Raw genomic sequence first — 57,139 nt, 5'->3', positions numbered from 1 at the left:
CAGTGAATCCTAAGTCGGAGAGACAGTCACCGGCTGTACGTCTGACAGTTACTGTTTTATCTTCTAAGGCTTTATATAAATAAGGTAGTGTTAGACGGTTTTCCACCATACCTAAATACGCAGTCGCTAAACGACGAATAGACATTTTGGGATCGTCTAATGCATGGCCTAACAATGGTAAATCATCAACTGTAGGGTCAGGCATACGGTCTAGTGCAGCGTAACGTGCTTTCCAGTCATCTTGTTGTAGCTTATCTTCAGTTAGTGGCTCTAATACTTTCGCTTGGCTTGCATCAGCTTGTTGATCTGATGTTGCGAGTTTAACTAATGTATTCAACCGTTTTTCATCATAAGTTGCTTCAACTTCATCGACGATATCTTGTCCAACCTCATTGGGGTCACCATAACGCGGGTCCTGTTCAACCCATTTACGCTCCATTAACATATTCGTCGCTTCTTTTGATGCTTCCATGGCTGCATCAGTGAACCGTTGTGATAGACCGAATCTTTTTTCTTCTTCGTTTTCTTCAAGCTTTACTTGCATCGGTATTTCTCTAAACATTTGAATAAACACTTTCACTTCACCAAAGGTATTTTCTTCTGGCTGAGCCTGAGTTTCGGATGTCTCTAATTCGTTATCAGCTGCTCCTAGTGCTTCTTTAACTGATGGTAGAATAGCTTCCCAATCAACTTTAGGATCGCGCTCTAGAGCTATAAAATCAATAACACGATAAAGTTCTTTTACACCTTCAACCTCAAACAATTGGCGAACATATTTTGGAGCAGATGATAAATCATCGTCTCTTTTGAAAGTCTCTGTTTGCATATCGGGTAATGTTTCATCAACATTAATCTTCATAGAATAAGGGCTAGGAGTTGGTTCAATTGAAATGATTTTCATACAGTTCCCCCTCACAAAATTAGTTATCCCTATTTTATCATAATCAACATTTTACTGACGAAACTCCCACAAATGTCATCATACAAACGAAATAATTAAACATATAATATAAATAGAACGGGTAAAGTATTTAAAAAGTAGGTGGAGGAGTAGACGATGAACCAACCCTATCCATTTAATTCAATCACAAATATAGTCATAGTGGTGTTGTTGACAAGTTATCTTTTCTTTATGTTTTTCTTCTCAACACATTGGTTTTGGGTCATTATATTTGTTGGCGGTTTTGCTTATGCGATTTATGAGTTAAGAATATGGATTAAAGAACCCAAAGAAGAAAGGGATTTATATTTGATATATGGTTTACTTATATTTAGTTTAGCTCTATTTGGATATGCTTTTTTCAACTTGCTTTTATCTAGTATTTTAGGGTAGTTGAGTTAAAATAAACCAATAATCCAAAAAAATTATGCCAGTTGCACAATAGTATTGTGTGGCTGATTTTTTTTGTGGTATGATTACCTAGTTGTTTATCATACTAAAGGAAAAAGGTGTTTTAAATGAAGGGCTTAATATATTCAATTATGTTTTACGTACTAGGCATGTTAACACTTTCATTTGGTGTTACAATGCTGATTTTGTCTGATTTAGGAGTTGGTGCATGGGATGCACTATTTGTAGGGCTATCAGACTTAATTGGCTTTACAGTAGGTACGTGGATCTTTACAGTTGGTATTTTGTTAATTATTTTAAATAAGTTTTTATTAAGAAGTAAGTTCGATTACTCAGCAATTCTTACCATTTTCTTAATTGGTGTATTTATTGACTTTTGGCTATTAGTTATTTTTGATGGTGTGATCATTACTGAAATGGCAGCGCGTGTTGGTCTATTAGGATTAGGTGTTCTTGGAATGGGTGCAGGTATTGGTATGTACTTACAACTTAACTTTGCACGTAATCCAATCGATAACTTAATGATGGCTGTACATTATCGCACAGGGCTAAGTTTGGCTGTATCTAAATCTGGATTAGAAATTATTGTACTTGTTATTGCGTTTGTAATAGGTGGACCAATTGGTATTGGTACTATTATCGTAGCATTTGGTATTGGTCCATTAGTGCAGCTTTTCTTTAAACAGTTTGCAAAGGTAAAGTCAACACTAGCTAGAGAACCAAAACCAAATTCTTAAGGTTGTATTAAAAGGCCCCCGTTTACCTATGAGTGTTAAGCGGGGGTGTATTACGTTAAAAGCGATCAATTAAAGTGGAAAATATATAGCCAACGCCAAGACCAATGGCTGAGTAGATCGCCATTATTTGACCAACAGGGAAAAATACTTCACGATTTAAGTCTACTAGTGCAAAAAAGAGCATAATGACACTCATTGCTAGAAGTGGTCCGAATACGAAAATATAAATCTCAATACGAGTAAAACTACGAACCTGGACAACTCGTAATATGAGAGCTAACAGTGCTGTAACAAGAAGCAGTATGAAATAGTGTTGAAAGCCCAAACAATCAGCCCCTAAACATCTAGCGTAAGTGACACTATTAAATCATACGCTACTAAAGGCTAATTTATTATTAATTTACCACTTTGCTTCATGGTCTTCAGCCCAACCTAGAAGGTTTGTAATTTCTATTTCGTCTCCTTCGTGTAGCTGAATCGTTCCTGAATAATAGCCGATTAATTGGTTTACGCTTGATTTAACGATCCCTGTATTCGTTTGTGTTTTTCGTTCAAACAATGGTTCAAACAACAGCTTCACCCGTCTTGAGTTGGGTGTTTGAATAATCCATGGTTTCATATAATTATGATGGTCATAAATCCAGTCGAGTTGTTCATCAACTTTATGAAGACGTCCATTTATAACTAATGCATTCTCGGTTTGTCCTGTCCCATCAGTCCATTGCCCTCCAAGATTGACTCCAACTCGTGTATCCCCAATAAAACCAGAAGCAGCTCCCCAGTTCCATTTTGAATGATACGGCCATTTCCCTCTTCCGAAATCAAGTGTAGCAAAAGCGTAAGTTGGTTGAAAAGAATAAGTGCCAGCGGACCATTTAACTTCGCCTCGAACTGGTAAGGCAACTTGTTTTGATGTGTATTGAAATCGCTTTTCACTCCAAGGAATAACAACGTTTAATGAGTCAAAATCACATGCACGGTCAACGACTAAATGAGCTTGTAATGGTTTCTCTTCATGAAAATCCTCCCATTGAACATCAATTCGCGCTAAGTCGTCTGTTTCGACAAATTCAACGGTAATGCCGTCTTTCTCAAAATACGCTGAGTCCCAAACGTTATCCGACATAATTGTACCTTTACCAAATGGCATGACAACGGTTTGCTCCTTGAAATTTAAAGTCTCTAAATCGAGAACATAAGCAAAAATCACAGCTGCATAATCTAAATGAGAGATTGTAACCGAGAATAAAGCTTCGTCACTTGTGAAGCACCAGTAATTCCATTTCTTTTTACGAAGAAATCCTCCCGATAAATTACAGAAAGTAAGTGGGGTTCGAGACCACCCGATTGCTTCATTGTTTAATGTTCCATTACGGTCGCATAATTGAACAGGATTTAATATTTCTTCACTGACCATGAACATTCCTCCATAAAACTATTTATGTAGTTATACGATTTTTGAGTTGCGAATTCCTCTAAGCACCAAAATTTTATGTTACGATGATGGAAATTAGTAGTTGTGGGAGGAAGGGTAGTGTCTTTATGGAAGTTAATTGTTGTGTTGTTATCTATTATGATTCTTATGGCGATTCCAGTGGAGTCACCGATTCATGCACCAATTGTTTATTACCTAATTTCTATCCCTTTATCGATTGTCGTAATAGCTTATGTTGTATTTGAAAATCGTTTTGAAAAGAGGCGATCTGAACGTTGGGAGCGAATACGTAAGTGGAAAAGGTGGCAAGGAATTAGTTATTACATTGTTATAAATTTTGTATGGGCTATTTTGTATATGGCGTTTTTAACATATGTAGTTTATGGTCTGAATCCTATCTATTGGTTAGCTGACATCTCAATTAATATAAAAATGTTTCTAACATTTATTATCTTATTTATATCAAGTCTAGTGGGGATCACGACCTACTATGCACGAGGTAAACAGTATGGTTTTAAAAAATTAAGTGAGATTATGAAGTAGGATGGGCTATATTGTCACAACAAAATCAGGAAAACCAAGAAACAAGTGGGCAGCTATAGCGTCTCTCATTCTAGGAATCTTAGCGGCAATTGGCTTACTAACTTTCTCGATCATGACGATTTTATTAAGTATCATTGGGACATTGATGGGGATTGTAGCTATTGGTTTAATTCGTAAAAATGGTAAATCAGTTTAGGTTTAGCGAGGGCAGGTCTAATATGTAGTTTAGTATCCTTAATTGTTACTGTTAGTTTTTTGACTTTCGTATTGATTACATAACATTATACTACTTTCCTCTCATTGCGGTGAAACCTTGATATTGGTGTAATAGAGGTGGAAAATGAAAGAGAGGAAGATGACATGAGGGGAATTTTTGGAGTAGCTTTTATATTGGCTGTACTAATCTTAGTAGCATGTGATGAACCAGTCGAGCCAACCGAAACGTCTAAAGAAGACACAGTCGTTGAGACAGAAGATGTTGAGCAGGATCGGGATGAAGAGAAAGCTGAGGAAAAGAAGCCTAGTATAGAGGAAGAGACGGAACAAACCACTAACATAGAGCAAGAAGTGCAAGGTGAGCTTGAAGTGTTTTATTTTGATGTTGGCCAAGCGGATTCAACCTTATTACGTTATGATTTTGAAGGCGAGACATATAAAATTTTAATTGATGCAGGAGATTGGCAAAGTAGTGATGTCACTCATTATTTAAAAGAATTAAATGTTGAAGCGATTGATTTAGTCATTGGGACTCATATTCATGCTGACCATATTGGACAAATGGATGAAGTAATAGAGAATTTCAATGTAGATGAAGTGTGGATGACAGGTAATGAAGGTTCGTCGGAAACATATGAACAAGCCATTACTGCCATTGAAACAAGTGACGTCAATTATCATGAACCGCGTGCTGGTGAAGAGTATGAAGTTGGTTCGCTAGAGGTGGAAGTTGTACACCCGGGTGTTCTAACAGGCAATTATAACGATGATTCTATTTCAACCCATATGACGTACGGTGATGTGTCGTTCTTATTTACAGGGGATGCAGAGGAACATGGAGAATCGGCCATGCTCGAAGGTGGATATGATTTATCTGCTGATGTTTTAAAGCTTGGACATCATGGGTCTAACTCCTCAACAAGCCACAACTTTTTAGAAGCTGTGGACCCACAAGTGGCAATCTATTCTGCTGGAGCAAACAATAGTTATGAACCATCCACACGAAGAAGTCGTAGAACGCGTTTTGAACCAAAGTATAGATTTGTATGGAACTGATGTCCATGGAACAATGACGGTTACGACAGATGGTGAATCTGTTGACGTTAATACGCAACATTCAGGTGAAGTTGAAGCTCAAGATCGAGAAGGAGAACAACAAGAAGATCTGTCGTCTAACTCTTCTTCTGGGTGTATTAACCTTAATACAGCTTCAAATGAAGAACTCCAGTCGATTGTTCATATTGGTCCTGACAGAGCAGCTGAAATTATTGATTTGCGCCCATTTGATGCGGTTTCGGAGTTGACTCAAGTTTATGGAATTGGCGATGGTCGCTTAGGTGATATTAAGTCTGAAGATGAAGCGTGTGTGGGAGGTTCATAATGGGACAAGTTCAAGGTGTTTTAGATGAAATTGTTGATGGTCAAACTGGCGTCATTTTGGTTGAAACGACTAAACAGACATTTCATTTACCGTTATCACAATTGCCAGAAGGAAGCCAAGAGGGTATGTGGTATGATATAAGAGTCGAAAGAGACCAAATTGTAGAACTAACATTTAATGAAGAGAAAACTAAACAACAAACAGGTGCTATTAGTAACCGACTAGACAGACTAAGAAAAAGCAGTATAGGTAGTAAGTTTAAAAAGAAATAGGGGTTGGAGCAATGTACGGGTTTTATAATAAGTTATCGACTGAAGTTTATGACCTTGATAAACCGATTGGCCATTCGTTTGGTGATATTGAGTATTACTCAGACCGATTAAAAGGTGTGGAAGGAAGAATACTAGAACCAGCAGTAGGAACAGGGAGAGTCATGATTCCTTTAATAGAATCTGGTTATCAAGTAGACGGGATGGACCTTTCAGCTGATATGCTTGAATTATGTAAAGACCATTGTGAAGCACGTGGGATTCCAACAAGGCTATTCCAAGGAAGTATGCACACGATGTCTATTGATGAGCAGTACGAAGCTATTATTTTACCGGCAGGATCTTTCTTATTAATTGAAAATCGTGAACAAGCGACGCAAGCTTTAAATAATTTCTATAAACATCTTAAACCAGGTGGGAAGTTAATCATTGATACCTTTTTAACGACTGATTTTGAACAAGGGCGTATTCAGACGAGTGAGTGGATGACGTTAGATGGGGATGTGATTACGTTGGATAGAAAGTTGGTTGAGGTTGATTTTGTAAAACAGTTTACGGTATCTCACCATAAATATGAAAAGTGGCATCGACAGCAGTTTGTTGAAGCGGAATTAGAACGATTTCCACTCAAATGGTATGGAGTTGAAGAGTTTAAATTCATGTTAAAAGAAGTGGGATTTGAAGATATTGTTATTAGTGCTGATTATCAGTACGGTGTTGAACCGACGAATTGTGAGCAAACAATGACGTATGAAGCATATAAGAGATAACTTTTTTCTTAGCTTGTCGTAATGATTATAATGTAATCAATCTGGTTTATGTTGGGGGCGATGTCTATGAAGGTGAAGGGGAAAACGATGGTTTGGATCTTAATTGGCATTGTAGTCGTAATGGCCTTTGTCATTTACTTCTTGTTTACTTTTATCCAAAATAGAGGCTTAATTGATTAGTCAAATGGCTTTGGTTAATATGATGTGATTAAGAAAACCGCTAGATTTAATCTAGTGGTTTATTTTATAATGAGCTTCTTAATAGTGTAGTTAAATCCTTCGCAAATCGAAGTTTTTCTGTTAATATTAAGTGTTAGTATAGTGTAATAAGAAAGAAGGAATAGGATGTCGATTGAAGACCAACAACAAAAGGAGAATATAAAACGTCTTCCACTTATGATTGTCCTTATATCAGGGGCTTTTGTTGCTATTTTGAATCAAACTTTGCTAGGCACAGCCTTGCCACATATAATGACAGACTTACAAATTGATGAATCTACCGCGCAGTGGCTTCAATCAATTTTTATGCTCGTTAATGGTGTTATGATACCAGTTACCGCCTTTTTAATAGGACGGTTTACGACAAGGGCTTTATTTTTAACAGCGATCGGCTCATTTACTGTCGGTACACTTGTCTGTGCAATTGCACCTAATTTTGAAATGCTTTTAGCCGGAAGAGTATTTCAAGCAGCAGGTGCAGGTATTATATTACCTTTAATGCAAACGATTATCTTTCTGATCTTCCCAATTGAAAAACGTGGTTCGATTATGGGTGTTTTCGGTTTAGTTATTTCATTTGCTCCAGCTATTGGACCAACTTTATCAGGATGGTTAGTTGAACAATTTGTATGGAGAAGTTTGTTTTGGGTTGTTTTACCGATTGCAATTATTGATATTATTGTTGCTTACTTTATTCTTAAAAATGTAACGAAGCGTGATTTCCCGAAGATTGATGTGTTATCCATTATATTATCAACACTTGGGTTTGGTGGTTTACTATATGGATTTAGTGTTGCAGGAAACGTTGGTTGGACACATCCAGAAGTATACTTGTCAATGGCATTAGGTGTTGTAACTCTATTGATCTTTATTAGCCGCCAGTTGAAACTTGAACAACCGATCTTAGAGTTTCGTATTTTTAAGTATAAAATCTTTACGATCTCTACAGCTATTGGGATGACAGCATTTTTCTCGATGATTGGTGGAGCTATTGTCCTTCCACTAATGATGCAAAATACGTTAGGGTTTACAGCAATTGAAGCCGGTCTTATGTTGCTTCCAGGTGCAATACTTATGGGAATTATGAACCCAATTACAGGTCGAATGTTCGATAAGTTTGGACCGAAGTGGTTACTTTATGTTGGATTAACACTAACAACTGTTACAACATTTATGTTCTCGGTGTTGACACCTGATACGTCATTTACTTATTTAGCAACTGTGAATGCTTTTAGAATGCTCGGGATCGCCATGGTATTAATGCCTGTTACGACAGCTGGTTTAAATGTCTTACCAGAAAAGTTAATATCACACGGTTCGGCGATGAATAATACGTTAAGACAAATGTCAGGTGCGATCAGTACAGCTTTAATGGTGACAGTAATGGTGACCTTAGCTGTTCCAGGTGAAGGTGTCCAAGGGGAGTTGCAAGGGGTTAACGCCTCGTTCTTTCTAGCTGGAATCTTCTCATTGTTAGGTTTAGTCTTAGCTTATTTTATGACGAGAATTAGTAAAAAAGAAAATCAAGAGTTAGTAAAATAAAAGTTGGGCGCATCTTTGCGCCCAACTTTTATTTAATGAAATGTTCTTTTATATATGATTCAACCTCGATGTTTGTTCTCTTATTTAAGATGTCTTCAATTGAACGACCAATCTCTTCATAATTTAAGTTTCTAATCTGATGGCGAGCTTCCAGAATAGTTGAGGCGCTCATGCTAAATTCATCTAATCCTAACCCTAATAAAATAGGAATTGCAACTTCGTCACCGGCCATTTCACCACACATACCAGTCCATTTGTTCTCTGCATGGGCAGCATCAATAACTTGCTTAATAAGGCGTAAAACCGCAGGGTGATATGGCTGGTATAAATGGCTTACGTTTTCGTTCATACGGTCAGCTGCTAAAGTATACTGGATTAAGTCATTTGTTCCAATACTAAAGAAATCGACTTCTTTAGCAAATTGATCAGCAAGAACGGCTGTTGATGGAATTTCGACCATGATTCCAACTTCAATATCGTCATTTACAGCCATTTCCTCAGCTAATAAGTTTGCCTTTTCTTCTAACAAAATCTTTTTGGCTTCACGAAATTCTTCAAGTGTTGCAACCATTGGGAACATAACTTTTAAGTTACCATAAACACTTGCCCGTAATAGAGCTCGAAGTTGTACACGGAATATATCATCGCGCTCTAAACATAAACGGATAGCACGGAATCCTAAAAATGGATTTAGTTCTTCTGGTAGATTTAAATAAGGCAAATCTTTATCCCCGCCCACATCTAATGTACGAATAACGACAGGCTTACCATCCAAAGTTGACAATACTTCTTTATAAGCTTCGAACTGTTCTTCCTCAGTTGGTAATCGATCACGGTCCATGTATAAGAATTCTGTTCGGAAAAGACCGACTCCTTCTGCATCATTTTCTAAAACTGTATTCAAATCTTTAGGTGATCCTATATTAGCAGCCAATTCAATTTGGTGACCGTCAGATGAAACAGATGGCTGGTTAATTAACTGTTTTAATTGTTCTTCTCGCTCTTGCTCTTTTTCCATCTTTCCTTTAAAGTATTTAATTTCTTCCTCGCTAGGTTCAACAATTACTGTTCCGTTTTGGCCATCTATGATAACAGTTGTCCCCGCTTTAATCGTTTCGGTTGCATTAGTTGTACCAACAACAGAAGGTATTCCCATAGAACGAGACATAATGGCAGAGTGGGAAGTTCGACCTCCAATATCTGTAATGATCCCTTTAGCGTAATTGCGGTTTAATTGGGCTGTATCAGAAGGGAGAAGATCATGGGCAATCAGAATGACTTCATCTGTGATATCGCTTGTTGTCACTAATGGTTCACCTAACAGATAGGAGATAACACGCTTTGAAACATCACGAATGTCAGCAGCGCGTTCTTTCATATACTCGTTATCCATACTTTCGAAGATCGTGATAAATTGATTAGCTGAGTCTTGTAAGGCTTTTTCAGCATTCATTTGCTCAAATTTAATTTTATCTTTAACAGTATTTAGTAGTTCAGGGTCTTGCAAAACGAGTAAGTGAGCACTAAATATTTTTGCATGTTCTTCGCCAATTTCTTTTTCTACATGACTTTTAATTTTTTCTAGGTCATTAACAGCTTGGTTAATTGATTTCTCGAAACGAACTAATTCGTCATCAATATTATTTACTTTATACTCTTTTACACTTAGATTAGGACTTTGTAGTACGAATGCTTTTCCGATTTGTATTCCCTTGGAAGCGCCAATACCTCTTAATTCAGTCATATTCATTCATCTCCTTATAATAAAAAAATCATAAACGTTCAATAATAATTATATAATTTCATTTAATAACTCTTTGACACCGCTTACACTATCTATTATAATCATAATCAATCACATTCAGTCAATAATAATCAAAAACAATCAAATGAAAATGAATAGGTGGTGCTTTGCCATGCTATATAGTGAAGAACGAAAAAATAAAATTCATGCATATATTGAGAAGCATAAGCGTGCATCAGTACAACATTTATGCGATGCATTTAATGTTTCAGAATCAACTATTCGAAGAGATTTAAGTGAATTAGAACAAGACCATTTGTTGAGACGCACGCACGGTGGTGCTATTGCAATTGAAAGCGTTAACTTTGAACCAACTGTCACTGAAAAAGCAGACCGCTTTCAAATGGAAAAACAATTAATTGCTACTCGTGCAGCAAGCTACATTCAAGAAGGCGATACAATATTAATTGACGCTGGGACAACAACATTACCTTTAATTCATGAAATTAAACATTTTTCTTCATTAACAGTTGTCACTAACTCTGTTGTTCATTCAGAACTATTAAAGGATTCTCCGCAGATCGAAGTGGTTGTTCCTGGTGGAAGGTTAAGGCATGAGACACAAGCATTAGTTGGACCGATTACAGATCAAACGTTAAGTCTTTTACATGTTGATAAAGCGTTCATCGGCACGAATGGTATAGATTTAAGTGACGGTTTAACGACACCAAACTTAATAGAAGCATCTACTAAACGTACGATGATTAGTCAATCATCAGAGGTGATTGTGTTGGCTGATCATAGTAAGTTTGAAAAAGTAACTTTTGCGAAATTTGGTGACATTGACGATATACATCGATTTATAACTGATGAACAAGTCGACCAAGCTTTCGTATCTGAGTTTCATCAACGAGGTGTCAAACTAGATATTGTATTACTTCAGGAGGATTGAGCATGACACAACCGCTAACGATGACACTTAACCCAGCAATTGATAAGACAATAACTTTGCCAAAGTTCGAATTAGGTGGCTTAAACCGTTTGACACACAAGCCAGTTATCGACCCTGGAGGTAAGGGTGTTAACGTAGCAAAAGTTCTTAACCAACTAAATACACCGGTAACGGCAACTGGTTATATAGCAGGTCAATCTGGGCAAAAGTTTGTCGAAGAATTAACAAGTTTAGGAATTAATACAGTTTTCCAGAATATTCAGGGAGATATTAGAACTAATTTAAAAATTGTTGATCAATCGACAGAACAAACGACTGAGATAAATGAACCAGGCTTTTCAGTTGAAGATAAAGATCTTCTAAAATTTAATCAAACATTTGATGAATTATTGAATGACACATCTTACCTAGTATTGGGAGGGAGTACCCCAAAAGGAATTGGCGATGATCAGTATAAACGCTATATTGAATTAGCCAAACAAAAAGGTGTTAAAACGATATTAGATGCAAGTGGAAGCGCGCTTAGGGAAGGTTTGAAAGCGAATCCATATGCAATCAAACCTAATATTCACGAACTAGAGGAACTTTATGACACAAGTTTTGAAACAAAAGACGATATCCTCAAAGCTTGCCATCAGCTAGTAGAGGGTGGTGTCCAATTAGTTATTGTTTCTCTAGGTGCGGATGGAGCTCTGTTTGTAGGTAGGGAAGAAAGCTATGAAGTGAATCCATTTAAGATAGAACCGAAAAGCACTGTTGGCGCAGGGGATTCGATGGTAGGTGCAATTGTATATGCACTTAATCATAATTTTTCATTAAAGCAATTATCAAAGTGGTCAACGACTGCAGGTACAATTACAGCATCAAAAGCAGGTACAAATGTCTGTACATTAGCTGAAATAGAAGAGTTAGTTGATCAGGTTCATGTTCAAGCTATTAAATAATTTGGGGAGGTTAGAAACATGAAGAAGTTATTAGCTGTAACGGCTTGTCCAACTGGTATTGCTCACACATTTATGGCTGCTGAGGCTCTTGATCAAGCAGCGAAAGCGAAAGATGTGAGTCTGAAAGTTGAAACAAGAGGAAGTGTCGGTGCTGAAAACGAATTAACAGAAGAAGAAATACGTGAAGCACATGCTATTATTTTAGCAGTTGATACGAATGTTGATGAAGATCGATTTCAAGGGAAAAACGTCATTCGTGTAGGGGTTAGTGAAGCGATTAAAGACCCGAGTGGCTTAATAGATCGCGCTTTAGAAATGGAAGAGAAGTCAGCAGATGAATATGTTGAACAAGTTCAAAACAAGAAAAAAGAAAAAGGTGCTGAGCGACAAGGATTTTATAAACATTTAATGAATGGTGTATCCTTTATGATTCCGCTTGTGGTAGCAGGGGGTCTATTAATTGCATTATCTTTCGTGTTTGGAATTGATGCCGCTGAAAATGAAGGGTCTCTTGCATATTATTTAATGGAAACTGGAGGAGCCGCTTTTAGTTTAATGGTTCCTATTCTAGCTGGTTACATTGCTTATTCCATAGCAGATAAACCAGGTTTGGCTCCAGGTTTAGTTGGTGGTATGCTCGCAGAACAAGTAGAAGCAGGATTTTTAGGTGGTATTATTGCAGGTTTCTTAGCAGGTTATGTGGCATTATTAATTAAGAAATATTTCAAAGTTCCAAGAAACCTAGAAGGCATTATGCCAGTACTCGTTATTCCTTTCTTTGCAACGTTAATTACTGGGTTGTTAATGTTTTATATAATTAATGATCCTGTTGCAGGCATTATGGGTGGCTTAGAAAATTGGCTTCAATCCATGACGGGTGCCAATGCCTTTATTTTAGGCCTAGTACTAGGTGGTATGATGGCGATTGATATGGGTGGTCCTGTAAATAAGACAGCTTATGCATTTGCTGTAGGTTTATTAGCAAGTGAAATTTATGGACCAATGGCAGCTGTTATGGCAGCAGGTATGACGCCACCACTTGGTTTATGGTTAGCAACAGTTATTGGTAAGAAGAGATTTACAAATGAGGAGCAACAAGCAGGTAAGGCAGCGAGTGTTCTTGGAATCTCCTTCATTACTGAAGGTGCGATTCCGTTTGCAGCTGCAGACCCATTACGTGTAATCCCATCATTAGTTGCTGGTTCAGCAGTTGCTGGTTCACTAGCTATGATATTTGAAGCAGCCTTACGCGTACCTCATGGCGGTGTGTTTGTGCTATTCATTCCAAACGCAGTAACAAATGTTTTACTTTATGCACTAGCGATTGCAATTGGTACAGTTGTTACAGCATTATTCGTTGTACTATTAAAGAGGAATTCACCTCAAGCAAAAGCAGCACAAGCTAACGAGTAAATAGCGGACAACCAATGTCACTTAACGGCACTGGTTGTTATGAACTTCTCATATTATGGGAAACGTATGGACAACATGAATTTATAAAGGAGTAATAGACATGCAACTATCAGAAATTCTAAAAAACGAACATGTATTATTAGATGTAAATGTAAATTCAAGAGAGGCTTGTATTGACGAACTATCAAAATTAATGGAGAATACGGGAGTAGTATCAGACTCAGCCGTTTATAAAGATGCAGTATTGAAGCGTGAGGAAGAAGGTTCAACGGGTATTGGTTTTGGTGTAGCAATTCCTCATGGTAAATCTTCAGGTGTTGAAGAAGCTGGACTCGCGTTTGCTCGTTTGTCCGATGAAATTGATTGGCAGTCACTTGATGGCAAGCCTGTTAAATCGGTATTCTTAATTGCAATTCCAGAAGAAAAAGCAGGTAATGAGCATCTGCAAATTTTATCTCAACTTTCGCGTAAATTAATGCACGAAGATTTTAGAAATAAACTATTACAAGCAACGTCAAGCGACGAGTTAATTGCTGCATTAGATGAGTAGGAGGCACTTTTATGAAACAAGTTGAAGTTCAAATTCAAAATGAAACTGGACTACATGCTCGTCCAGCACAACAGTTCGTTCAAGAAGCAAGTAAGTACAGCTCAGATATTAAAATCGTAACAGGTGATAAGGAAACAGAAGCGAAAAGTATTTTAGGTATCATGACACTTGGTGTTGAAAAAGGGACGACAATTGGAATTAAAGCAGAAGGTGATGATGAAGAAGAAGCAGTTAATGCTTTAGTGCAGCTAGTAGATAGCAATTTTGAAGGCTAATAGTGAAAGGGGGTGCATAAAATTGCACCCCCTTTCTACTACTTTTAGGGTAGTTTGTAAATAGACATTTTTATACTAAAGTCCAGCTTGTCGTTGCAGTCTTTTAGAGATTTCTTCAAAGTCTTCGCGAGAGATGCCAGGTGCGAACGTCTCTGGGGCTGGTGGATAATCTGGTACAGGTGCTCCTTCTGGGGCGCCTTGAATAACTTCAAGAGGCATGCCGGTTTCAGGGTCGTCACCTTTCCAGATTTGTCTAATTTCACCGTAATCTTTTTGGCTAAACGTATACAGCTTAGTTCCTTCACCAGCATCTTCCCATTTACGAGCATAATCAAATTGTCGATTGCTTAAATTAGGGACAGGAAGCATTTTAGTCATGTCAGTTCCTGTTAGAGCATAAAGGGCTTTAGCGTAAGCTTTAATATGAACGCCACCACGTACAAGTAGATACCCAATCATTTCACGCGCAATTGGACTACTCGTCATTTCATAGACGCGCATTTTATGTGTTCGCGCTCCAATTTCTAAAAAGTAGTTGTGCAACAAGTCTTCAACTAAATTACCGCTTTTAAATGTGTAGTCACCAGTCCACGGTGCCCCCATTGAGTCAAAAGGTTTTGCCATTTGATCTGTGTCGATAAAATGATATGATATTCGTTTATCAACACCATCTCTCATCGGTGTTTGATCTGGGTCTTCCGCGTAAGTAGCACCTTCTAACATTGAATTAATGGCGTGTGAAACTAACTCGACATGACCAAATTCTTCACCAGATATACTACAAATTAAGTCGTAAAAAGGCTTCAGTTTCTTTTGTTGTCTAAAACCGAATGACTGAAACATGTAGTTATTTAGTGTAGACATTTCTCCAAAGCGTCCACCAAGTAATTCTTGGACAGCGGCGGCTGCATTTGGATCAGGGTCATCTCTTTTAGGTAATTCAATGGCGATGCGATTAAACCGTTCAATCATGATGTTCCCTCCAACTGTTTGACGTCATTACTATGTGTATGACGTTGGAAGGTTGTATTATCCATTAAATGTGATCGGGTTCATAGTTTGTCGGCATGACCCATACAATTTCTTGCATACGAATAAAGTAGTAGTTACCGCTTACTTCCATTGTGATGTGATCTGGAGTTGCTTCAACTAATTTACCACGTTCGGCTCCTTGTGTTGTCTGAACAACAACATTTGAACCGTTAAGCCCTTGTAAGTTATAAAACATAAATGGCTCAATGATCGATAATGATAAAAGCCCAACTTCTTGCTCATCTTGGCGTGGCATTTGTGGATACCCATATTGCGTGTAATTTGGGTTGTTATAATACATAAAAAAAATCCCCCTTAAACATGTGCTGATTTAGTTTATGACAGCACACGCCTAAGGGTGATACATTTACCTACATAAAGGCTCTTCTTTATTCGATAACGTCAGGAGTTTAGGGGTTATGAGAATGTAAAAAATAAGTAACGGAGTGATCGTAAGAAAACCCACGAGAAATCCTACATTAAAAATAATATTCATTAAAGGGATAATGATGAGATATGCTGGAAGGGCCACCATTTGACTAACCCAATAGCTTCGCTGTGAAGAATACTGTTTTTCATTGCAGTGCTCGCAAGTCATTTTCCTTCTCAGTTTTAAAACTTGCTTTAGTGATTCTTTATAAGACCACGTTTCTCCACAATGTTGACAAACTGGCATAAAATCACCTCATATTTTATTCAAATTCAATATCTGGATTGATCGACATGAGTTGCTTAACAAATAGACTTTTATCAGCTGGGGAAATTCTAATTACTCGGTGGTCGTAACCATATGTGATTTCTAAACGGGTAACAGAAAGTGCAGGAGATAATTTCAGGCTGCGTACTAACCTGATTTGCTCAATGTCTAGAATGTCTATTTTCTTTGTGAATGGTCCAAACTTTATCATCAATTGGCCTTCATCTACCTTGTATCGGACTGTAAACCAAAACCAAATGATGGCGATTAAAAGAGTGACACCTATGATCATGAAGAATAAATCGGATTGAATAAACGAGTATGTAACGATAAAGCCTGTAATACCAAATAATAATATGGCTACCCAGACATCTTTTTTAGTTTGATAATTCATAGTAATTCCTCCTCCCGTATACAATTTTACAGTAATATGTAAGTTGTTTCACCTATTTTATACAGCGGGTTTGTTTTACAAAGGAATGCATTCATTATAATATAAGTGTGTAAATTATATGAGGTGATAATATGACATGTCATAAATGTGGAAATCAATTGTTTGTAAACGATCAATATTGTTCTAGGTGTGGTGAGCGCGTTAAGTCAAACGTAAGTCAACATGAAAGCACGGTTATAAATGATGAACCACAACCAAGTAAAGGAAAGAGTCCAATACTGGCATTAATTCTTTCAGCTTTAGTTGTTGGGTTAGGTCAATTATATGTTGGACAAGGTTTAAAAGGAATTGTTCTATTTGGTGTATGGGTATTGGCGACAATTGCTACAGCTGGTATGGCAATGTTTGTCATATGGATTATTAATTTAGTCGATGCTTACCAGATCGCAAACAAAGTCAATCAAGGTAAGCATGTTGAGGAGTGGGAATTTTTCTAACGAGACTCTACCAAAATGGTGGAGTTTTTTTGTTTTCGTTTCTTCTGTTTAATGACAATTTATGGTATTATTCTTGTAATAGTTTTAACAAGTGTAGTCGTTCAATCAAACGTTTGATTAATAGGAAAGGAGCAACAAGAAATGCTTGAATTAATCGTTATTATATTATCCTTTTTTATTTTGATGGTGTTGTTACAACGGACTGTTCGAAAGTTTATGGGGTTAGACACGAGTTGGCAAGCGATCTTTCAAGGAAGAGACCCGTATGTGAATGACCGACATCGTAAGTTAAACCAAATTTTCGTGCTCATTGGTATTACGCTACTTATTGGTCATTACATGTTATTTAATTTTGATAACTTAACCTATGTCATTTTAATTACGTTTGTTTTAATTTTTAGAGGGTTAGATATATTTATGTTTTGGAAGCACCGTCCTCAGGAGAAAGTTCATTGGATCATGTTAATTAATACAGTCGTCATATTAACTTTCTTTGGGGTTTTATTAGCTTTATCTAACTCTTTAGCAGTATAGGTGGTGCTGTTATGTATGCTGGAGAGATTGTGTTTTTAGTTATAGTTTTTATGCTCATCATATTCCTCATGCAATATGGTATGAGGAAGTTGTTAGGAGTTGATGCTAACACGAAGGCTATTTTTGAGAGTGATGGAAGAAACGTTAATAACATTCATCGTTATATAAATAAGTTACTGGCTTTAATATTAATTTCAGTTATTTTAGTTAACAATTTCTACATTTCAATGGAACATTGGGAATTAATTGTAGTTAGTGTAGTGGTTTTATTTAGAGTTGTAGATGTTGTGATGAATTGGATCGTTCAACCGGAAGAGAAGCTGCATTGGATTATGCTTATTAATTCATTTATGATTGTAGGGTCTGTCTATTTACTGATTGAACTGGTTAGTCGCGGGAGTTAGGGAGAGGATTACATGACGGAATTAGTGCCTTTATTTCTCTTATTATTAAACCTACTTGCAATAGCTTATATTGTTGAGAAGGTTATTCGTCATAATTTACATATTCCAAAGGAAAAGAAATCGTTTGATGAGCGTTTTTATAACTTTTTACATGGATTTCTAATAATTGCTGTACCGATGATTGGAACGATTGTAGTTACACTTTTTGCTGAGAGTTTAACAAATTTGTTGCTTTGGGTGATTGCTTTATATACGGGGATTTATGTCATCGAAGGCATTATGGAATGGGTTTATGCACGTGAGAAGCGAGAGTATGTCGTTATTTGGGCTGTATCAGCAACTATGCTTGCTTTAGTAATCGTTTTTTATTACACCGAATTCTTCGGAGTTGTGCCTGACCATGTTTAGTTTTGTTCTTATCACCTAGACTTACAGACTTTGTAATGTAAAGGAGTGAGTTTGCATGGAAGAACAAATTGAATGGAAGCAACCACGATGGTTTTGGTTTTCGGTCATTGGGTTAATTATCTTGAAGTATTTATTCACATTTAGCTTGGTATGGGTCGAACTAAGGCCTGGTGAGATCCTTCAATATGGTGTAACTTTTTCAGTTATGACGTTTGTTGTATATGCAAGTGTCGTTATGTATCTATTACCGAAAGAAGCCAGAAAAGATCTAAATACGTTTTTTTATCTCTTTATTCCTCTCATATTCTATTTACCTAACTGGGGGATAGTTGCAGAAATCTTGTAGTGCGCTTAATGTTAGGCGCACTTTTTATTTTGCATGACTTTTTCACCTAGACTTTTATACTGTTTTATCCTGTGGTGGAATAATTTACAGAAATTTAACACAAAAGTGACAATATTTTGTTTATAATAAAACTGATTTTGACAATATGGGAGGTTAAATAGTGCAAAGGTTAAAAAGTGTCTTACTAAGTCTGTTTTTTGTTGTTTTAGTTAGCAGTATGTTGGTAATACCAGTTAGTGCAGAAGACTTCGATGACTTAATCATCTCAGAGTATGTTGAAGGTAGTGGCTTTAATAAAGCATTAGAGCTTTATAATGGCACAGGTAATTCTATTAATCTAGAAGACTATACGTTAGTCAATTTCACAAATGGAGCGAGTCAAGAACCTGATGATGGCTTTGCTAGTCCGTTAGAACTTACAGGTGAGTTAGCGTCTGGAGAGACATTAGTTGTCGCTCATGCTAATGGGTCTGATGAGTTGTTAGAAAAAGCTGATGTGACTGGGTCATCTTATTTTTATGGATTTAATGGTAATGATGCTATTGTTTTATTTAAGAATTATGATGATTCGGTACGCGATGGTGAAGTCATTGACTCAATTGGACGAGTTGGTGAAGACCCTGGTCAGTACTGGGGTGATGAACAAACAAGAACAGCAAATCAAACGTTAGTGAGAGATTATGATGTAAAGGTTGGCGACCGTAACATTCATGATGAGTTCCACCCAGAAGATGAATGGATTCCATTCTTTGCAGATACATTTGAGCACTTAGGACAGCACGAACCAGTTGAACCTCCGGAGATTGAAGATGAGTATGTTGCAACAGTTGATCGTGTCGTAGATGGGGACACGATTCATATTACAAGTCCTGTTCTAGGAACGACGAATGTAAGGTATTTAAATATGGATACGGCTGAAACATATCATCAAGATTTTTATGATGAAGATTTAATTTTAGAAGACCCGAACCACTCACAAAAGTATCACGGAGATAAGGCAACAGAATACTTACAAGAGCTACTTCAACCTGGTGATGAAGTTATTCTGAAGTTAGGTGAAGAGCCATTAGATACTTATGGAAGACTATTAGCAGAAGTGATTCGTGCTGAGGATGATTTAAACACTGGCTTGGAATTGGTCAGGGAAGGTCATGCACCATCATACTTCATTTGGCCGGTCGGCGATGAGGAGACATATTTAGAGTATCAAGAAGCGGCTCGTCAAGCTGAAGAGGATAAGCTTGGTATTTGGTCAGAAGATGCACCTTTAATGGAGTTGCCTTTTGAGTTCCGTTCACGATATGATGACAGACCGCTACATCGTATGGTTGGTAATTCAAGTACGATGCAGTATTACTTGCCGAATGATTATGAAGAAGTCCCTCATTATGAACGTATTTTCTTCCCAGATGAAATGACCGCGTTAGCAGAAGGTTATGAGCCTGCGTTTGAACGTGATCCAGTTATTGCTGATGCTAGAGTGGCTGACCTTGGCACAAATGTCATGGTTGAGGGTACTGTCACGCATAAAGTTGAGGCGAGTGGCATGATTAACTATTATGTACAAGACCACACTGCTGCTATTGTAGTACGTAACGGCGATCTAGATGCTGAGGTTGGTGATGAAATACGTGCAGCTGGAACGACAGAAGAGTTTTATGGAATGTTACAAATTGTGGCTAGCAATGCTGAAGTGATTAATGAAGCGCAGGATGTTGTAGACCCACAAGTGATTAGTTCAAGAGATTTAGGAGAAGAGCTAGAAGCACAACTTGTCACATTAGAAGATGTAGAAGTTTTGTCAGTAGATCAGTACAACGATTACACAGTACGTGATGCGGGCGGTGAGTTTATAATCGACAATGACGCTGGTTTTCTTGAAGTTGGTGAAACTTACGATGCCATTACAGGTGTGATTGATTACAACTTTGGAGAGTACAAACTGATGCCAAGAAGTGAGGATGATCTGCAAGTTGAACTGCCAATGGTTTCACTTGAGGAAGTTCGGAATGCTGAGCTTGGCACGCGCGTTCATTTTACGGGTATTATTACAGCTGGTTTTTTTCAAGGTGGAATGTATAACTATTATGTACAGGATGAAACTGGCGGGATTGTGGTACGTGCAGAGGATTTCGGAGCTGAACTAGGTGATGAAATCCAAGTTAAAGCACGGACTGAGGAATACTTTGGGCTACTGCAAGTTATCCCAAGTGAAAGCAATGTTGAAGTCGTGAATTATGATGTCGGCCTTCCTGAACCGAAGCAAGTTGCATCGACAGAAATTGGTGAAGCGTTAGAAGGGCAACTAGTGACTGTAACGGATGTAACAGTAGAACAGGGCAATGAATTTGGTGACTATCCAGCTTCTGACGATTATGGTGAGTTTGTGATTGACGCTTTAGTTGGTGACATCGATACAACAGTTACTTACGAATCGATCACAGGTGTTGTGACTTATAACTTTGATGAGTATAAACTGATGCCAAGGTTTGAAGAAGACTTTGTCGTCCAAGAATCGTTGCTAGATGGGTACGTTGAAGGTGAGGACACATTGAGTGACGTCACTACTAACCTAGTTGAACGAGCAGATGAAGATTTAGAAGAAACGCTACTGTTACTAGAAGAAGAGTTGCATGAGTTGATTGAAACAAAAGGAAATACCGATCAACATATTGCTTCGGGCATGCAACATATAGAAAAGTCGTTAGACAAATATTTTGATCAAAGTAAACAAGTTGAATTAAATAAGATCGAAAATGAGTTGGACAAACTGTTTTCACGTCCATAAAAAACAGAGCAGGGGGTTATCCCTCTGTTCTATTTTTTAAGTCGCTCTTCATGCTTTAAAAACTCATGGAAAGTATGGAATAGTTGGTTAGGGTTGTAATCGATTATTTTTAAATAACGTTTTACAGCTTGCTCAGGAACGATTTCGCTTTTAGCAATTCGCTCCCTTATATAATTGATACTTGTTTGATGAAGCGACTTGTTGTGGTGTAGTGACTCTCTGAACAACGCCATTCCGAATGCGCCAATTAAAGCTAAAACGCCAATCGCTAATAAAACTTCACTAGAATATGGCATTGATGTTAACGCGAAGAATAAGTTAAAGATCGAAATGGCCATAAGTGGAAATGCAATAAATGAATAGATTAAACTTCGCCTCATAAAAGGTGAAATTTTTGACTGCATTTCATCGAATTCTTCTTTAACATAACTGGAAGCATCTTTTGGTGTAAATAGATTCATATGAGACACTCCTTTTACCGTCGACTTTTTGCAATTAAAATAAACTTAATTAACTGAAGTACCGCCATTAAAGTGCTGGCGACGTAAGTTAATGCTGCAGCGTTTAACACTTTACTTACACCGCGAACTTCATTGTTTGAAATCATACCAAATTTAACTAATTTATCTTTAGCCCGACTACTAGCGTTGTACTCAACTGGAAGAGTAACTAACTGGAAGAGCACTGCTAATGAAAACAGAACGATCCCTACAGTAATTAAATTGAACATGTCTAGAATAAAGCCACCAATTAATAATATTGGGGCTAATTGTGAACCGAAATTCGCTACGGGAAACACTTTATGTCGTACGACTAACATCGAATAATTAGTCGCATCTTGAATCGCGTGTCCCACTTCATGAGCAGCGACTGATAATGAAGAAATCGAATTCCCGTTATAGACAGGGTCTGATAATCGCACCACTTTCTTAGACGGGTCATAATGATCAGAAAGTGTTCCTTTTTTCGAGCGCTCAATCTTCACATTGTGTAAGCCTTCTTCGTCTAAAATCCTTCTAGCGACTTGTGCTCCACTTAAGCCAGCTGAAGCTTGCACTTTCGACCATTTTTCAAAATTACCTTTTACTTTCGACTGAGCCCACATTGCTAAACCAAGTGCTGCAAAAATTAATAGATCCATGGGGTGGAAAAACATTGAGTTTACGTCCTTTCATTATTAACCTTTACTTATATTTTATATGGCCATAGTGCGTTATACAATTTAGAAGCTCTAAAAACATTATGACAATTAAAGCGATTATTTAACCATTTTTTTGAAAAAATTATGTTAAGATTGGGCAAAAGGTTGGTGAAAGGGGGAGCTTTCCATGTGGTATATAATTGGGATCATTATGTTCATTACAATTTTTGTTTTAGTCATATCGATTAATTCCAAAGTTAACTACATGATGAAACACCTTGGCATACATGAGGAGTACCATAACTTAGAAGAGGAATCATTTGATGAAAAGATGGACCGAGAGTTAGGTGGAGGAAAAGGGGAAAACAATAAATAACAAAGTTAGTAGAAAATATCCCAAACATTGGAATGCTTCTGTTCGGTGATATTTTCTATTTGTTTTATAGCAATATATTATAGAATAAATAGAGAATGTTGTGGGAGAGGTTGATTATTATGTCTTCATATTTATCGAATAAAGAAATAGATCAGGCAGTTGATCTATTAATCAATACATATCAAGTACCGAATCGAATCATACAAGGTCTTTTAGGTAAAGAAAATATTAAAGAGATTAGTCGTCATTATAAGACGTTTAAAGGTGGAACGCTTTCTACAGAAGAGCTGGCAAGAATGGTTGTCATTGAAAAAGGTGCTGAGTTGTTCAAAGGAAGTGGTCAAGCCGTCAGACAACTTCGCGAGTATTTATTAAGGCGGTTAGCAGAGCAAGACTTGATTGCACTCTATGAACGAAATCCGAGAAGCGGTAAGAAGATTACATCACCATCTTATATGTACAAAGCGCTAGCTGAGAAACGTTGGAGTGATGGTCGCGTTTGGCCGCGCGATTTTGTTTCAACTCTTGGCTTTCCACTCGTATTCTCTGGCGTTAAAATGCCTAAAACAACAAATCAATCAGCTGTAATGGATGTTGAAGCGAGAAAAACAGTGCCACCGTTAGTTGATTTTCAGGAACAGTTAAAGGACGACATGCTCGATGTGTTGGAGTTGAATGGTGATCAAACGCGTTGTATCGTTACATTACCAACAGGTGGTGGTAAGACACGTGTAGCGGTTGAAAGTTTTATAGAATGGATGCATGTTCACTTTTCTGAACAGAAATATATGGTATGGATCGCTCAAAGTGCAGAACTTTGTGAACAAGCCATCTCTTGTATTGCTGATATGTGGCAAGAAAAGGATTACCCAGAAACGTTACGAGTTTATCGATACTTTAATGGTGGTGAAGTGGGTGTAGAAGATCTAACAGGTGGGGCAGTTGTAGCTAGCATTCAACAAATTGTTTCGCGCCTGAAGGCTGAAGATCCAGTTATAACAGAAATCTTACAAAACTGCGGTGCTATGATTATTGATGAGGCTCACCATGCTGCAGCGCCTAGCTATAAATTGTTAATTAATAAAGCCCGTGAACTTTGTGGTGAAGACTTGTTCCCTGTATGTGGCCTAACCGCAACACCAGGGCGTAGTTTTGGTGAGACAGAACAACTAGTTGGCGAGTTCGAAGCGCATTTAATTAAGCCACAACTACCTGATTTTAAAGAATACGAAGAAAATCCAATTCGCTACTTTAGAGATGAAGGTTTTTTGGCAACTCCAATCCACATTATCCATGAATCAGGCAAAGATTATGAAGTCGATGAAGATGACGTTAATGAAGACCAAGATTTAACGAAAGAGTTCCTCAAGGAATTAGCCGCTGATGAAGGTCGTAATGAAATGATTATTGAGCGGTTATTAGACATTCCAAAAGGAAAACCAGCCCTTGTATATGCTTGTACAGTCGAGCATGCGGAATTTTTATCATCGGTTATGAACGCATTAGGTCGAAAAGCAGCTTCGATTTCATCGCAAACGTCAAAAGGATTAAGACGAATTTATATTGATGCCTTTAAAAAGGGCGAACTCGACTATTTATTCAATTATGGCGTCTTAACGACGGGGTTTGACGCGCCGAACACAGAGTACATCGTTATGACACGTCCAACGACAAGTGATATTTTGTATGAACAAATTATTGGTCGTGGATTGCGCGGACCTAAGTTTGGTGGGACAGAACAATGTACGATTATAGATTTTGCCGATAACTTAATGCGTCTCGGTAAGCCACTAGCCTATACACGATTTGAACATTTTTGGGGAGCGCAAAAGGTGGAGAGTTGACTCGCGGAGTTTTATCAGCACTCATGGAATTTTATCAGCGTTCGCTATATTTTATCGGCGCTCACGAAAATTTATCAGCGTTCGCTATATTTTATCAGCGCTCACAAGATTTTATCAGCGAACGCCATCATAATCATGCTAGAATAATAGAAGAGTTGATTTAGAAGGAGATCTACCATGAGTCTACATCCATTTTTACATAAAAAGCAGCACGAACTTGGGATTACTTTGAATGAAGTCCAGCAAAAAGCCGTTCTAACAACAGAAGGGCCTCTACTTCTATTAGCTTCGCCTGGTTCAGGTAAGACGACTACAATTATTATGCGAATAGGTTATTTAATAGAAGAAAAAGGTATTAGGCCTGAACGGATTAAAGCTGTAACCTTTAGCCGTGCGTCAGCAGTTGATATGAAGGAGCGTTACCAAACCTTTTTCCCGAACTTAGAAGTAGTAGATTTTTCAACAATTCATAGTTTGGCTTTTCAAGTCGTGCGTGAATATTTACGTAAACAATGCGTTACATATGAGTTGATTGAAGGAGAAGTTGACCGGCCACAGTATCATAAAAGAATGGTGCTTCGTGACCTATACAGTCAGCTAAATGAAGAGTCTATTACAGATGATCAGTTAGAGGAGTTATCAACTTATATTAGTCTAGTGAAAAATAAACTACTGCCAGAAGACCAGTGGCATGTGGTTGAATGTGATGTGACGAATGCTTACGAGATTTTGAGACAATACGAATCGTTCAAACAACAGACGCCTTCTCATTTGTTAGTAGACTATGATGATATGTTAACAATTGCTCATGAAGCTTTCGAAAATGACAATAATCTACTATTAAAGTATCAAAACCAATTTGACTATATTCTCACAGACGAGAGTCAAGATACGTCGATGGTTCAGCATGCGATCATCGAAAAGTTAGTTAACAACCATCAAAACTTATGTGTTGTAGCTGATGATGACCAGTCGATTTATACGTGGCGTGCTGCTGAGCCAAAGTATTTATTAGATTTTCAAAAAGTATATCCAAATGCACAAATATTAAAGATGGAACAAAATTACCGTTCCTCACAAGAAATTGTACAAACAGCGAACCAGTTTATTAAACAGAATAAAAACCGTTATGACAAAAACATGTTTACAGAAAACGCGTCACATGAACAGATCCAGTTAAATTCATTTCATTCAGATCGCAAGCAAATTGAGTACGTCATAGAGGAATTAAAAGAGGCTAAAGGATATCAAGACATTGCGTTGTTGTACCGTAATAATAGCTCATCAATTGTTCTCGCTGATGCATTAAGTGAAGCGGGAATTCCATTTTATATGAAAGATTCAGATCATCGTTTCTTCAAGCATTGGGTTGTACAAGATATATTAAATTTTATGCGTTTAACATATGACCAGACTCGAATTGACATTTTTGAGCGGATATTCTCGAAATTTCATGGCTATCTGTCGAAAAATCAAGTTGAACAAGCGAGAAGAAGGGAGACAAACCAGTCTGTTTTTGAAAAGTTACTCTCCTATGGTCAGTTAAAGGACTTTCAATTTAAAAAGTTCAAACATTATCAGTTAGTTTACCAAAAGATGCATGAGTACTCGCCGAAAGAAGTCATTCGTCAAATTCGAAAAGAACTTGGCTATGAGAGAGTCATTAAAGATATGTGTAAACGTTTAGGGTTTAATGAAGAGGGGCTAATGGAGACGTTAAACTTACTTGAAGTCATTGCTGAGAAGGCTGATGATATGATTGGTTTTGCGAAACGTCTTCAGCATTTAGAGACGTTAATGAAACAATCAAAGTTTAATAAACATCAAGATGCAGTTACTTTGTCGACGTTTCATAGTGCGAAGGGGCTTGAGTTTCCAACTGTATTCATGGTCGATTTAGTTCAAGGTGTCATTCCTGCCCGGTCTGACATTGAAGCTTACAAAGAAGGTGATGTAGAACCAATGGAGGAAGCTGTACGTCTCTTTTATGTAGGCATGACTAGGGCTGAGACAAGGTTAGAATTATTAACTTATGAGAGAAAATTCAATGCTAAAGTTCAACCATCTAAGCTGTACTTAGATGTTAATCGTATAGTTAATCCACTTGAACAAAAGCCAAAGCCTGAAGTGAAAAAGAAGCGGCATAATCCTAATGCCATCCAATCAGAAGAAGAGGTTTCAATTGGGCTAAAAGTAAAACACCGAGTGTTTGGTCAAGGAGTTATTGTTGACTGGTTAAGTGACTCAATTATGATCCAATTTGAAAGTGACTTAAAAGAGCTAGTCTTAAGTACTTGCTTATATCATGGATTACTAGAAGAAGTTAATTAAAATAGAGCAACAAGTAAGATTCTGTACCCCAAAAGTTAGAGTAAAAATCTAGTTTTTGGGGTTCAATAATCCTAAATACTTTTTCTTTTTTATATGATTAAATGTTTCGAACGTGTTTGATGCCTTTAGAGGATAAATTATCCTAAATATAATTCAATTATTATGTGTTTTCTGATAGTATAGTAATATGTAAATTTTTGGTCTGATTTGAAGTTTCAGACTGGATTAGAGGAGGTTTTTTATTTTGTCGAATGTTGCAATGGAATTGAGTAATGTTCATAAAAAAATTGGCAAACATGAGATTATAAAAGGAGTAGATTTTTCCGTTTATCGCGGTGAGGTATTTGGGTTGATTGGACCTAATGGTGCAGGTAAAACGACTACAATACGTATGATGGTCGGACTACTAAGTATTACAGAAGGTAATATTAAAATACTTGGTAAAAGTATTCAAAAAGAATACAAGGATGCTATTAGTGAAGTAGGGGCCATTATCGAAAACCCAGAAATGTATCCATTTATGAGTGGATATAAAAACCTGAAGCATTATGCCAGAATGCATCCAGGTGTAACAAATGAGCGGATTCGAGAAGTTATTCAATTAGTAGGTTTAGAGAAACGTATTAATGAAAAAGTAAAGCGTTACTCGCTTGGGATGCGTCAAAGGTTAGGGATTGCACAAGCTTTATTACATAAACCTTCTATATTAATTTTGGATGAACCTACTAATGGGCTTGACCCTGCAGGTATTAGTGAAATTCGTCAGTATATTAGAAGACTTGCTGAAGAAGAAAATATTGCTGTTATTATTTCAAGCCATTTACTGTCTGAAATTGAGCTAATGTGTGATCGTGTTGGAATTATCCAACATGGTAAGATGGTGAACTTTGAATCTATTGGAAAGTCAGATGATCAAGATGAAGATGTTATCAAACTTCAGTTAGATGTAACACCAATAGATCAGGCGCAAGACATTTTGAGTGATCAATTACAAATAGAGTCTAGTGTTCAAAAAGGCTTTCTATCATGTCAAATAGAAAAAGATCAAGTTCCTGCTATTGTTAAGACGTTAGTTGAACATCAAGTCGATGTTTATCAAGTTGTTGCTTTGAAAGGAACGTTAGAAGATAAATTCTTTGAACTGACGGGAGAGAATGTCATTGAGTAGTTTTATTAAACAAATATATAATGAACAAATTAAAATATATGTCAGAAAACCGACTTGGGTTATGTATTTTATTCTGTTTGCGTTAATAATTGGTATAGCGGCGATTACCCAAACATCTGGTGTAAATGATAACAATGAAAATTGGGAACAAGTGTTGGAACAAGATAATGAACAAAGTCATGAGACAATTCAAAACTTAAGGGAAGCTGATTTTAGTAATGAAGCGTCTATTAAAGTATTTGAACAGACGATTGAACGTAATAATTATAGGTTGGAGAATGACATAGCACCTAATGATTTTGGCGCGTGGGCATTTGTTGAAGAGAATGTTTTTCTTCTGTCGTTAGTTAGTTTATTCACAATTATTGTCGCGGCTGGAATTATTGCAAATGAATTTAAATGGGGAACAATTAAATTACTGTTAATTCGCCCTTTAACTAGAACACAAATTTTATTAACAAAATATATTTCAGTCTTGTTATTTGCGCTATGGACCTTATTATTTGTTTGGGTCTCATCATTAATTGTAGGGATGATTTTCTTTGGTTTCGAAGGTTTTACAGCTACAACGGTCGTTAACCGTCCAGATGGTGTTCAAGAAGTAAGCTTATTCTCTGAAGTAATGAGAACTTATGGGTTCAGATTAGTTAATTTAGTTATGATGGCAACATTTGCGTTTATGATTTCAGCTATCTTTAGACAAAGCTCATTAGCAATTGGATTAGCGATTTTCTTAATGTTTACAGGGAATACGATCGTAGAATTTTTCGCCAATCGTGACTGGGCTAAGTATATTCTTTTTGCCAATACAAACTTACAACAGTTTAGTACTGGTAATATTATGTTTGAAGGTATGACGTTAGGATTTTCGATTACAATGTTAATTGTTTATTTCGTTTTATTTTTAACACTTGCTTGGACATTCTTCACTAAACGTGATGTAGCAGGTGAATAAATAGTTCATGGGATGAAAAACCAGTCATGATTTAACAGTTTCGTGACTGGTTTTCATTATTGTGTTCGATCCAAAATATGATTCTATCAAAATTTATGCTCATATCAATAGTCCACATAGCCTATGAAAAATTGCAACACGAAATATCATACTTTAGTAACATCATGGCTTTAGACTGTATCTTATATATAGTTAGCGAACTTATTAAATCTTTCTGTAAAACTATTATACTATTAATTTAATTTTCAAAAAATAATGAAAATTAATCATGAAATCCTATATTTTCCAGTCTATAATTATAGTTAATTAATAGATTGGAGGGAATAATATGAAAAAGATGAGAAAAACGACATCTATTGTATTAGCCTCAACGTTATTGTTTGGAGGATTTCAAACAAGTTATGCTTTAGTGGAAGATGGAGATGTTCAGGTTCCAAGTACAGTTGCTCAACAAAAAGTAAAGGAGTTACCTGATCATGTCCCTGTATTTGTGCAAGAAAAGCATGCACAACGTTTTGAAAGTAGTGATGTGAATAGCGCCAAGGATTACTTAATCGCTCAAAGGAATGAACATGGTGTTCAACAAGTAGAGGAAAATTTTAAAGCTAAGGAAGTTCAGGAAGATGAACTTGGAATGACACACATTCGTTTCAATCAGGAAAAAAGTGGGATTCCAGTAGAGGGAGCAGAAATTATTGTTCATTTTAATGATGAAAATGAAGTGACCTCTATGAATGGTCATATTAGCGATGATTCATTTTTAGATGGATTTGAAACAGAACTTAGTCTAAGTGAAGCAGAAGCGATAGAACTTGCTAAATCTTCGGTAGGTGCACCAGATGACTTAACTTATGAACCAGAGTCCGAACTTGTCATTTATCCTTTTGGTGATGATCATTACTTAACACATAAAGTAAATGTGAATTTTATGTCTGGTGAACCAGGTATTGGTACGTTTATGTTGATGCTCATAATGGACAAGTTGTTGATCAGTTTAATGCTTTACACCCTGTTGAAGAATACGAAGATGCAATGGAAGACCATAAAGGAGTTGGAACTGGTGTTCACGGTGAACATCGTGATGATCTTCATATGTCTAGAGTGAAGCCAGACAAAGGTGGTACTATGTTTATGCTAGCGGACCATTCACATGAGGGGATAGAAGGAATCTATACTTACGATTATAATACTGGAGAGCTAGCAGAAAACAACAGTGCATCTTTTAAAGATGAATACCATCACCCTGCTGTTGATGCCCATTACAATTCTGAAATTGTTTATGAGTACTACAAAGAAGAGCACGACCGTAACTCATTAGATGATGAGGGTATGGCGATTATATCTTATGTAAATTATGGAACAGATTTTAATAATGCTTTCTGGAATGGACAACATATGACTTATGGTAATGGTGATGGCGATTTTATGGTTCCTCTATCGGCGGGGCTTGATGTTGCTGCGCACGAAATGACTCACGGTGTGATTACAAATACTGCGAATTTAGTGTACCGTAATCAACCAGGGGCATTAAATGAGGCTTATGCTGATATTTTCGGCGCAATTATTGATGATGAAAACTGGGAGATTGGTGAAGATATTATGGGACCAGGTGCTATTGCAGATGGACGCACAGCACTTCGTAGCTTAAGTGACCCAAGTAAGTTTCCGGTAAATGAAGCTTACATCCCTTATGGAAATGGCGATGGTTTATACCCATCACACATGGATGAGTATTACGATTTGCCACTTCATTTGGATAATGGTGGTGTACACATTAACTCTTCAATTATTAACCACGCCGCTTATTTAACTGCACAAGAGATTGGAAGAGATGCTTTAGGTCAAATTTATTACCGTGCACTTGTTCACTATTTAACGCCTTATTCTGACTTCCAAGAAGCTCGTCAAGTGCTCATTCAGTCTGCCATAGATCTATATGGTGAAGGTAGTGAAGAAGCAATAGCAACAGCTAGCGGTTTTGACCAAGTTGGAATTTATGAAGAGTAAATAACAGTTAATTAAAGGCCTTAGGTCACAAAGTGGCTTAGGGCCTTTTTGTTTACTATGATACCTCCATTGTCATGTTTGTTTTCGGCTTTTAATAAAATATTGTATCAAGTCAGAAAGCGGAATGGAGAGAGAGAATTGAGTTCACAAACAGAACCGAGAGTTTTCCGTATGGATGAGGGGCTTGTTGAGGATTATATTGGTAAGAATTATTGGTATTATATAAAAAGCTTTACAAACATGAAGAGAAAGCAGTCGAAGCTTTCGTGGAATTTTGCTGCGTTTTTATTTGGGGTTATGTGGTTAGCTTATCGGAAAATGTACCGTCATGCAGTAGCTTTTGCATTTCTCAAAGTTGTTATAGTCGGCGTATTAGTTTATCGGCAGTTGCACGAATATTCTACAGACTGGTTTTTATTAGCTATAGTTGGTGTAATATTTGCTACGCATTTAATTATTGGTGCTTTAGGAAATCAGTATTATATGGTTCATGTTTACCGCAATGTTAAAATATTGGCTTATACTCCAGTTTCACGGGAAGTGCAAGTGAGTGGGGCAGAAAAGACCGGGCAAACGTCTTTATTATCTAGTGTTCTAGCTTTGTTAGCATTAGCGATTGTCAGTATGGCGCTGTTGATCGTTGTGGATGCAATTGAAGACAGAGTTGAAGAAGCACAACCTGTTGGAGTAGAGCCTAGGAGTTATTATTCAACAGTAGACATTGTGAGTCGCTCTACGATTGAAGGTGACGGACGCACGGTTGGTGAAGTTTTTGAAGAGAAATTTATGTTTGGTCAGTGGAATACGAACGACCTTGAAGGAGTAACAGAAGAAGTTGTCTATACCGGAACTTTACTACAAAGAGATGAAATATATGAAGTCACGTTAGTGTTTGAAGTAAACTCTCATGCTTATCAAGCAGTAATGTCAGAAGTGCTAGTGGATGGCTATTTGTTGACGGGTGATGAAGCATGGAATTTGTTGAATAACTTGTTTAAGTAGTCTTAATTAGTCTGTAAAGCCTGGTGGGTTTGTCATGTTATACAAGTTATTATTCAAAAAAAATAACGAATTGCCGCTAAACAGGCGGTAATTCGTTAACTATATTGAGATAATTCATAAGGCTTATTATAGGTGACATATGTTTTAGCGATTAGATCATGGAGCGAGCGTTTATCCTCTCTAAATACAACCATAAAAATACTAACAATGAGACCAATCCCAAATGTAAATACATAGATTAGCCCGCCAACAATTTCACGTAAAAGCATGGCGCCTATTCCAAGCTTTGTACCATCAATTTTGGCAATCCTTATTCCCATAGCACGTTTACCTAATGTGTAACCGGCCCATAAGACTGGGAGTATGATAAAGTAAATGGGCTCAATAAATTCAAAGACAGTTTCTCTTTCCATGAAAAACTGACCGTACACGATTGAAGTCATGATCCCAACTGTAATCATTAATACAATTCCATCGACAAATAAAGCAATTAATCTAATCCAAAATCCAGCTGGGGAATCTAGTTGCTGCATGTAAAAACCACCTTTTTCTTTGAGATGTTACTTAATAGATTGAAAGTTTATGGATCTACTTTTACAATCGTTATTATTCTATTCTTGTTAATTTACAGTCATTCATCTGCCTTTACAATTCTAAAAATCTCGTTTGTTTCATCAGTTCGACTCTTAAAAAACCAACAGAAACTGACTCGCTCAACTTTCTTAAGACATTAGCAAATTATTTGACTAAAAGCATTATTTAGAGCGAGTCACCCCATCTTTAGTTTATTGAATGCGCAAAAGTTTAAAAGGTTGATACATTTGTCCACCTTTTGTCTCGGCTGTTACTTCATTAATTAGTTTCATTAAGTCTTGTCCATTAATTAATTTAACTGATTGTGAATGGATCTGTTCTTCGAAATCGCCTGTCGTAATGAAGAAAGCAATTGAAGCATTTGACTGTTCAAGTGATGACTCACATTTTCTGATTTCTTCAGGTGTGACGGTAATGTTTTTACCATTTTGGCAGACGACAGTTGCAAAGAAGTCATCAAACGAAACAATTAAATCTTCACAAGGCTTTCCATTAGGTTCTGTCACGAAGGCGTTATAACCCATTTGTACGAACAGGTCACTAATATATTGTTCAAAATCTTGAGAGGACATTTGTTTTAATTGTTCAAGCTCTCCATGTTTTTGTAAATACTGCCTTCTATATTCAATTACACGTGCCCGCTTACGCTCATTTAAGTAAGAACGAGCAAAATAGATCAACACGAGTACACCAGCTGTTGCAACCCACGCAATACCTGGAATGTTAAACGTCCATTTAAGTAAGTCAAATGTTAAAGCCGCTACGAATACACCTATTAGAATTGCGATTAATAGTGGATCTGCCTTTTTCTTTCTTTTATTCACACCTTTCACCTCAACAATATTATGTCCAAAAGAGATGAAATAACCCATTTTACCACTACCTTTGAGTAACATTCACACGTAAATTAACATAAACGGTGAGAATCTGAGAAGATTTTCTTTTTAAAAAGTCCTAAAACATAGTAGAATGTATGTGGTAATAAAGAGATTCAGGGGTGTTTAAAATGTTAGTTAAAGTTAACTTTATGCTTTCAATATCTGTTTTACTTTTAATTGTGTTAAATTATTTTACTAATACAGTAAACACGTCACCACTAATCATTACATCATTAATTGGTCTGTTAGTCTTATTAATTGGTGTTGAGAATTTTAAGTCCGGTTCAAAGTTTAATGGCGTTTCTTTCATGGTGGCATCCGCATTATTGTTTTTAGTTGTTGTATTAATAGCTTTAGGCATTGTCTAAGCTATAGGTCAAAGTAAAGATGATAATGCATACGGCAGTTTATATTAAATTGAGCATTACATTTTGGGCAATGTGTACCGTGGTTCATGTATTCACGAATTGTTAATTCATCTCCACATGAACCGCATAAAATTGCTTTCGTATCTCTTTCATCCTTGGCCCATTTCTCGATCGTGTGGCTCGTATGTTCCTCATGACACTTATAGCAAGGGTAATATTCTTTACAGCATTTATATTTAATCGCAATTCGATCAACCTCGGTGTTGTAATGGCTGCACCGCGTTTCTTGATCTATACTTCCAAATACATTTTTCCCATGTACAAGCATCATAACCTCTCCCTATTTTCTAAGCTTTCTAATTGATAATAAAATCATCCCAACTCCGGCTATGGAGAATAAAAGGCTGATATAAAAAAGGTATGTAAATCCGAGTCCTATAACGGCCAATACTGATGTCACAAGCATAACAAAGGTAAAGAAAGAGGATGTTTGTAGTTCTCTCATGGCTCGGCTTGTTGACTTACCTCGCATTCGATCTACTATTACTAAAATTAAGAACAAAACAATCCCCGTTACAATCATGGTAGTCCATACATCACTGATTAGTTCCATAGTGTTTCACCTTCCTCTTTTAATAATTTAACATACGATTCATATAGTTTGGGGACATTTCTTAATCCATTTGGTACGGCTCAGTGTGAAATTTGATTATTTCTCGGGAAATAGAGTGTTATTTGTCGAATAATTAACATATAACTATCTATTGTTTCAACGTAGCCCATTTTTCGTTTATAATAATAAGGAATATTCAAACAATTAAATTATTTAAGGGGGAAATACGAGTGATTGAATTTCCAAAGCCAACAGTAGAACAGTTTTTTCGTTCATATGCCATATCTAACTTTACTGTAAGTCCTAATGAAGATCGTTTATTATTTAGTTCGAATATAAGTGGAACGATGAACATTTGGGCGATGAATTTACCCGATCAATACCCATACCTTTTTGCTCACCAAGATGAATCTAGTAACTTTTTAAAATTTGATCCAGAAGGACGCTATGTTTTAGCAGGGTTTGACCGTGATGGTGATGAGAATTATCAAATCTATGCTGTCTCACCTGAAGGTGGTTTACCTCAACCTTTAGTTACAGGAGAGTCTGAAGAAAAGTATTTCTATTCTCATCTATCTGAAGATGGGGAACGTTTATATTACGTGACATCTAAGGACAACCCAAGTTTTCTAAACACGCGCGTACGAAACTTAGAAACTGGTAAAGATGACTTAGTGCATGAAGGCGAAATGGGCCCGACGCCACTTTCAGCTGTTTCAGAGGATGAGAAGTCGTTCGTTTTCTCAACAACTTTAGCGAATACATACTCAATAGCGTTCGTTAAGACAGAGGAAGGTGTTTTTGACTTAACGCCAGATCGTGAGAAAGTTCACGTTAGTGGTGGCGCTACATTCGTTGAAGATAGAGCAATCTATTTTGTGACAAACTATGAAAGTGAGTTTAATTATTTAGCAAAGTTTGACTTAACGGAAAAATCATTTGAAAAAGTGCTAGAAATTGAAAGTGAGAGTATTGAAGACATTAAGTATGACAAAGAGCGAGAGCAGTTTTATTTAGTGACAGAAAAAGGCGTAACAGATTATTTATATCGTTATGATGTTAAAAACGGAACACTAGAAAATATCGATGCGCCAGTTGATGTCATTGAAAAAGTACAAGTCGCTAAGTCAGGTAATGTCTATATTTTAGGTCGTAGTGCCGTTATTCCACACAATATTTTTAAATATAATGAGTCTGGTTGGAAGCAGATTACGGCTAATCGTGTGTTAGGTGTTAGTCCAGAAGAAATGGTAGACCCAGAAGTCGTCACATACGAGTCGTTTGATGGTATGGAAATTGAAGCTTTACTATTCCGTGCTAAGCCTGAGAATGATAATGGTCACACGGTCTTTTGGCCTCATGGTGGTCCGCAAGCAGCTGAAAGGAAATTTTATCGCGCCATGTTCCAATGTTTGCTTAACCGAGGTTACACCATTTTCTGCCCGAACTTCAGAGGAAGTACAGGTTATGGATCATCATTTGTTAAGTTAGTGGAACAAGACTGGGGAGAGGGACCGCGTCTTGATAATGTTTATGCTATTGAGTGGTTGTTTGAACAAGGTATTTCAAGCCCTGAACGACTATTTTTAGTTGGTGGTAGTTATGGCGGCTACATGGCACTACTCTTACATGGTCGTCATCCTGAATATTTCAAAGCGGTTGTCGATATTTTCGGCGTATCGAACTTATTTACATTCGTCAATTCAGTACCAGACCATTGGAAGCCTATTATGAAGCGTTGGTTAGGTGACCCTGAAAAAGATCGAGAGCGCTTTGAAAAGGACTCTCCTATTACGTATTTAGATGGAATGGAAAAACCGATGCTCGTTATTCAAGGGGCAAAAGATCCTCGCGTCGTCAAAGAAGAATCAGATCAAATTGTCGACAAGCTTCGAAGTGAAGGACGAGAAGTTGAGTATTTAGTGCTTGAAGATGAAGGGCATGGCTTCTCGAAAAAGGAAAACGAAATTAATGTTTACCAAACGATGTTACAATTTTTAGAGAAACATCAAACAGTTACTCAAAAAGTTTAACATCATTTTAAAAGGAGTGGGTCGTCATGTGGGGTTTATTCAGCTTTGATCGAGCGGATTATCCGTTTGAACTATTTGGCATTCCCCATATTGCGATGCTTCTTTTAACTTTTGTTGTCGCCGTTTATTTGTTTCTCAATCGTAAGAATATTCGTGAACAGAGTACGATCGTTTGGACATATAGTTTAGTCGGAGTTTTATTATTAGGAGAGGTTACGTTCCATGTCTGGTATTTCGCCCATGGAGAATGGGACATAACGGTTAACCTACCATTACAACTTAGTTCAATTTCGATGTATTTATGTGCGGCTATGTTACTCACAAAAGATTATCGGATGTTTGAGGTTGCTTTTTTCGTCAGTATGACAGGTGCATTGATTGCGATGATCACTCCAGAATTATTTTTTGGTTACCCACATATGCGGTTTTTCCAGTTTTTCATCTCTCATATAGCAATTGTTTTGGCTTGTTTATACATGTTGTGGGTTGAGCAATTCAAACCGACTTTTAGGTCAGTATGGAGAGCATTTGTAGCCCTTAATGTCATTGCTTTTGTCGTCTGGAACATTAATAATATATTAGGTTCAAACTACATGTTCCTAAATGGCAAACCTAGTAGTGCAACTTTTATAGATTATCTAGGTCCATATCCTTGGTATATTTTGTCGCTTGAGGTGATCGCGATTGGGTTGTTTTTATTGATTTATGGGTTTGTATATTGGACAGAGAATAAAGTAAAAAAGCAGAGTTAAGGGACTCTGCTTTTTTATATAAGAAACGGTCATACTTGTGAGCGTGAAGTCATATGTAGATATGTGAGGCGCTTATAAGAAAGGTGGTTTTGTAAGTGCATGAATTCGGTTATGCACAAGAGCAATCTAATGTTTTAAATGGTCATCGTATATTAAGAGTGACAGGGAAGGGCGTGATTGAAACTGAGTCTGATGTAGCGCAAGTAACCTTAACGGTTGTAACTAGAGATGAATCGTTATCTATCTCTCAATCCACAAATGCTGAAACGATGGATCAAGTTATTGGTGCGCTTTTGGAATTAGGGTTAACAACTGAACAAATTAAAACAGTAAGTTATACAATCTATCCACAATACCAGTATGTAGACGGAGAACAGCAGTTTATTGGCTATGAGGTGCGAAATAGTATTCAAGTGACCATCTATGACATTGGGGTAGTTGGTGAAGTTGTAGATGAAGCGGTTAGAAATGGAGTAAATGAAGTATCGGGATTGTCTTTCTCGGTTAAAGACCCACAAGCCGTTTATCGCTTAGCTTTACAAGAAGCATTGGAAGATGCGGTTCTTAAAGCTATGTCATTAACAAGTGCTATGCAAGTCTCACTTGATCCAACCCCGATAGAAGTTAATGAACAAGGTGCGCTTAGTGACCCGGTGACACCTTATACTATGACTCTTGAGCAATCCCAAACACTTACGCCTATAGAACCTGGAATGATTGAGGTAGAAGCTAACCTTATTGCGAAGTTCCATTATCACTCTTAGTTTGTAGAGTGATCATATCGAACGCAGAGAATCCTTCTCTGCGTTTTTTGTACAATATTAGTCCTATAAGACAATCCATGAATAAGGGTGTCTAACTACCTGATTTGATCTTAGTCTATATATTTAAAACATAAGCTCTAACATTCACCCCATCATCAGCCGGTTGGAAATCGTGTTCGGGTACTCGTTTGAATCCAAATTGTTCATATAATTGAATTGCTGACTTCATGAACTCTCCTGTGTGTAACCCCATTTTAGTATAACCTCTTTGTTTCGTCCGATTGATGCACTCTTGTACAAGTGCTTTGCCAATTCCATGACCTCTTCCTTTCGGTACGACGGCAAGCATTCTTAGTTCTGGGTATTGTAAGGCATCGATCCATTCGTAAGCATCTATTTCAGCAGGAAAAAGGACTACATTTCCAATTATTTCATCGTCTAATTGTGCCACGATTAAATCGACACCTTCTTTAGTGTCGTTTTCTGAAGATAATGTTCCTTTTAAAGCGTGCCAATGTTCATTGGTTAGTACTTGTGAATAAGGTTCATAAGCTTCTACCCGTTGCTGTCTAATTAACGGGATCTCTTCTCGTCTAGCATCTCTAATTATAGCTGTACTCATATTATGTCGGCTCCTTATATAAAAACTTACTCGGTAATTTACTTAGTATATCGCGTTCAGGACGTTCATTCCATGCACATAGGTCTGGGCCTTTCGGTAAAATTTTAGGTTTTGCGTAATCTGGATTAATCGTAATAGATAAGTGGTAATGCTTTTTGATCGCATCAAAGTCTGTCGTATTGCCAAACCCAGCTGTTTGATACAAATCACGAGCGTATCCCCAAAGGTTTTTGTACTCTCGGATCAAGTGTTTATTTGTGCTAAATGCCGTGTAATAAGCGGTATCAAAACGGACGAGTGTAGTAAATAAGCGGATATCAGCATCTGTAATATAATCACCTAACAAAAAACGGCTTTTTTCTAAATGTTGATTAAGTTGATCTAGTCTAGCGAACAATGTGTCATACGCTTGTTCATAGGCCTCTTGAGAATGCGCAAAACCACATTGATATACACCGTTATTAACGTCATGAAAAATTGTATCATTAAATTTATTAATTTGCTTTCGTAAATGTTCTGGGTATAGGTTCGGTGCATTCTCTTTATGATAAGGTGACCATACTGTCTCAAAATATTTTGTTAAGTTGAAGTAATCATTATTAACAACTTTTTTAGTTTTTAAGTCCACCATTGCAGGTACAGTAGGTCGGCCTGAGAAGCTTGGGTCTGAGTTTAAATATAATTCACTAATATAGCGGACTTTTAATACAGGGTCGATACAGTCTTCATCTAACGAAAACTCCCAATCAACACGGTCTATCTTAGGTCGCATTGGACTAGCTGTACCTAATGAAATAACAGTGTCTAATCCTAACAGTTCTCGAACAATCACTGCTCTGTGAGCCCATGGGCAGGCAGGTGACCATAACAATCGGTATCGTCCAGGCTCGATTGGTAATCCACTTTCGCTACTAAATGGTGTCGTGAAGCGGTTTTTTTGCCTTTGAAAAGACCCTTCTTGTGAAATTTCTTTAAGTTGTTTCACTGTTTTATGACATCCTTCCTTAAAATTTGGGTATGTACTAATAAAGAAGCAATACTACTATAATACAAACGTTACAATTTTATGACTTTCTTCTATAATTAAGTGGTTTTCTTTGAAAAGCACTTTTCCAAATGAGTACAGTATAGTTATAAAGTGTAAAGGGGGAGTTTGCATGAAAGTCATTTTAATTCATGGTTTTTTCCGTAGTGATAAAGATATGCACACGATGGCTAATTTTTTACAGAAACAAGGGTATGATTGCTTTACTCCCGATTTACCATTAACGTTCAATGAGTTTGATGTAATCGTGACACTTGTTGAGGATTTATTAGAAGGTGTCGTTCAGTCAGGGATTGGACCTGATGAGAAAGTGCATTTAGTTGGACATAGTACAGGTGGTTTAGTCATACGGAAATTGTTAACCGATACGAAGTACTTAGACTACATCGGCCGTTGCGTTTTAATCGGAACACCAAATAGAGGTAGTCAGCTGGCTGACTTAGCAAGTAAAGTTCGAGGTTATGTTAATGTATTTCGCACAGTTAGATCTTTAAGCACGGAGTATTTAGATAATATAGAATTTCAAAATAAAACAGGTATTGAAATAGGTGCTATAGCGGGTGATAAAAGCAACTTAGCTTTCAACCCATTTATCCCAGGTGATAACGATGGTTATATTGAGGTTGATTCAGTTTATTATCCAGGTCTGAAGGATTTTAAAGTTTTATCATACGGTCATCGTAGTATTCATCATGAGGAAGAGACGTTTAAACATGTAGATAATTTTTTTAAGCGCGGCCAATTTATTCATTAATATAAAAGTAAGCCATCAACCAAAAGGGGAAGGTTGATGGCTTTTATATATCTAACAAACTATTAGTCTTATAAGCTGTTATGTCTAAGTTGCGCTAGTTTGAGTGCGAGATTAAAAGATTTTGAAAAACGAAAAGATTGAACTTGATGGCTTTTCAACCTTTTTACTAGGCTGCGTGTATTGTTTTCTTTTATCTGTAACAATCGCTTCACGAAGCATGTGATGATCAAACATGTTATCGCCTCCTTATAGCGAATCCTTATCTTTCCATATTTAAGTATACCACCTTTTACCGATTTGTAAACATTTTGGCTACTGAAAAACTTAAAAAAGTTACATTTTGATTAAAGTGTCTAATTATATAAAACTTTCTGACAATAAACAAAGTGTAAAGTTGGACATTATGTTATAATATTCAGAAAACAAACAATAATTCAATAATAGGACAAAATGTCGATTTTTAGTGTTATTCATGTGTAGTATTTAGTCTTAATTGTTAATAGGCATGGGGAAATTATTTGGCGATTTGTAGGGTTATTTTGGCGTTCAAGGACGTTATTTGGCGCTCGCGGGGCCTAGCCGTTAGAGGAAATTATTTGGCGCTCAAAGGCTCTATTCTGGCGCTCAGGAGTATTTATTGGCGCTCACACTTTACAGTAGCGCCAAGTACTAGGTGTTTTTTTCGACCAAAGTTAGTGTTGTAATAACGCTAGTCATCTTTGTGAATAAATGGTAAAATAAAAATAAATTAACGAACGTATGTTTGTGTTTGTTGATGTTAAAATAATAGTAAGAAAAAATAAAAGGGTGATCGTGCGTGAAAATCTTTCATACAGCGGATTGGCATTTAGGTAAGCTTGTCCAAGGAGTTTACATGACGGAAGACCAACGATACATTTTGAAACAATTTGTTAACGAAATTAAAGAAGAACAACCCGATGTGGTCATTATTGCGGGTGATCTATATGACCGTGGAGTACCGCCTACAGATGCAGTTCATTTGTTAAATGATTGTTTTGCGGAAATTGTACTAGACTTAAAGATTCCGGTAGTGGCTGTGGCAGGGAATCATGATAGTCCAGGCCGTCTTAATTTCGGTAGTCAAATTATGAAAGATAACGGACTACATATAATTGGTGAGCTATCATCTAGTTATGACCCTGTCGTTATAAACGATGCACATGGGGAAGTACATTTTCATTTAGTCCCTTATTGTGATCCGAGTATCGTAAGAAATAAATTTAATGATGAGCATGTAAGATCTCATCATGAAGCAACTGAGAAAATAATTAATCACATGACGAAACATATGGATGAGTCTGTTCGCCATGTGTTTGTTGGTCATTTATTTGTCACGCCTCGTGGTGAAGAGAAGGAAAACACGAGTGATTCAGAGCGGCCTTTATCTATTGGTGGAGCAGAACATGTTGATGCCAATTTGTTTAAGCCATTTCACTATACGGCGTTAGGACACTTGCATCAGGCCCACCATGTAGGTGATGAAACGATCCGTTATTCAGGCTCACCGTTAAAGTATTCTATATCTGAAGAGAATCATAAAAAGGGCTTTTTAATCGTTGAAATGGATGGCGAAGGGCAAGTAGAAGTAGAAAAACGGTTACTAAAGCCGCGTCTGAATTTAAGGACGATTGAAGGGTATTTAGAAGATCTATTAAAACAAGATGTGAACGAAGATTATGTATTTGTAAAACTATTGGATGAACATACAGTTTTATTTCCAATGGAACAAATTAGATCAGTCTATCCAAATGCAATGCATATCGAAAAGCGGCTGCAAACTCAACAACGTACGAAGGAAGACGAACCCAAAATTGAAAGACATAAACTTTCAGACAAAGAGTTGTTTAAAGCATTCTATGAAGAGGTGAAAGGTGAGGCACCATCGGAAGAAGTTGAATCGATTATGGAAGACGTTTTTGAGGATTTGTTACAAGAAGACCGTTCTTAAGCTATTTAGAAAGGGGTTCGTACTATGAAACCATTAAAATTAACGTTAACGGCGTTTGGTCCATATAAAGACAAAGAGATCATAGATTTTGAGGAACTAGAAAATAATCGACTTTTCGTTATTTCAGGTAAAACAGGTGCTGGGAAGACAACTATATTTGATGGTATTAGTTTTGCACTTTACGGTGCAGCTAGTGGTGAAGACCGTGAAAGTGACCAAATGTTACGTAGCGACTTTGCGCATGATGATGTTCATACAAGTGCTGAACTATTGTTTGAGTTAAATGGAGAAGTTTACCGTATTTTACGTCAGCTTGGACATGTTAAACAAGGTAATAAAACAGCTACAGGTGATCGTTATGAATTTGTCAAAATAAATGGTAACAAGGAAGATCCATGTGTAGACCGACAAATTGTTTCAGAAATTAATAAAAGAGTCGAAGAGTTAGTTGGCTTAACGAAAGAGCAATTTAGACAAATTGTTATGCTCCCACAAGGGGAATTTCGTAAATTACTAACGTCTAAAACAGAAAATAAAGAGGAAATATTAAGAAGAATTTTCAAAACAGAGGATTATCAGAAGCTTAATGAACATCTTCGTCGTAAAAAAGAACAAGCGCAAAAGGATAGTGAAGAAGAGCTTAATATGCGTAATCACTATATAAAAGAAATTAGCGCAAAGTTACCGAACCGTGACGAGTCTTTATTATTTCAAGTCGTTAACCAAGAGTTTTATAACGTTAACCAAGTGATCGCTGGTATGGAAGAAGAAAAATCATTTTATCAAAAGCGTGTTGAACAACTAAGCAATGAAAAAGTGCAGCTAAGTAAGCACCAAGAAAAAGTAACTGCTCAGTACCATGAAGCTAAATCAATCCATGAGAAAGATCAAGAATTACAAACAAAGAGAAGTCAGTTAGTTGAATTAGAACGACAAGGGAAAGTAATCAAGGAAAAGGAAGAATCACTTGAGTTAGCAGAAAAAGCTAGCCAAATTGAGCCATATGAAGGACAGCTAGAAGAAATTAAAGGTGAAGTCGAGCAAAAACAGCACGCTGAAAACCAATTACAAGAGCAACTATTGAAGGCAAAAGAAGCTTTGGCTAAAGCAGAGACTACTTATAATGAAGAAATAAATAAAGAAACAGATCGTGAAAAAGCCAAGACTCGTTTACAACAATTAGAAGATTTATACCCAAAGGTTCAGTCACTAAAGCAACGAGAGGATAAGGTAAAGTACTTAGCTGAGCAATTATCACAAAGTGAAAAAGCTTTAAAACAATTGAAAGACAATTTACAGCAATTACAAATTAAAAGAGATGAAAACCAAAAACGCATCAATGAATTTGAAGGGGCTTTACAGTCACTTCATACGAAACAACAACAGTTGCATGAAGAAAGAGAAAAGTATCGTTTATTTAAAAACTATATAGAGCTTTTGAATGCTAAAGAAAGTTTAAACCAAAAGCTTCAACACTATGGTGAAGCTTTTAAGAGTAAGAAAAGAGATCAAGAGCAACTTGAACAACAATGGATTGAAAGTCAAGCAGCTGTACTAGCACATCAACTACATGACGGAGAGGCTTGTCCAGTTTGTGGTAGTTTAGAACACCCAAATAAGCAAATGAATACTAGTGAGGCACCAAGTAAACAACACTTAGAAGCTTTAAGAAAACAAGTGGATGAAGCCCAAGCAAATTACAGTCGATTGGAAGGGCAATTAGAAGCTAAAGAGCATGAGATTGAACAAGCAGAAGATCAAATTCGAAGTTCAGGAGAATCAACCGAGCAGCCTGAGCAAACGCTAACTAAAGTTCATGATTCAGGTGTCGAATTAGCAAATGAAGTTAAACGTTTAACCGATCAACAACAGCAGCTCGAACAAATTAAAGAAGAAACACAGTCAGTAGAAGAACAAATAATACAAGTTCAGGAGCAAAAAGAACATCATGAACACTATTATTACGATAGAAATGCTGATCACCAATCAGAAGAGAGAGCTTATTATGAGCAATTAGAAGTAATTCCAGAAGGGCTTCGTTCCATTAAACAAATCGAGGCTGAAATCGAATCGACTAAATCTGAGTTAAATCAATTAGAACAACAATGGGCACAAGCTCAAAAAGTTTTAGAAGAAGCTAAAAAGAATTTAACAACAATAGAAACAACTCTCCAGAGCACACAAACTCAGTTAGAAGAGCTAAAAGGAAAACGATTACGCTACGAAGAGATGTTTAAAGAGCAATTAGATCAAGCTTCATTTGATCACTTTAATGATTATCAACAATCTAAAAAAGCTGAGAGCGAACGTCAATCGTTAAAGCGCGAAATTGATGATTATAGACAATCAATCAAAGTGTTATCAGAACGGATTAATGAGTTAGAAAAGCAGTTGGAAGGGAAAGATAAACCTGACCTTAAAGCGTTAGAAGAGCAACTTGAAAATGTTAAACAGCAATATGAAGAAATATTTAATCATTACAATATGAATGTAAGATACTTTGAAGATCTTATTAATTTAAGGGAGAAGATTGAGCAAACTCATGAAGCCGCAGCTGAAAAAGAAAAGAAACTGAACCAATTGGCTGATCTTTATAACTTAGTACGCGGTCAAAATGAACAGAAGCTTTCATTTGAGCGTTACTTGCAAATTGAGTATTTAGAGCAAATTATAGAAGCGGCAAATGAACGATTGCGGAGACTTTCTAATGGACAGTATTATCTAGTTAGAAGTAACAGGCAAGAAGCTAGAGGGCGTCAAAGTGGTTTAGGACTTGATGTTCATGATGCTTATACAGGACAAGCTCGTGACGTTAAATCGCTATCTGGTGGTGAAAAGTTTAATGCGTCACTTTGTCTAGCACTTGGTATGTCGGATGTAATTCAAAGCTTTCAAGGTGGAGTGTCAATCGAGACAATGTTCATAGATGAAGGGTTTGGTTCGTTAGACGATGAGTCGTTAAATAAAGCAATTGATACGTTAGTTGACCTACAAAAGTCGGGTAGAATGATAGGGGTAATTTCACACGTCCAAGAGTTAAAGACTGCTATACCAGCCATTTTAGAGGTGAAAAAGACTAAGGATGGTTGTAGTGAAACAGAATTTGTTGTGAACTAGGACTGTTGTATGAAATCGAGCAAATGTTCGTTTATTTAGTTTAAATCAACTCATCCATTGTATATAATGAAGGTGAGCAGTGTTCCGTTTAAGCAAGGTGAGTAGGCCAAGCCTCCATGTCGTCTTTCATAGGCGAGAGAGGAGGTGATGCCTATGAGCGATCGAATATGGACGCTAATGTTAATAGTTATAACTATAACATTCGTCACCCTCGAAGCTCAGTTTATTGTCATACCATTTATGTTTTTCGTAAATGGTGGCAAAAAGAAACTACCTTGCTTATGCCGGAAGCAAGGTAGTCAGGAATCTTCATCAAGATAGTGCAGCCTACGCCTTGTACGGGCGGATACTGCTTATGGGGTAGGGTGTTAGTTGCACCCTATCTCTTTTTATTTTATGTTTTAACAAAAAATGTATACATAATCTTATACTTTAAATATAATGATGTTTTTCACTAATGTCAATTGAAGTACCTAATTTAATTTGTTTGAGAAATATTAATCAAACGTTTGATTAATATTAACGCTTCTTATAATTATACTTGTGCGTTTCGATATATTTTGTTTGCAGATCTTTTATTATTGCTTCTTTAATCATAGGTTCTAACATCTAATCGCCTCCGTTTTTTGTTCTAACTTAATTTTAAGGTAGAACGAGAGAACGCTAAACAGTACGGAGGTCGAATTATAATAGTGCTTCAGGCTGAAATAATAATCCTTCTTTTGCCTAAGTTGTGTAATAGTCTTCCAAAGCTGAACGCAACTTTCTCTTTGCGGCTTGTCCCCATCCTTTAACTGCATCAACTGTTGTATGTTCCTGCTCAGCAATTTCTTTCAAGGAGTACCCTTTTAATATTCTTTTTTCAATAAACAGCCATTGCTTATTACTTAAGTTTTGACGAACAGTCGTCCAAAAGTGTGGATCGAAATGTTCGATTTGTTTGTTAAACGCTATTTGGTGGTCTAAATATTCGTCAACCGTTTCTCGATCATGTACTCTTTTATGTTTACGAATCTTATCAATTAAGCGACTTCGAATGTGAATCGTAGCCATCTTGGGAAATGTCGGGTCATGACCATATTTCAGGTAAGCTTCCCATAATGCAGTAACCCCTTCTTGATAAAAATCACCTTCATAATCTTTAATGAAAAGCTTATGGATTTGATAATGAATCATATTGTTGTATTGTTTTAAAAGGTCTTCGAATTGCTCGTCTGTTAAATGGTTGTCCATAGTTTAAAACCTCAGTCACAGGACAGTTCAAACTCCCCATATACTTTTTTAAAAATGTTAAGTTGTTTTGTCACTTGGGCGAATAAAGTAAACTGGCAAGGAAGTTTGAATTTTCTTACAAAAAATTGATCGAATTTGTAAAAACAAGCTGTTTTTATCGCTTTTGTTGGTTTTTGATCGAATGTGTCTTAGGCTGTATAATTGGTCAAAATAACTCTCATATGTAAAATCGATCAAACAAGTAAAAAAGTGTTAAAAAAGCAGCCAACTGAAATGACAGTTGGCTGTTTTCATTAGACAAACGGGTAATCATAATTAAGTTCTTCATAAAATTGTACGTAATCTAAATAGATCATTAATAGTAGATACCAATTTCCGCTTTCAGGGTCTTCAACTACAATATGGTCTTTACCTGCCTCGCGTACGATTCCTTCAAATATCATGGCGTTCCACTCATCATTGTTTTCAAACGTCATATAAAATGTCGCTTGCTTTCCTTCATTCAGGCGCAAAATGTTCTCAATGAAAGAACGTTCACGTGGAATACCAGGTTGCGGCTGCGTAGGTTGTTGCGGTTGCATAGGCTGTTGCCCATTTTGCATCCACGGTGGCATCCCTTGACCAGGCCCCATGCCCCCCGGTTGTTGCATACCGCCTGGCTGTTGCATACCAGGCCCCATGCCACCTGGTTGTTGCATGCCCCCCGGCTGTTGCATACCAGGTCCCATGCCCCCCGGTTGCTGCATGCCCGGCCCTTGTTGCATACCACCCGGTTGTTGCATTCCACCACCATATGGAGGCATACCTCCGCTTTGTCCTTGTTGACCACCCCACGGTTTATTACCTGTTGGTTTGTAGTCAGGCCCTTTCTTGTCGAAACCTATACCAGGTGCTTTTGGTGATTGGCCATACTTAGGTGGCATTTTATCACCGTATTTTGGCTGGTGGCCTTTTTTATCCCCTGGATGTTTCTTGTCTGGGTACCACCCTTGTTTAGATTCCTTAGGATGATAAGGCTTCTTTGCGGGTTGCTTATGAGCATCCCCTTTTGGCTGTTTTGGTGTCTTGGATCTGTTTGCTTCACTTTGGTTTCTTTCATGATTGTTATTTGACTGATCCAAAAAATCAACCTCCCTCAATTATTTAAAAAATTAAATTAATAACTCTTAACTTAATGAATTTCAGGACATTCGCCCGGAAACGGCTCATAAAAACAATGGGCACCAAAGTCTCCAGCGTATGGCTGACCAAACCATTCAGGCGGACAATCTCCTGGAGGTCTGAAAAACCATAGTGAAAATCGTCCAGGATGAATCCGGTCACCTTGAACTGCTCTTCTCGCAAGGCGAATTTCCTTTTCGCGTGCACGTTGATAAAAATAGGACTCTTGAATAGCTTCAAATCCACCAGGGGATTGATAAATCATATCTGGTAAAGATCGAACTTCTTCAAAGTCTAGGCAATCTCCTATGACTCGATTAACGCCAACGTTTCCAACTAAGAGCATACCTTGTTCTCCGTCCTCTTCGGCCTCGGCACGCATGAGGCGGGCGAGTTCTCTAAGCTGCGCATCTGTATAAGATATAAGTGCCAATTAACCACCACCTCTTTTAATCAATATCCATCACTATTTCATGTATATGTAGAAGTTGGGAAATGATGATTGCCTAAATGAAGAAATTTGTCTGGACAAGTTATAAAGTCGTATATTTTGTAGGACATGTTTTCAGACAAAGCGGGGGAGCGGAAAAAAAAGCCTTAAGTCAACGAGTGACTTAAGGCTTTTAAAATATACTTTTTATACATGCATGACTTTTTCTAACTCTTCACGTTCTTTGCGATGTCCAATATAGAAGGAGCCAAACTCTGCAAAGCGAGCGCTCACTTCATCAAAACGCATTTCATAAATTAATTTCTTAAATTGTAATGTGTCATGGGCAAATAATGTTACGCCCCATTCCCAGTCGTCTAAACCTTGACTTCCTGTAATGATTTGGCGAACGTGTCCAGCATATTTACGACCTGTCATACCATGTGTATACATTAGCTTTCCACGGTCTTCTTTAGACATCATATACCAATTGTCATCACCATCACGACGCTTGTCCATTGGATAGAAGCATACGTGATTCCATTTAGGTAAAATAGGCTTTAATCGCGCTTGAATTTCTGGGTCTGTGTCTGGGTCTTTTCCTTGTGCCATATAAGTTGAAAGTTCAACAACAGACACGTAAGAATAAGGTTGTGTAAAGAACTCAGCCATTTTTGTTTTATTAAGTGATGTTTCTAACTCTGTTAACTCTTCCATTGTTGGTCGAACGTTTAAAAATAGTAAGTCTGCTTTATGGCCGACAACTGTATAAAAACCAAAGCTACCTAGCTTGTCAGATTCAACATCTTGCCACGACGCCATTAAGTGATTGAGTTCACTAATAGCTTGTTCGCGCTCTTCTGTACTTGCTTTTTTCCAAGCTGTCCAATCGACTTGTCTAAAGTCATGTAGCATATACCAACCATCTAAAGTTTCTACTGCTTCTGGCATGTATGTCACTCTCCTTAAGTCTCTTGTATTGTTTCCAACAATAATATATCACAAGCTGCATTAGAGGTTAAAAGATATGGTTATGAACGTTTTGTTAACGAAAGGTCTTTATTGCGTTTTTGCATTAACTCTTGCCTTGATTCATACCAGTTTAATTCTTGCTCGTTTAACGGCTGGTGAATAACATCAATTTGTTCAGAACTGAGGCGATTTAAAATTTGCTCTTTTATTTGTGAGACGGTTATTTTTTTATTTAATAATTGTTCTAGTGATGCCATTACTTCTGGGTTAACGTTAGGATAATTAAATTTCGTTTGTTCACCTTTTAAAGACTTGTTGTAAAACTGCTTGAGTAGTTCTGCACGTTCGCTCCCATCGCCTTCAACACATAAATAAATTTGTACAGCTGACCCATTTTTCACTCGTCTCTGTGAGATGCCGGCAAATTTTTTTCCATTAATACTTAGATCATATGAGCCGGGGCAGTACGACTGTTCGATTTCATAAGCTTCAATTATTGGCTCTTCATCTTGGAATAACCATTTTATGAATTCGACCATTGCTTCATACCCATCATGTATGTCGCTTTGCTTTGTGTCAGGGAAAATTAAAGATATGTTTAACACCCCTTCATCTAACGCAACAGCAAGACCTCCAGAATTACGAATGATCACATTATAACCTTGTTCACTTAAATAATGAACGCCATCTTGTATATGCGGTAAACGACTGTCAGGAATACCTAAAACGATTGTTGGTTCATGAACCCAATAGCGCATAACGGTTTCCATTGACTGACTGACAGATAAGCAAAGGGCATCATCAGTTGCGAAGGACTGTGAAATGGTTGATAGGCTAGGATCACTATGATCTATAAACCTTATTTGATTAATGTCTAACAATTTATGATTCATCTCAGATCGTTCCTCTTCATATAAGCTGTCTTATATTATAACAAATCGTTGCAAGAATAGAAAAAGCACGGGTAAAGAAACAGTTACAAATTACTCGGTATAAGTGCTAAAATAGAAACAATATTAAGAAAAATTGAAGGTGATTAAATGAAAAAGTTATTATTAACAGGATTTGAACCATTTTTAAATTTTAAACTAAACCCAACGATGGAAGTCGTTAAGCACTTAGATGGAGATACGATTAATGGTTATGAAGTTGTGACTAGAGTATTGCCAGTTGATTTTTCAACGAGCGGGAAAAAATTGCTTAAAGCAATTGAAGAAACTAAGCCTGATGCGATTGTGTCACTTGGCTTGGCTGGAGGTAGGGCCAAAGTAACGCCTGAAAGAATTGCGATTAATTGTAACGATGGTGGAGAACCGGATAATCATGGGCGTATTCCAAGTGGAGAACCAATTGTTGAAGGGGGATCTGATGGGCTGTTTGGTACGTTACCGATTCATAAAATGGTAAATGAGTTAAAGGAAAAAGGGTATCCAGCTGAAATTTCTAATTCTGCCGGGACATATTTGTGTAATCATGTTATGTACCAAACTTTAAATTATATTGAAAAACAAAATAAAAGAATTCCAGCTGGGTTTATTCATATACCGGCTTCTCACGAGTTGGCAATAGAACATGGGAAAGTACCTAGTTGGTCACAAACAGATTTAAATGAAGCGGTTTCAGTTTGTTTAACTTGTATAAAGGATGAACATTAATGGATTATTCATTACACCCATTAGGTAATCAAGCTTTAATTATTACGTTCGGTGATGAAATATCAAAAACATTGCATGAGAAAGTAATAGCAACTTATAAAAGTTTGAAGCGTGCTCACATTCCATATGTGACAGACCTAGTTCCTACATACCGTTCTGTGGCTGTTTATTATAATTGGCGAACGGTGTCATACTTTGAGGTTGAACAATGTGTTCAAGATATATTGAAAACTGTTCAATTAGAAGAAGGTTTAAGAGAACAAAAGGTTATTAAACTACCTGTCTGTTATGAGGGTGAGTTTGCCCCAGATCTTCAATCATTAGCTGAGTTTCACACGATGTCTCAACAGGAGGTGATTGAACGACATAGTGACCCAAATTATTTAGTTTATATGGTAGGCTTTTTACCTGGTTTTCCGTATTTAGGTGGATTAGATGATAAACTTGAAACACCACGCTTACAAACTCCGCGTGCAGAAGTACCCCGAGGTAGTGTAGGCATTGCAGGTAAGCAAACAGGGGTTTACCCAGTGTCATCACCAGGAGGTTGGCACATTATTGGCAATACACCGATCAAACTGTTTGATGTTAAACGAGAACAACTTGCTTTGTTTGAAGTAGGTGATCAACTGAAATTCTACTCAGTAACACGTTCAGAGTACGATTGGATTGATGAGAAGGGGCGTGTTGAAGACTTTATTCACTAAAGGTGGGGCTAAGTTTGAAAATTGATATTAATGCTGATTTAGGAGAGAGTTTTGGCCAGTACACTTTGGGTGATGATGAGAAGCTGATGGGTGTTATTACATCAGCTAATGTTGCTTGTGGTTATCATGCTGGGGATTATCGCACGATTCCACAAGCGATTAAACTGGCAAAAGAGGCTAACGTAGCTATAGGGGCTCATCCTGGATATCCAGACTTACTCGGGTTTGGTCGACGAAACATGGACATTCCGGCTGAAGAAGTTTACCAGTTAGTCGTTTATCAAATTGGAGCAGTAAAAGCTTTTTGTATGGTTGAAGGCATTCAATTACACCACGTTAAACCACATGGTGCTTTGTATAACGAAGCGGCTAAAAATCGAAACCTAGCATTAGCGATCGTACAAGCAGTAAAAGATGTTGATCCACAATTAGTGTTGTATGGTTTGGCTAATAGTCAATTAATTGAAGCGGCTAAGAAGCTAGATTTAGCATACGCTTCTGAAGTATTTGCAGATCGTACGTATACAGAGGAGGGTCTTTTAACTTCCCGTCAATATGATGGTGCAGTGCTTACTAGTCTAGAATCAATTAAAAAACAAGTAAGTGAATTGATTTTCGAAGGAGTAGTGACGACTGCTACAAATAAGAAGATACCAATGCAAGCAGATACTCTTTGTTTTCATGGGGACGGACAGTCAGCTTATCATCATGCTAAAGCTATACGTGATATGTTAGAAGCAAACCGTGTTAATGTGCAAGCAATTAATTATTAATCAAACGTTTGATTAAAATGTTAGGTGATGTGAATGGAACAATTAATTCAAGTCAGTAAACCAGGTTTGTTTCTATCTGTTCAAGATTTAGGAAGGCCTGGTTATCAACATTTAGGTGTGCCAGCCTCAGGTGCAATGGATCGTTATGCTTTAATTATGGGAAATCGCCTATTAAATAATGAAGATGGTTTTGCCGCACTTGAGATTACGTTTGGTGGCACTGAATTGACTTTCAAATATGATACTGTCATTTGTGTCACGGGTGGGGATTTAGCAGCGCATATTGACTATGAACCTGTTCCTTTATGGGAAACGATCAAAGTTCAACAAGGGCAGCAATTAATTTTTGAAAGACCAATCCAAGGTATGAGGGCTTATCTTTGTGTTGCTGGAGGCATACAGTCAGAGGTGTGGCTAGGTAGCCAATCTACTTTTGAGAAAGGAAAAATGGGTAGTAGGTTAGTAGAAGGAGACGTTGTTAAAGTAGGTCAAGTTGAAGGTGATCAGCCTTCTTTTAGTTCTTTGCGTCGGGATTTACGCCCTATACTAACGAAAAAAGTGACATTAAGGGTCATTGCAAGTCAGATGGAACTCGAGTTCACAACTGCTTCTGTATCAAAATTCTATCAATCTAGTTACGTATTTAAAAAAGGTGACCGTATGGGGTGTATGTTAGAAGGCGCCCCTTTAGTCCATAATAGTACGGCTGATATCGTGTCGGATGTTGTTACTTATGGAACCATTCAAGTTCCAGCTGATGGTCAGCCCATGATTTTGTTAGCTGACAGTCAAACAACTGGTGGTTATACTACTATAGGCACCGTTATTTCTGCTGACCATTGGAAACTTGCCCAAATGGCTCCAGGTACAACCGTTCAATTCGAAAAAGTGTCAGTTGAAGAAGCGGAGTGGTTGCAACAATTATGGCAACAATTTTAATTATGATTAGATTTAAATAGAGAATCTGTTTTATTTAAACTCGAAAAAAGCTATAATAATTTTAAGATGTAGAGATTGATAGAAAGGTCGGGAAAAATGGCATATCGTGATGAAAAATTACATGAAGAAAAGGTGTTTAAAGACCCTGTTCACCGCTATATTCACGTCCGTGATCGAGTGATTTGGGACTTGATTGGTACACCTGAGTTTCAGCGTCTGAGACGAATTAAACAATTAGGTACGACGTATTTAACTTTCCACGGTGCAGAGCATAGTCGTTTTAATCATTCTTTAGGTGTATATGAAATTGTGCGCAGAATTATTGAGAACTTCCGTGACCAACCATTTTGGGATGATGATGAACGCTTATTATGTTTGTGCGCTGCGTTGCTTCATGATTTAGGGCATGGACCGTTTTCTCATTCGTTTGAGAAAGTATTTGATTTGGATCATGAAGACTTTACGAGAGCGATTATTCTAGGTGATACGAAAGTTAATGAAATTTTACGTCGTGTAGATGAAAACTTTCCCCAAGATGTTGCCGATGTTATACATAAGACATATTCAAATAAATTAGTAGTCAGTCTCATCTCCAGTCAAATTGATGCTGATCGAATGGATTACTTACAACGTGATGCATACTTCACTGGAGTAAGTTATGGCCATTTTGATATGGAACGCATATTACGTGTCATGCGTCCTATGGAAGATCAAATGGTTATTAAAGAAAGCGGTATGCATGCTGTAGAAGACTACATTATGAGCCGATATCAAATGTATTGGCAAGTTTATTTTCATCCGGTAACGCGAAGTGCGGAAGTTATATTATCTAAAATTTTACATCGAGCTAAAGAATTATATATAGCCAATGAATATGAGTTCAAGCTGAAACCGACGCACTTTGAAAGCTTCTTCTTAAAAGAAGTGAGCTTAGAGGACTATTTAAAGTTAGATGAGAATGTGGTAATTTATTATTTCCACATATGGAAAGAAGAAGAGGATGCAATCTTATCTGATTTGTGTCGTCGATTTGTTGATCGCGACTTATTCAAATATGTTGAATTCGATCCTGGTAATCAATATAAAGAGCTAATCGACTTAAAAGAGTGTTTTAATGAGGCAGGAGTTGATCCTACCTATTATTTAGAAGTGGATTCTTCATCTGATTTGCCGTATGATTTCTATCGACCTGGTGAGGAAGAAGAACGTCTTCCAATTCACCTACAATTACCGACAGGTGAGTTAAAAGAGCTATCACGTCAATCTGATATAGTTGAATCGATATCAGGTAAGAAACGAACAGATCATAAATTATATTTTGCTAAAGATTTAATAGAGCAACTTCCAGAAGAAAGCGACATCAAGAAGCGGATATATGAAATTTTGAAAGGGTAAGGAGTTGTGTTCATGTTAGAGGATCACGCGAGGCTAATGGCGTTTTTTGAACAAGCACAAGAAGTAGTAGGTCGTAAAAGACTGCAAAAAATGGTGTATATCTTAAAAAAGTGTGGCTTTGATTTTTCTGAGCGTTATTCATTTCATTTTTATGGTCCTTATTCTGAAGAATTATCTACACGAATTGAAGAGCTTTGTAATTTAGGTTTCTTAGATGAAGCGAAAGAAAAAGAAAAAGGCTATTATCAATATCGTTATCATTTAACAGACCGTGGTGCAGGCTTCCTAAGTGAATCTGGTGTCACGACATCGAATATGGGCTCAGTTATTCAAAAAATGGACGAACAAAGCTCAAAATTTTTAGAGTTAGTATCGACAATGTTGTATTTTGATAACTTCTCTAAAGAAGAAATAGAAGATAAAGTGCGTACAGTTAAAAGCCAACAGAACTATACTGAAGCGGATTTTGAAGAAGCATGGCGCTTTATTCATGATATGAAACACTAGTATAAAGAAGGGGTGGGTAACCTCTTCTTTTTTGTATGGAGGATTTTTAAAGATGATGAATGTTATTGCGTATTTAGCTTACTTATTAATTCCGCCTATATTGGTAGGTGTTGTCGTCTTCATAATAGTTGATGTTATTAGATGGCCTAAACAGATGTATTCGTGGTTTATTTTAGCTGGGTTGGTGGCTGTAATCTTTCTAATATTATCAACATGGTTTTAAACTTGGCTTTAGTCTAATTCCCCTTCCGTTTTCATAAAATATGAAAAACAGTTGATGGTGGAGGGGATTTAGTTGAAGAAACTGTTAGGTCGACCAACGTCTTTATTAATTATTATTACAGTGCTAGTCTTTGCTATGTTTTTACAAGTTGGATCGATGAGTACCCTTCCCGGACAACAGGTAGATTCCGTGAACCGAGCATTACCATTTATGGTTTTGTTAATCGGTTTATTTTTTTACTTAGTCTATTTATGGTATGAATTTTTGCGACCGTATGTATTAGGTCATTGGTTAATTATATCGGCGATTTTTGTATCAGTTCATTGGGGTATTGCGATCAGTTACCAGCAGAAATCTATTGAAAAATATCGTCAGCAAATAATAGATTTATTCGAAAGTCAGTTTGGTTACATTGATTGGGATTATATTGATTCTGTGTCAACATTATTCTTATCTAGTCATATGAATCACCAATTGTATAATGTTAATACATTTCTTATGTATATGAGTCTGTCTTTTTTTACTGCGATTGTTTTAGTCTATAAATTAGGTGAGTAAAACTGGTGTGGACAAGCAAGATGTTTGCGCTTATAATATGAAACATTTACGATGAAATTAATAGACTTAATATAGGAGTGACATAGTTATGGATCGTCAAATAAAAATCGTAGGTGTTTGCGGTAGTTTACGCAAAGACTCAGTTAATAAAAAATTATTAGATTTAGTTAAAGCAATGCTTCCAGAGAACGTTGAATATGAGTATGCAGATTATTCAGATGTTCCAGTATTTAATGAAGATATAGAAAAACCAGTTCCTGAAAGTGTACAAAGGTTAAAAGACCAAATTGAAGGTGCAGATATTGTTTTGTTTGCTACACCTCAATATAATGGTTCGTACTCAGGGCCTTTAAAAAATGCAATCGATTGGATGACTAGACCAGCTGGAGATAATTCAATCGGAGGAAAAGTAGCTGGTGTGATTGGTGGTACACCAGGACAGAGTGGAACGATTCAAGCACAGCTTCATTTACGTGAAGTGTTAAGCCACTTAGGTGTTCAAGTACCTGCACAACCACGTGTTATGATTAGTGGTATTTATGATATGTTAGATGACAATGGTAACCTTCATTTGCCGGAATTCGAGGTTGAAAATTATAAAAAGATGCTAGATGCACTATTTGTTCAAGTTGAAGCAAAATTAGTTCGTGCATAAGCTTAGTGAAAGTCGAATGGATACGATCCGTTCGGCTTTTTTTGTGGCTCTAAAATATTTGTTAGGGAGAGCGGATCGCCTGGTACCAACGGTTCAGGTAAGAGATACACAACCTTTTAAGTGAAAAAATGTACAGCTACGTTGGACGCTTTTACCC

The 57,139-nt window shown here is 37.0% G+C and carries 67 protein-coding genes (1 of these 67 cut by a window edge); 45 read left to right on the top strand and 22 right to left on the bottom strand.

All coding sequences use genetic code 11. The features are described from left to right. Positions 1–901, bottom strand: partial view of a conserved virulence factor C family protein gene (locus A194_RS0100340; protein ID WP_017184894.1) — the 5' portion only. The gene continues 251 nt to the left of window position 1, outside the view; the window shows 901 of its 1,152 coding nt (coding positions 1–901); it begins with the start codon at positions 899–901; its stop codon lies beyond the left edge, outside the window. A gap of 156 nt (positions 902–1,057) precedes the next feature. Between A194_RS0100340 and A194_RS0100335 the strand changes: the two genes are divergently transcribed. Both A194_RS0100335 and A194_RS0100330 read left to right on the top strand, forming a co-directional pair. Continuing rightward, positions 1,058–1,333 (top strand): hypothetical protein, encoded by a 276-nt coding sequence (locus tag A194_RS0100335; protein ID WP_017184893.1) that lies wholly within the window; start codon positions 1,058–1,060, stop codon positions 1,331–1,333. A gap of 125 nt (positions 1,334–1,458) precedes the next feature. Further along, positions 1,459–2,088, top strand: a complete 630-nt coding sequence (locus A194_RS0100330) for a YczE/YyaS/YitT family protein (RefSeq protein WP_017184892.1) — start codon at positions 1,459–1,461, stop codon at positions 2,086–2,088. Positions 2,089–2,143: 55 nt separating this feature from the next. On the opposite strand, the gene A194_RS0100325 is transcribed toward A194_RS0100330, so the two are convergent. Continuing rightward, the gene (locus tag A194_RS0100325) at positions 2,144–2,413 is read right to left on the bottom strand and encodes a hypothetical protein (protein WP_017184891.1); all 270 of its coding nucleotides are present in this window, start codon (positions 2,411–2,413) and stop codon (positions 2,144–2,146) included. Between the two features lie 75 nt (positions 2,414–2,488). After that, complete coding sequence (locus A194_RS0100320) at positions 2,489–3,505, bottom strand: DUF2804 domain-containing protein (RefSeq protein ID WP_017184890.1); 1,017 nt, start codon at positions 3,503–3,505, stop codon at positions 2,489–2,491. A 117-nt stretch (positions 3,506–3,622) separates the two neighbouring features. On the opposite strand from A194_RS0100320, the gene A194_RS0100315 reads away from it, so the two are divergent. The 7 genes from A194_RS0100315 to A194_RS0100285 all read left to right on the top strand — a co-directional run bounded on the left by A194_RS0100315 (position 3,623) and on the right by A194_RS0100285 (position 8,463). Further along, on the top strand, positions 3,623–4,066 hold the full coding sequence (locus tag A194_RS0100315) for a hypothetical protein (RefSeq protein WP_017184889.1): 444 nt from the start codon (positions 3,623–3,625) through the stop codon (positions 4,064–4,066). A gap of 1 nt (position 4,067) precedes the next feature. Then, complete coding sequence (locus tag A194_RS0100310; protein WP_017184888.1) at positions 4,068–4,262, top strand: hypothetical protein; 195 nt, start codon at positions 4,068–4,070, stop codon at positions 4,260–4,262. A 137-nt stretch (positions 4,263–4,399) separates the two neighbouring features. Further along, positions 4,400–5,338: a ComEC/Rec2 family competence protein gene (locus A194_RS16745; protein WP_050980463.1), complete on the top strand. Its 939-nt coding sequence runs from the start codon at positions 4,400–4,402 to the stop codon at positions 5,336–5,338. Then, complete coding sequence (locus A194_RS20600; protein WP_237718724.1) at positions 5,271–5,663, top strand: ComEA family DNA-binding protein; 393 nt, start codon at positions 5,271–5,273, stop codon at positions 5,661–5,663. The genes A194_RS16745 and A194_RS20600 overlap by 68 nt, the downstream gene beginning before the upstream one ends. Continuing rightward, positions 5,663–5,935, top strand: coding sequence for a DUF3006 domain-containing protein (locus A194_RS0100300; protein WP_017184887.1), 273 nt, complete (start codon positions 5,663–5,665; stop codon positions 5,933–5,935). The genes A194_RS20600 and A194_RS0100300 overlap by 1 nt, the downstream gene beginning before the upstream one ends. An 11-nt stretch (positions 5,936–5,946) precedes the next feature. After that, a complete protein-coding gene (locus A194_RS0100295; protein ID WP_017184886.1) occupies positions 5,947–6,702 on the top strand; it encodes a class I SAM-dependent methyltransferase in 756 nt (251 codons plus the stop codon). Between the two features lie 345 nt (positions 6,703–7,047). Then, a complete protein-coding gene (locus A194_RS0100285; RefSeq protein WP_017184884.1) occupies positions 7,048–8,463 on the top strand; it encodes a DHA2 family efflux MFS transporter permease subunit in 1,416 nt (471 codons plus the stop codon). 28 nt (positions 8,464–8,491) lie between these two features. Here the strand turns inward: A194_RS0100285 and ptsP are convergent, their stop codons facing one another. Then, positions 8,492–10,207 carry a phosphoenolpyruvate--protein phosphotransferase gene (gene ptsP / locus A194_RS0100280; protein ID WP_017184883.1) on the bottom strand — a complete coding sequence of 572 codons (1,716 nt, stop codon included), beginning with the start codon at positions 10,205–10,207 and terminating at the stop codon, positions 8,492–8,494. 172 nt (positions 10,208–10,379) lie between these two features. Between ptsP and A194_RS0100275 the strand changes: the two genes are divergently transcribed. The 5 genes from A194_RS0100275 (at position 10,380) to A194_RS0100255 (ending at position 14,341) form a co-directional block, all read left to right on the top strand. Beyond that, the gene (locus A194_RS0100275) at positions 10,380–11,159 is read left to right on the top strand and encodes a DeoR/GlpR family DNA-binding transcription regulator (protein ID WP_017184882.1); all 780 of its coding nucleotides are present in this window, start codon (positions 10,380–10,382) and stop codon (positions 11,157–11,159) included. 2 nt (positions 11,160–11,161) lie between these two features. Further along, complete coding sequence (gene pfkB, locus A194_RS0100270) at positions 11,162–12,103, top strand: 1-phosphofructokinase (RefSeq protein ID WP_017184881.1); 942 nt, start codon at positions 11,162–11,164, stop codon at positions 12,101–12,103. A gap of 18 nt (positions 12,104–12,121) precedes the next feature. Beyond that, a complete protein-coding gene (locus A194_RS0100265; RefSeq protein ID WP_017184880.1) occupies positions 12,122–13,516 on the top strand; it encodes a PTS fructose transporter subunit IIC in 1,395 nt (464 codons plus the stop codon). 100 nt (positions 13,517–13,616) lie between these two features. Beyond that, positions 13,617–14,066: a PTS sugar transporter subunit IIA gene (locus A194_RS0100260; protein ID WP_017184879.1), complete on the top strand. Its 450-nt coding sequence runs from the start codon at positions 13,617–13,619 to the stop codon at positions 14,064–14,066. Between the two features lie 11 nt (positions 14,067–14,077). After that, positions 14,078–14,341, top strand: coding sequence for an HPr family phosphocarrier protein (locus A194_RS0100255; protein ID WP_017184878.1), 264 nt, complete (start codon positions 14,078–14,080; stop codon positions 14,339–14,341). 75 nt (positions 14,342–14,416) lie between these two features. Here the strand turns inward: A194_RS0100255 and A194_RS0100250 are convergent, their stop codons facing one another. The 4 genes from A194_RS0100250 to A194_RS0100235 all read right to left on the bottom strand — a co-directional run bounded on the left by A194_RS0100250 (position 14,417) and on the right by A194_RS0100235 (position 16,464). Then, complete coding sequence (locus A194_RS0100250; RefSeq protein ID WP_017184877.1) at positions 14,417–15,313, bottom strand: manganese catalase family protein; 897 nt, start codon at positions 15,311–15,313, stop codon at positions 14,417–14,419. Positions 15,314–15,377: 64 nt separating this feature from the next. Further along, positions 15,378–15,674 carry a DUF2642 domain-containing protein gene (locus A194_RS0100245; protein ID WP_017184876.1) on the bottom strand — a complete coding sequence of 99 codons (297 nt, stop codon included), beginning with the start codon at positions 15,672–15,674 and terminating at the stop codon, positions 15,378–15,380. A gap of 66 nt (positions 15,675–15,740) precedes the next feature. Then, positions 15,741–16,049, bottom strand: a complete 309-nt coding sequence (locus A194_RS21230) for a TIGR04104 family putative zinc finger protein (protein WP_017184875.1) — start codon at positions 16,047–16,049, stop codon at positions 15,741–15,743. Positions 16,050–16,065: 16 nt separating this feature from the next. After that, positions 16,066–16,464 (bottom strand): PH domain-containing protein, encoded by a 399-nt coding sequence (locus A194_RS0100235; RefSeq protein ID WP_017184874.1) that lies wholly within the window; start codon positions 16,462–16,464, stop codon positions 16,066–16,068. 131 nt (positions 16,465–16,595) lie between these two features. On the opposite strand from A194_RS0100235, the gene A194_RS16740 reads away from it, so the two are divergent. The 6 genes from A194_RS16740 to A194_RS0100205 all read left to right on the top strand — a co-directional run bounded on the left by A194_RS16740 (position 16,596) and on the right by A194_RS0100205 (position 21,441). Beyond that, positions 16,596–16,961, top strand: coding sequence for a hypothetical protein (locus A194_RS16740; protein WP_017184873.1), 366 nt, complete (start codon positions 16,596–16,598; stop codon positions 16,959–16,961). 141 nt (positions 16,962–17,102) lie between these two features. Further along, a complete protein-coding gene (locus tag A194_RS0100225) occupies positions 17,103–17,495 on the top strand; it encodes a hypothetical protein (RefSeq protein WP_017184872.1) in 393 nt (130 codons plus the stop codon). A gap of 11 nt (positions 17,496–17,506) precedes the next feature. Continuing rightward, positions 17,507–17,899 carry a DUF4181 domain-containing protein gene (locus A194_RS0100220; protein ID WP_017184871.1) on the top strand — a complete coding sequence of 131 codons (393 nt, stop codon included), beginning with the start codon at positions 17,507–17,509 and terminating at the stop codon, positions 17,897–17,899. Positions 17,900–17,911: 12 nt separating this feature from the next. Beyond that, positions 17,912–18,307 (top strand): DUF4181 domain-containing protein, encoded by a 396-nt coding sequence (locus A194_RS0100215; protein ID WP_017184870.1) that lies wholly within the window; start codon positions 17,912–17,914, stop codon positions 18,305–18,307. A 55-nt stretch (positions 18,308–18,362) separates the two neighbouring features. Beyond that, positions 18,363–18,653 carry a hypothetical protein gene (locus A194_RS0100210; RefSeq protein WP_017184869.1) on the top strand — a complete coding sequence of 97 codons (291 nt, stop codon included), beginning with the start codon at positions 18,363–18,365 and terminating at the stop codon, positions 18,651–18,653. A 160-nt stretch (positions 18,654–18,813) separates the two neighbouring features. Beyond that, the gene (locus tag A194_RS0100205) at positions 18,814–21,441 is read left to right on the top strand and encodes a thermonuclease family protein (protein WP_017184868.1); all 2,628 of its coding nucleotides are present in this window, start codon (positions 18,814–18,816) and stop codon (positions 21,439–21,441) included. A 29-nt stretch (positions 21,442–21,470) separates the two neighbouring features. Here the strand turns inward: A194_RS0100205 and A194_RS0100200 are convergent, their stop codons facing one another. Both A194_RS0100200 and A194_RS0100195 read right to left on the bottom strand, forming a co-directional pair. Continuing rightward, on the bottom strand, positions 21,471–21,902 hold the full coding sequence (locus A194_RS0100200; RefSeq protein ID WP_017184867.1) for a DUF5392 family protein: 432 nt from the start codon (positions 21,900–21,902) through the stop codon (positions 21,471–21,473). A 14-nt stretch (positions 21,903–21,916) separates the two neighbouring features. Then, positions 21,917–22,597: a zinc metallopeptidase gene (locus A194_RS0100195; protein ID WP_017184866.1), complete on the bottom strand. Its 681-nt coding sequence runs from the start codon at positions 22,595–22,597 to the stop codon at positions 21,917–21,919. A 172-nt stretch (positions 22,598–22,769) separates the two neighbouring features. On the opposite strand from A194_RS0100195, the gene A194_RS0100190 reads away from it, so the two are divergent. From A194_RS0100190 to A194_RS19190, 8 genes are all read left to right on the top strand, one after another. Then, positions 22,770–22,958: a hypothetical protein gene (locus tag A194_RS0100190; RefSeq protein WP_017184865.1), complete on the top strand. Its 189-nt coding sequence runs from the start codon at positions 22,770–22,772 to the stop codon at positions 22,956–22,958. 119 nt (positions 22,959–23,077) lie between these two features. Next, on the top strand, positions 23,078–24,802 hold the full coding sequence (locus tag A194_RS0100185; RefSeq protein ID WP_017184864.1) for a DEAD/DEAH box helicase: 1,725 nt from the start codon (positions 23,078–23,080) through the stop codon (positions 24,800–24,802). A 177-nt stretch (positions 24,803–24,979) separates the two neighbouring features. Continuing rightward, positions 24,980–27,133, top strand: coding sequence for an ATP-dependent helicase (locus A194_RS0100175; protein WP_017184862.1), 2,154 nt, complete (start codon positions 24,980–24,982; stop codon positions 27,131–27,133). 244 nt (positions 27,134–27,377) lie between these two features. After that, positions 27,378–28,301, top strand: coding sequence for an ABC transporter ATP-binding protein (locus A194_RS0100170; RefSeq protein WP_017184861.1), 924 nt, complete (start codon positions 27,378–27,380; stop codon positions 28,299–28,301). Beyond that, the gene (locus tag A194_RS0100165; RefSeq protein ID WP_017184860.1) at positions 28,294–29,256 is read left to right on the top strand and encodes an ABC transporter permease; all 963 of its coding nucleotides are present in this window, start codon (positions 28,294–28,296) and stop codon (positions 29,254–29,256) included. The genes A194_RS0100170 and A194_RS0100165 overlap by 8 nt, the downstream gene beginning before the upstream one ends. A 328-nt stretch (positions 29,257–29,584) precedes the next feature. Next, positions 29,585–30,361: a hypothetical protein gene (locus A194_RS19965; protein WP_100214222.1), complete on the top strand. Its 777-nt coding sequence runs from the start codon at positions 29,585–29,587 to the stop codon at positions 30,359–30,361. After that, positions 30,289–31,263 (top strand): M4 family metallopeptidase, encoded by a 975-nt coding sequence (locus A194_RS19960; RefSeq protein ID WP_100214221.1) that lies wholly within the window; start codon positions 30,289–30,291, stop codon positions 31,261–31,263. The genes A194_RS19965 and A194_RS19960 overlap by 73 nt, the downstream gene beginning before the upstream one ends. 138 nt (positions 31,264–31,401) lie before the next feature. After that, the gene (locus A194_RS19190) at positions 31,402–32,265 is read left to right on the top strand and encodes a DUF2628 domain-containing protein (RefSeq protein WP_017184859.1); all 864 of its coding nucleotides are present in this window, start codon (positions 31,402–31,404) and stop codon (positions 32,263–32,265) included. 95 nt (positions 32,266–32,360) lie between these two features. On the opposite strand, the gene A194_RS0100150 is transcribed toward A194_RS19190, so the two are convergent. Then, complete coding sequence (locus A194_RS0100150; protein WP_017184858.1) at positions 32,361–32,798, bottom strand: RDD family protein; 438 nt, start codon at positions 32,796–32,798, stop codon at positions 32,361–32,363. A 252-nt stretch (positions 32,799–33,050) separates the two neighbouring features. Beyond that, positions 33,051–33,731: a restriction endonuclease gene (locus A194_RS0100145; RefSeq protein ID WP_017184857.1), complete on the bottom strand. Its 681-nt coding sequence runs from the start codon at positions 33,729–33,731 to the stop codon at positions 33,051–33,053. 134 nt (positions 33,732–33,865) lie between these two features. Here A194_RS0100145 and A194_RS0100140 point away from each other — a divergent pair, with 134 nt between their 5' ends. Beyond that, on the top strand, positions 33,866–34,105 hold the full coding sequence (locus A194_RS0100140; protein WP_017184856.1) for a hypothetical protein: 240 nt from the start codon (positions 33,866–33,868) through the stop codon (positions 34,103–34,105). Between the two features lies 1 nt (position 34,106). Here the strand turns inward: A194_RS0100140 and A194_RS0100135 are convergent, their stop codons facing one another. After that, the gene (locus A194_RS0100135; protein WP_017184855.1) at positions 34,107–34,433 is read right to left on the bottom strand and encodes a CHY zinc finger protein; all 327 of its coding nucleotides are present in this window, start codon (positions 34,431–34,433) and stop codon (positions 34,107–34,109) included. Positions 34,434–34,445: 12 nt separating this feature from the next. Continuing rightward, the gene (locus A194_RS0100130; RefSeq protein WP_017184854.1) at positions 34,446–34,718 is read right to left on the bottom strand and encodes a hypothetical protein; all 273 of its coding nucleotides are present in this window, start codon (positions 34,716–34,718) and stop codon (positions 34,446–34,448) included. A gap of 230 nt (positions 34,719–34,948) precedes the next feature. On the opposite strand from A194_RS0100130, the gene A194_RS0100125 reads away from it, so the two are divergent. The 3 genes from A194_RS0100125 (at position 34,949) to A194_RS0100115 (ending at position 38,267) form a co-directional block, all read left to right on the top strand. Next, on the top strand, positions 34,949–36,751 hold the full coding sequence (locus A194_RS0100125; RefSeq protein ID WP_017184853.1) for a S9 family peptidase: 1,803 nt from the start codon (positions 34,949–34,951) through the stop codon (positions 36,749–36,751). A 26-nt stretch (positions 36,752–36,777) separates the two neighbouring features. Next, entirely contained in the window at positions 36,778–37,503 is a 726-nt protein-coding gene (locus A194_RS0100120; protein ID WP_017184852.1) for a YwaF family protein, read from the top strand. Between the two features lie 95 nt (positions 37,504–37,598). Then, entirely contained in the window at positions 37,599–38,267 is a 669-nt protein-coding gene (locus A194_RS0100115) for an SIMPL domain-containing protein (RefSeq protein WP_017184851.1), read from the top strand. A 115-nt stretch (positions 38,268–38,382) separates the two neighbouring features. Here the strand turns inward: A194_RS0100115 and A194_RS0100110 are convergent, their stop codons facing one another. Beyond that, entirely contained in the window at positions 38,383–38,889 is a 507-nt protein-coding gene (locus A194_RS0100110; protein ID WP_017184850.1) for a GNAT family N-acetyltransferase, read from the bottom strand. A 1-nt stretch (position 38,890) separates the two neighbouring features. Further along, a complete protein-coding gene (locus A194_RS0100105) occupies positions 38,891–39,874 on the bottom strand; it encodes a glutathione S-transferase family protein (protein ID WP_017184849.1) in 984 nt (327 codons plus the stop codon). 172 nt (positions 39,875–40,046) lie between these two features. Here A194_RS0100105 and A194_RS0100100 point away from each other — a divergent pair, with 172 nt between their 5' ends. Continuing rightward, positions 40,047–40,688, top strand: a complete 642-nt coding sequence (locus A194_RS0100100; protein WP_017184848.1) for an alpha/beta fold hydrolase — start codon at positions 40,047–40,049, stop codon at positions 40,686–40,688. Between the two features lie 111 nt (positions 40,689–40,799). Here A194_RS0100100 and A194_RS20900 read toward each other — a convergent pair whose 3' ends face one another. Next, positions 40,800–40,922, bottom strand: coding sequence for a hypothetical protein (locus A194_RS20900; protein WP_017184847.1), 123 nt, complete (start codon positions 40,920–40,922; stop codon positions 40,800–40,802). A 583-nt stretch (positions 40,923–41,505) separates the two neighbouring features. Between A194_RS20900 and A194_RS0100090 the strand changes: the two genes are divergently transcribed. The 3 genes from A194_RS0100090 to A194_RS20150 all read left to right on the top strand — a co-directional run bounded on the left by A194_RS0100090 (position 41,506) and on the right by A194_RS20150 (position 46,095). Further along, positions 41,506–42,657, top strand: a complete 1,152-nt coding sequence (locus tag A194_RS0100090) for an exonuclease SbcCD subunit D (protein WP_017184846.1) — start codon at positions 41,506–41,508, stop codon at positions 42,655–42,657. Positions 42,658–42,681: 24 nt separating this feature from the next. After that, positions 42,682–45,774, top strand: a complete 3,093-nt coding sequence (locus tag A194_RS0100085) for an AAA family ATPase (RefSeq protein WP_017184845.1) — start codon at positions 42,682–42,684, stop codon at positions 45,772–45,774. Between the two features lie 153 nt (positions 45,775–45,927). Continuing rightward, positions 45,928–46,095, top strand: coding sequence for a hypothetical protein (locus tag A194_RS20150; protein ID WP_017184844.1), 168 nt, complete (start codon positions 45,928–45,930; stop codon positions 46,093–46,095). Positions 46,096–46,500: 405 nt separating this feature from the next. Here A194_RS20150 and A194_RS0100070 read toward each other — a convergent pair whose 3' ends face one another. The 5 genes from A194_RS0100070 to A194_RS0100050 form a co-directional block, all read right to left on the bottom strand. Next, entirely contained in the window at positions 46,501–47,007 is a 507-nt protein-coding gene (locus tag A194_RS0100070) for a sigma-70 family RNA polymerase sigma factor (RefSeq protein ID WP_017184842.1), read from the bottom strand. Positions 47,008–47,300: 293 nt separating this feature from the next. Beyond that, positions 47,301–48,128, bottom strand: coding sequence for a spore coat protein GerQ (gerQ, locus tag A194_RS19580; RefSeq protein ID WP_017184841.1), 828 nt, complete (start codon positions 48,126–48,128; stop codon positions 47,301–47,303). Between the two features lie 50 nt (positions 48,129–48,178). Continuing rightward, positions 48,179–48,601: a cell wall hydrolase gene (locus A194_RS0100060; protein ID WP_017184840.1), complete on the bottom strand. Its 423-nt coding sequence runs from the start codon at positions 48,599–48,601 to the stop codon at positions 48,179–48,181. 204 nt (positions 48,602–48,805) lie between these two features. Further along, positions 48,806–49,549 (bottom strand): hydrogen peroxide-dependent heme synthase, encoded by a 744-nt coding sequence (gene hemQ, locus A194_RS0100055; RefSeq protein WP_017184839.1) that lies wholly within the window; start codon positions 49,547–49,549, stop codon positions 48,806–48,808. 80 nt (positions 49,550–49,629) lie between these two features. Continuing rightward, entirely contained in the window at positions 49,630–50,463 is an 834-nt protein-coding gene (locus A194_RS0100050) for a lipoate--protein ligase family protein (protein WP_017184838.1), read from the bottom strand. A 147-nt stretch (positions 50,464–50,610) separates the two neighbouring features. Here A194_RS0100050 and pcp point away from each other — a divergent pair, with 147 nt between their 5' ends. The 9 genes from pcp (at position 50,611) to A194_RS0100005 (ending at position 56,982) form a co-directional block, all read left to right on the top strand. Further along, positions 50,611–51,225 carry a pyroglutamyl-peptidase I gene (gene pcp, locus A194_RS0100045; protein WP_017184837.1) on the top strand — a complete coding sequence of 205 codons (615 nt, stop codon included), beginning with the start codon at positions 50,611–50,613 and terminating at the stop codon, positions 51,223–51,225. After that, a complete protein-coding gene (pxpB, locus tag A194_RS0100040; protein WP_017184836.1) occupies positions 51,225–51,932 on the top strand; it encodes a 5-oxoprolinase subunit PxpB in 708 nt (235 codons plus the stop codon). Before pcp ends, pxpB begins: the two co-directional genes overlap by 1 nt. Before the next feature lie 14 nt (positions 51,933–51,946). Then, positions 51,947–52,705: a LamB/YcsF family protein gene (locus A194_RS0100035; protein ID WP_017184835.1), complete on the top strand. Its 759-nt coding sequence runs from the start codon at positions 51,947–51,949 to the stop codon at positions 52,703–52,705. Between the two features lie 33 nt (positions 52,706–52,738). Further along, entirely contained in the window at positions 52,739–53,644 is a 906-nt protein-coding gene (locus A194_RS16720; RefSeq protein ID WP_017184834.1) for a 5-oxoprolinase subunit C family protein, read from the top strand. Positions 53,645–53,740: 96 nt separating this feature from the next. Further along, positions 53,741–55,039 carry an HD domain-containing protein gene (locus A194_RS0100025; protein WP_017184833.1) on the top strand — a complete coding sequence of 433 codons (1,299 nt, stop codon included), beginning with the start codon at positions 53,741–53,743 and terminating at the stop codon, positions 55,037–55,039. Positions 55,040–55,051: 12 nt separating this feature from the next. Next, the gene (locus tag A194_RS0100020; RefSeq protein WP_017184832.1) at positions 55,052–55,546 is read left to right on the top strand and encodes a YwgA family protein; all 495 of its coding nucleotides are present in this window, start codon (positions 55,052–55,054) and stop codon (positions 55,544–55,546) included. 52 nt (positions 55,547–55,598) lie between these two features. After that, the gene (locus A194_RS20145) at positions 55,599–55,769 is read left to right on the top strand and encodes a hypothetical protein (RefSeq protein WP_017184831.1); all 171 of its coding nucleotides are present in this window, start codon (positions 55,599–55,601) and stop codon (positions 55,767–55,769) included. 72 nt (positions 55,770–55,841) lie between these two features. Next, positions 55,842–56,327, top strand: coding sequence for a hypothetical protein (locus A194_RS0100010; RefSeq protein WP_017184830.1), 486 nt, complete (start codon positions 55,842–55,844; stop codon positions 56,325–56,327). Between the two features lie 88 nt (positions 56,328–56,415). Further along, the gene (locus A194_RS0100005; protein ID WP_017184829.1) at positions 56,416–56,982 is read left to right on the top strand and encodes an NADPH-dependent FMN reductase; all 567 of its coding nucleotides are present in this window, start codon (positions 56,416–56,418) and stop codon (positions 56,980–56,982) included. Positions 56,983–57,139: the final 157 nt, after the last annotated feature.

The sequence above is a fragment of the Alkalibacillus haloalkaliphilus C5 genome, from assembly GCF_000269905.1.
Lineage (GTDB): Bacteria > Bacillota > Bacilli > Bacillales > Alkalibacillaceae > Alkalibacillus > Alkalibacillus haloalkaliphilus_A.
The sequence above is the reverse complement of the archived record's forward strand: the minus strand, read 5'-3'. Positions and strand labels throughout refer to the sequence as shown.

Bases quoted from the DNA above. Each gene is read 5' to 3' on its own strand.
- A194_RS0100335 (WP_017184893.1), top strand. From the start codon at position 1,058: ATGAACCAACCCTATCCATTTAATTCAATCACAAATATAGTCATAGTG.
- A194_RS0100330 (WP_017184892.1), top strand. From the start codon at position 1,459: ATGAAGGGCTTAATATATTCAATTATGTTTTACGTACTAGGCATGTTA.
- A194_RS0100320 (WP_017184890.1), bottom strand. From the start codon at position 3,505: ATGGTCAGTGAAGAAATATTAAATCCTGTTCAATTATGCGACCGTAAT.
- A194_RS0100310 (WP_017184888.1), top strand. From the start codon at position 4,068: ATGGGCTATATTGTCACAACAAAATCAGGAAAACCAAGAAACAAGTGG.
- A194_RS20600 (WP_237718724.1), top strand. From the start codon at position 5,271: ATGAACCATCCACACGAAGAAGTCGTAGAACGCGTTTTGAACCAAAGT.
- A194_RS0100300 (WP_017184887.1), top strand. From the start codon at position 5,663: ATGGGACAAGTTCAAGGTGTTTTAGATGAAATTGTTGATGGTCAAACT.
- A194_RS0100295 (WP_017184886.1), top strand. From the start codon at position 5,947: ATGTACGGGTTTTATAATAAGTTATCGACTGAAGTTTATGACCTTGAT.
- A194_RS0100285 (WP_017184884.1), top strand. From the start codon at position 7,048: ATGTCGATTGAAGACCAACAACAAAAGGAGAATATAAAACGTCTTCCA.
- ptsP (WP_017184883.1), bottom strand. From the start codon at position 10,207: ATGACTGAATTAAGAGGTATTGGCGCTTCCAAGGGAATACAAATCGGA.
- A194_RS0100275 (WP_017184882.1), top strand. From the start codon at position 10,380: ATGCTATATAGTGAAGAACGAAAAAATAAAATTCATGCATATATTGAG.
- pfkB (WP_017184881.1), top strand. From the start codon at position 11,162: ATGACACAACCGCTAACGATGACACTTAACCCAGCAATTGATAAGACA.
- A194_RS0100265 (WP_017184880.1), top strand. From the start codon at position 12,122: ATGAAGAAGTTATTAGCTGTAACGGCTTGTCCAACTGGTATTGCTCAC.
- A194_RS0100260 (WP_017184879.1), top strand. From the start codon at position 13,617: ATGCAACTATCAGAAATTCTAAAAAACGAACATGTATTATTAGATGTA.
- A194_RS0100255 (WP_017184878.1), top strand. From the start codon at position 14,078: ATGAAACAAGTTGAAGTTCAAATTCAAAATGAAACTGGACTACATGCT.
- A194_RS0100250 (WP_017184877.1), bottom strand. From the start codon at position 15,313: ATGATTGAACGGTTTAATCGCATCGCCATTGAATTACCTAAAAGAGAT.
- A194_RS0100245 (WP_017184876.1), bottom strand. From the start codon at position 15,674: ATGTATTATAACAACCCAAATTACACGCAATATGGGTATCCACAAATG.
- A194_RS21230 (WP_017184875.1), bottom strand. From the start codon at position 16,049: ATGCCAGTTTGTCAACATTGTGGAGAAACGTGGTCTTATAAAGAATCA.
- A194_RS0100235 (WP_017184874.1), bottom strand. From the start codon at position 16,464: ATGAATTATCAAACTAAAAAAGATGTCTGGGTAGCCATATTATTATTT.
- A194_RS16740 (WP_017184873.1), top strand. From the start codon at position 16,596: ATGACATGTCATAAATGTGGAAATCAATTGTTTGTAAACGATCAATAT.
- A194_RS0100225 (WP_017184872.1), top strand. From the start codon at position 17,103: ATGCTTGAATTAATCGTTATTATATTATCCTTTTTTATTTTGATGGTG.
- A194_RS0100220 (WP_017184871.1), top strand. From the start codon at position 17,507: ATGTATGCTGGAGAGATTGTGTTTTTAGTTATAGTTTTTATGCTCATC.
- A194_RS0100215 (WP_017184870.1), top strand. From the start codon at position 17,912: ATGACGGAATTAGTGCCTTTATTTCTCTTATTATTAAACCTACTTGCA.
- A194_RS0100210 (WP_017184869.1), top strand. From the start codon at position 18,363: ATGGAAGAACAAATTGAATGGAAGCAACCACGATGGTTTTGGTTTTCG.
- A194_RS0100200 (WP_017184867.1), bottom strand. From the start codon at position 21,902: ATGAATCTATTTACACCAAAAGATGCTTCCAGTTATGTTAAAGAAGAA.
- A194_RS0100195 (WP_017184866.1), bottom strand. From the start codon at position 22,597: ATGTTTTTCCACCCCATGGATCTATTAATTTTTGCAGCACTTGGTTTA.
- A194_RS0100190 (WP_017184865.1), top strand. From the start codon at position 22,770: ATGTGGTATATAATTGGGATCATTATGTTCATTACAATTTTTGTTTTA.
- A194_RS0100185 (WP_017184864.1), top strand. From the start codon at position 23,078: ATGTCTTCATATTTATCGAATAAAGAAATAGATCAGGCAGTTGATCTA.
- A194_RS0100175 (WP_017184862.1), top strand. From the start codon at position 24,980: ATGAGTCTACATCCATTTTTACATAAAAAGCAGCACGAACTTGGGATT.
- A194_RS19965 (WP_100214222.1), top strand. From the start codon at position 29,585: ATGAAAAAGATGAGAAAAACGACATCTATTGTATTAGCCTCAACGTTA.
- A194_RS19960 (WP_100214221.1), top strand. From the start codon at position 30,289: ATGGAAGACCATAAAGGAGTTGGAACTGGTGTTCACGGTGAACATCGT.
- A194_RS0100150 (WP_017184858.1), bottom strand. From the start codon at position 32,798: ATGCAGCAACTAGATTCCCCAGCTGGATTTTGGATTAGATTAATTGCT.
- A194_RS0100145 (WP_017184857.1), bottom strand. From the start codon at position 33,731: ATGGGTTATTTCATCTCTTTTGGACATAATATTGTTGAGGTGAAAGGT.
- A194_RS0100140 (WP_017184856.1), top strand. From the start codon at position 33,866: ATGTTAGTTAAAGTTAACTTTATGCTTTCAATATCTGTTTTACTTTTA.
- A194_RS0100135 (WP_017184855.1), bottom strand. From the start codon at position 34,433: ATGCTTGTACATGGGAAAAATGTATTTGGAAGTATAGATCAAGAAACG.
- A194_RS0100130 (WP_017184854.1), bottom strand. From the start codon at position 34,718: ATGGAACTAATCAGTGATGTATGGACTACCATGATTGTAACGGGGATT.
- A194_RS0100120 (WP_017184852.1), top strand. From the start codon at position 36,778: ATGTGGGGTTTATTCAGCTTTGATCGAGCGGATTATCCGTTTGAACTA.
- A194_RS0100110 (WP_017184850.1), bottom strand. From the start codon at position 38,889: ATGAGTACAGCTATAATTAGAGATGCTAGACGAGAAGAGATCCCGTTA.
- A194_RS0100100 (WP_017184848.1), top strand. From the start codon at position 40,047: ATGAAAGTCATTTTAATTCATGGTTTTTTCCGTAGTGATAAAGATATG.
- A194_RS20900 (WP_017184847.1), bottom strand. From the start codon at position 40,922: ATGTTTGATCATCACATGCTTCGTGAAGCGATTGTTACAGATAAAAGA.
- A194_RS0100085 (WP_017184845.1), top strand. From the start codon at position 42,682: ATGAAACCATTAAAATTAACGTTAACGGCGTTTGGTCCATATAAAGAC.
- A194_RS20150 (WP_017184844.1), top strand. From the start codon at position 45,928: ATGAGCGATCGAATATGGACGCTAATGTTAATAGTTATAACTATAACA.
- A194_RS0100070 (WP_017184842.1), bottom strand. From the start codon at position 47,007: ATGGACAACCATTTAACAGACGAGCAATTCGAAGACCTTTTAAAACAA.
- hemQ (WP_017184839.1), bottom strand. From the start codon at position 49,549: ATGCCAGAAGCAGTAGAAACTTTAGATGGTTGGTATATGCTACATGAC.
- A194_RS0100050 (WP_017184838.1), bottom strand. From the start codon at position 50,463: ATGAATCATAAATTGTTAGACATTAATCAAATAAGGTTTATAGATCAT.
- pcp (WP_017184837.1), top strand. From the start codon at position 50,611: ATGAAAAAGTTATTATTAACAGGATTTGAACCATTTTTAAATTTTAAA.
- pxpB (WP_017184836.1), top strand. From the start codon at position 51,225: ATGGATTATTCATTACACCCATTAGGTAATCAAGCTTTAATTATTACG.
- A194_RS16720 (WP_017184834.1), top strand. From the start codon at position 52,739: ATGGAACAATTAATTCAAGTCAGTAAACCAGGTTTGTTTCTATCTGTT.
- A194_RS0100025 (WP_017184833.1), top strand. From the start codon at position 53,741: ATGGCATATCGTGATGAAAAATTACATGAAGAAAAGGTGTTTAAAGAC.
- A194_RS0100020 (WP_017184832.1), top strand. From the start codon at position 55,052: ATGTTAGAGGATCACGCGAGGCTAATGGCGTTTTTTGAACAAGCACAA.
- A194_RS20145 (WP_017184831.1), top strand. From the start codon at position 55,599: ATGATGAATGTTATTGCGTATTTAGCTTACTTATTAATTCCGCCTATA.
- A194_RS0100005 (WP_017184829.1), top strand. From the start codon at position 56,416: ATGGATCGTCAAATAAAAATCGTAGGTGTTTGCGGTAGTTTACGCAAA.